The following is a 44,149-nucleotide window of genomic DNA, read 5'->3' on the forward strand; positions in this document are numbered from 1 at the left end:
CGTGAGTTCGTCACAGCATATTGACAACCGGCTGATGAGTCTAGGAGGCTAGGCCACTAGTAGAGTGATCCACTTCACACGCCCTCGGAAGGCATTCCTATGTCAGAACCCCTCATCGCGATCGTCATCCTGGCCGCCATGTTCATCCTCGCCACCGTGCTGCCCATCAACATGGGGGCCTTGGCCTTTGTGGGCGCCTTCGTCCTCGGGGCACTCTTCCTGGGGATGGAGGCCGATGACATCATGGCCAACTTCCCCGGGGGGCTCTTCCTCACCCTCGTCGGCGTCACCTATCTCTTCGCCATCGCCCAGAACAACGGCACGATCGACCTGCTGGTCAGACGGGCCGTGAAACTCGTGGACAACCGGGTCGCCCTCATCCCGTGGGTCATGTTCACCCTCACCGCGGTCATCACGGCCGTGGGCGCGCTCGGCCCGGCAGCGGTGGCCATCATGGCCCCCATCGGCCTGAACTTCGCCGCCAAGTACAAGATCAACCCGCTGATGATGGGCATGCTGATCGTCCATGGCGCCCAGGCCGGCGGCTTCTCCCCCATCGCCGTCTACGGCGTGATCGTCAACGGCCTGATCGCCGACGCGGGCTTCGCGTTCAGCCCGACGGCCCTGTTCCTCAGCTCCCTGATCTTCAACGCGGTCATCGCCGTCATCCTGTTCCTGGTCCTCGGCGGCCGGTCCCTCGTGGGAACCCGGGTGTCACATTTCGCCGAATCCGTCTCGGACGCCCGCCTCCACGCCTCCGTGGGCGCCCGCGCGGCCGGCGTCGACTTCAAGGGTTCCGGCAGCGGTACCTACGGTCCCCGGGATCCGGCCGGCGACGGCCCGTCCGCCTCTCCCTCACAGACGGTCACGTTCCCCCAGATCGCCACCATGCTCGGCCTGGTGGCCCTGGCCGTGGTCGCCCTCGGCTTCCAGGTGGACATCGGCTTCGTGTCCATCACCATCGCCGTGATCCTCGCGCTGCTCTCGCCGAAGGCTCAGAAGGGAGCGGTCAACAAGATCAGCTGGCCGACGGTGCTGCTGATCTGCGGCATGCTGACCTTCGTCGGCACGCTCCAGGAGGCCGGGACGATCACGTACGTCTCCGACGCCGTCGCCCAGATGGGCATGCCGCTGCTCGCCGCCCTGATGATCTGCTACATCGGTGCCGTGGTCTCCGCCTTCGCCTCCTCCACCGCCATCCTCGCGGCCCTGATTCCCCTGGCCGTCCCCTTCCTCGACTCCGGGTCGGTCAGCGCCATCGGCGTCGTCTGTGCCCTGGCCGTCGCCTCCACGGTGGTGGATGTGTCCCCGTTCTCCACGAACGGCGCCCTGGTCCTCGCGAATGCGCCGGAGGGGACGGACGCCGACCGCTTCTACAAGCAGATCCTCACCTACGGGGCGATCGTGGTGGTCGTCGCCCCGCCGCTGGCCTGGCTGACCATGGTGGTCCCGGGATGGATGTGAGCCGCCACCGCCCGGAGCCACGGGCGGATCCGCAGACCGACCGCCAGACCGATCAGCAGACCGACCACGAGAGGACACCATGACCACCACCGCAGGACCGCTCAGCGGCTACACCGTCCTGGACCTCACCCGGGCCCTGGCCGGCCCCCACGCCGGGATGATGCTCGGCGACCTCGGCGCCCGGGTGATCAAGGTCGAGACCCCCGGCACCGGCGATGACACCCGGTCCTGGGGACCGCCGTTCGTCGGCCCGGAGGAGGACCCCCAGGCCACTTACTACCTCTCCTGCAACCGCAACAAGGAATCCATCGCGCTGAACCTCAAGAGTGAGGAGGGCCGGGCCACCCTGGTCGAGCTTGTCCGGCGGTCCGACGCCCTGTTGGAGAACTTCCGCACCGGTGTGCTGGACCGGCTCGGATTCCCGGTGGAGACCCTGCACGAGATCAATCCCCGGCTCGTCATCCTCTCCATCACCGGGTTCGGCCATGACGGCCCCGAGGCCTCCCGCAGCGGCTACGACCAGATCGTGCAGGGCGAGGCCGGGCTGATGTCCCTCACCGGCTCCGGACCGGACGACCCCCAGCGCGTGGGCGTCCCGATCGCCGACCTGCTCTCGGGGATGTACGGGGCCTACGGCCTGCTCGCGGCGCTCCTGGACCGCGAGCGGACCGGGAAGGGGCAGGTTGTGAGGACGTCCCTGCTGGCCGCGGTGGTCGGCGTCCACGCCTTCCAGGGGACCCGCCAGACCGTGGCCGGCCAGACCCCGCAGGCCCAGGGCAACCACCATCCCTCGATCGCCCCCTACGGCCTCTTCCACTGCCAGGACGGCAGCGTCCAGATCAGCGTCGGCAACGAGCGGTTGTGGAGGACGTTCTGCGCCACCGTCGGCCTCGATCCCGAGGAACCGGACTTCGCCACGAACGCGCTGCGGGTGGAGCACCGGGACCGGCTCATCCAGGTGATCGAACAGGCCTTCAGCACCCATTCGCCCGCCGAATTGCTGGACCGGCTGGACACCGCTGGCATCCCTGCCGGGAAGGTGCGGTCCCTGGACGAGGTCTACGCCTGGGACCAGGTCGAGTCCCAGGGCCTGCGCCTCACCGTGGACCACCCCCTCCTCGGCGACATCGACCTCCCCGGCCCCCCGCTGCGGTTCTTCGACGCGGCCTCGGGGCAGGAGACCACGAAGCGGGCCCACACCGCCCCGCCACTGCTGGACCGGGACGCCGAGGCCATCCGGTCGTGGCTGGCATGACCGGCGCCGAGGTGCGGCGGCGGCGCTCTGCCGCGCAACTTCTGGCCCTGGTGCTGGACGAGGGGACCTTCACCCCGTGGGATCGCCCAGCCCAGCAACCCCCCGCCGGCCCCCGGTATGCCGCCGAGCTGGAGGAGGCCCGCCGCGTCACCGGTGCCGACGAGTCCGTCATCACCGGCCGGGGGCTGATCCGCGGCCGGCCCGTGGCCGTGATCGTCTCCGAGTTCGGCTTCCTGGCGGGCTCCATCGGCCGGGCCGCCTCCCGCCGCATCACCGACGCCGTCCGACGCGCCACCGAGGAGGGCCTGCCCCTGCTCGCCTGCCCGGCCTCCGGCGGCACCCGGATGCAGGAGGGGACCCCCGCCTTCCTGTCCATGGTGGACATCACCCAGGCCATCCACCGGCACAAGGACCGGGGCCTGCCCTACCTGGTCTACCTCCGGCACCCCACCACCGGCGGCGTGATGGCCTCCTGGGGATCACTGGGTCACGTGACCCTCGCCGAGCCGGGCGCCCTGCTCGGGTTCCTCGGGCCCCGCGTCTTCGAGGCCCTCAACTCAGAGCCGTTCCCCAGCGGGGTGCAGACGGCGGAGAACCTCCACCGTCTGGGGATCATCGACGGCGTCACGGCCCCTGATGACCACCCGGTCCTGCTCGACCGGGTGCTGCGCATCGCCGCCCCGGCACCCCGGTCCGGCTCGTCCGGTCCGGACGGGACGACGCCGGCCCCGGCCAGCGCCACTGCCGGCCCCGGCACCACCTCCGCCTGGCACTCCATCGAGCGGACGCGCCACCGCGGACGGCCCGACCTGCAGCGCCTGCTGGCCGAGGGCGCGGACGACGCCGTGGTCCTGCACGGCACGGGTCAGGGCGAGGCCGACCCCGGGCTGACCCTCGCCTTGGCCCGCTTCGGCACCCAGCCGTGCGTCGTCGTCGGGCACCAGCGGCCGGGCCCCGGGGAGCGCCAGATGGGCCCGGCCTCCCTCCGTCAGGCCCGGCGGGGCGTCCAGGTGGCCCAGGAACTGCGCCTGCCCCTGCTCACCGTCATCGACACGGCCGGGGCGGAGCTGTCCCGCGAGGCCGAGGAGGGCGGGCTGGCCGGAGAGATCGCCCGGACCCTCGCCGACCTGATCGGGACCCCGGCGCCCAGCGTGTCCGTCCTCTGGGGGCAGGGTGCGGGCGGCGGAGCGCTGGCCCTGGTCCCGGCGGACCGGGTCATCGCCGCCGAGCATGCGTGGCTCTCGCCCCTGCCCCCGGAGGGTGCCAGCGCGATCGTCCACCGGGACACCCTGCACGCCGCCGAGCTGGCGGAGGCGCAGGACGTCAACGTCGCCGCACTGCACCGGATCGGGCTCGTGGACCACGTGGTGCCGGAGGAGCCGGCCGCCGAGGTCGACCCGCGCGGTTTCTGTGCGGCCATGGCCTCGGCCATCGAGTACGAGCTGTCACGGGCGGTCCGTCTTCCCGACGCCGACCGGCTCGGCTTGAGGGCCGCCAGATTCGACCGACTGGGTTGCTGACGCGGCCGGAGGGGAGGCGCCGGTGGAGGTGCTGACGGCGCTCGCGATTCTCGCGGCCGGGCTCGGCGGAGGCCTGGTCGTCACCGCGATCGGGGCGGGCTCTCTGGTGACCTTCCCCGTCCTGCTGGCCGTCGGCCTGCCGCCCGTGGTCGCGAACGTCTCCAACACCATCGGGCTCGTGCCGGGGAACATCACCGGCACCTGGGGCTACCGCCATGAGCTCGCGGGCCGCCGCGGCCTCGTCCTCGGCGTCGCCGCCACCACCGCCGTCGGTGCGGTGGCCGGGGCCCTGCTCCTCCTCTCCCTGCCGCCCGAGGCCTTCTCGCGGCTGGCACCCTGGCTGATCCTGCTCGCCGCCACCCTCGTCGGCGTCCAGCCCGTCGTCTCCGGGTCGCTGCGGCGGCGGGCGCTCCGCCGGGGAGACACACCCCGGGGTCCCCGTAGCCGCCTGCCGGCACCCCTGGCCTGGGTGTCGGCGGCGATCGGCGTGTACGGCGGCTACTTCGGGGCGGGTCAGGGCGTCATGCTCGTGGCCTGCCTCGCCCTGGGACTTCGGGAACGGCTCCAGACCGTCAACGCCCTGAAGAACGTGGCCGTGCTGGCCGCCAATGTGGTGGCCGCCCTGATCTTCGTCTGGATCGCTCCCGTCGACTGGGCCGCCGTCGGCCTCCTGGCGATCGGCTCCGTGGTCGGCGGCTGGCTCGGTGCCCTCATCGGGCGACGACTTCCCGGACCCGTCTTCCGCGTCCTCGTGGTCCTCTTCGGCTACGTCGTCGCCCTCCGGATCCTCCTGGATGCCGGCTGAAGGATGTCAGATACCTAGAGGCTGCCGATCGCCCGGTCCAGGTCCTCGATGAGATCGGCCACGTCCTCGATGCCCACGGACAGGCGCACCAGGTTGTCCGGTACCGCGAGCTCGGTGCCGGCCACGGAGGCGTGCGTCATCTCGGCCGGATAATTCATCAGCGACTCGATCCCGCCCAGGGACTCCGCCAGCTGGAACAGCCGGGTGGTCTCCGCAACCTTTTTCGCGGCCGCCGCCCCCCCGGTGAACTGCACCGAGACCATGCCCCCGTAGCCCCGCATCTGGCGGGAGGCGAGCTCGTGGCCCGGGTGGTCGGGCAGGCCCGGGTAGAGCACCCGCTCCACGCCGGAGACGCCCTGCAGGTGCTGGGCGATCGTGGCGGCGTTCGCGTTGTGGCGGTCCATGCGCACCCCGAGCGTCTTCAGCCCGCGGGTGGTCAGGTAGGCGTCCAGCGGCCCGTTGACCGCACCGGCGGCGAACTGCTGGAACTTCACCTGCTCGGCGAGCTCCGGGTCGTTGACCACCACGACGCCGCCGATCACATCGGAGTGCCCGCCGATGTACTTGGTCGTGGAATGGACCACGATGTCGGCGCCCAGTTCCAGCGGCAGTTGCAGGTACGGCGTCGCGAAGGTGTTGTCCACCACCAGCAGCGCGCCGGCGGCGTGTGCCACCCCTGCCAGGGCCGCGATGTCCGAGATCTTCATCATCGGGTTGGAGGGCGTCTCCAGCCACAAGATGCGGGCGGCGGAGGCATCGGTGGCCTCCAGTGCCTGCTCGACCGCGGAGACGTCCGCCATGTCCACCACGGTGTGGGCGACGCCCCAGGGGCCGAGGACCTTGTTGATCAGGCGGTAGGTGCCGCCGTAGACGTCGTTGCCCATGACGATGTGGGCACCAGGGCCGGCCACGGCGTGGATCAGGGCATTCTCGGCGGCCAGGCCGGAGCCGAAGGTGAAGGCGCGGGCTCGGCCGTCCACGCCGCCCTCAAGGGCGGCCAGCTGCTCCTGCAGGGAGTCGCGGGTGGGGTTGGTGCCGCGGCCGTAGTCATAGCCGTGGCGCAGTTGCCCCACGGCCTCGGGGGCATAGGTGGTGGAGAGGTGCACGGGAGGCACCACCGCCCCGTAGACCGTCTCGTGGGCCTGGCCGGCGTGGATGGCGCGGGTGTTGAAGCCCTCGTAGTGCGGGGTCTCGTTGGTCATGTCCGGTCCTTTCAGCGGGCCACGCGGGCCAGCAGGTCGTGCAGGGTGACGATGCCCGTGACCACGCCGTGGTGGGTGGCCATCACGGCAGGGGCGGAGCGCAGGGCCTCGCGCACTGCGGAGAGCGGGGCGTTGACGTTGACCTTCGGCAGCGGTGCTCCGACGTGGTCGAACACGGTGTCCGCGGCGGTCGCCCGCCCGGTGGCCAGCAGGTCGGTGAGGGTGGCCACCTCCACGGCCCCCAGGATCTCGCCGACACGCAGGTCGTCCCGGGGTGCGCCGACCACGGGCAGGGCGTCCACGCCGTAGCGGTTCATGGTGGAGATGGCCTCGGCCAGGGTGGCGTCCTTCGGTGCGGTGACCACGGACGGCAGGGCCCCGGGCAGCCAGGCGGACTTCTCCCGCAGGAGGTCGGCTACCGTCGCGTTCCACGCGCTGGGCACCGCGGAAGCCGAGGACACCGTGGAAGGCGAGGCGCCGGCGTCGTGCGCGGGCCGCAGGTCCACCGGCAGCACCGACTCCGGCGTGGAGGCCGCGAAGCCCATCTCGTCCATCCAGTCCGCGTTGAAGATCTTGCCGAGGTAGCCGCGGCCGGAGTCCGGCAGGATGATGACCATCACATCGTCCTCGCCGAGGCTCTGCGCGGCCCGGAGGCCGGCGACGACTGCCATGCCGGAGGAGCCGCCGACGAGCAGACCCTCTTCGGCGGCGAGGCGGCGGGTCATCTCGAAGGAGGCCGCGTCGTCCACGGCGAGGACCTCGTCCGGCACCGACTTGTCATAGTTGCCGGGCCACATGTCCTCCCCCACGCCCTCTACGGAGTAGGGCCTGCCGGTGCCGCCGGAGTAGATGGAGCCGTCCGGGTCGGCGGCGATGACCGTGACCGGGCCGGAGGCGCGGTCCGCGGAGACCTCCTTGAGGTAGCGGCCCGCGCCCGTGATGGTGCCCCCGGTGCCCGCACCGATGACCACATGGGTGAGCCGGCCGGCGGTGTCCCGCCAGATCTCCGGGCCGGTGGTCTCATAGTGGGACTCCGGGGCGGAGGGGTTGAAGAACTGGTTGGGCTGATAGGCCCCCGGGATGTCCCGCTCGAGGCGGTTGGCCACCCCGTAGTAGGACTCCTCGGACTCGGGGGCCACGGAGGTCTTGGTGACCACCACCTCGGCTCCGTAGGCCTTGAGGACGTCCCGCTTCTCCTCGCCCACCTTGTCCGGGGTGACGAACACGGAGCGGTATCCCTTGAGCTGGGCGACCATCGCCAGGCCGACTCCCGTGTTCCCGGAGGTCGGCTCCACCACGGTGCCGCCGGCGGAGAGTTTGCCCTCGGCCTCGGCGTTCTCGATCATCTTCAGCGCGATGCGGTCCTTCACCGAGCCACCGGGGTTCAGGTACTCGGGTTTGACCAGAATGGTGGCCTTGAGCCCCTCGGTGACCCGGTTCAGCTTCACCAGCGGGGTGTTGCCGATGAGGCCGAGGACATTCTCGGCGTAGGTCATGCCGTGCGGGTGGCCGGGCTGGTTCTCTGGAGTGCCGGCGTTCTCGGGCTGAGCGTTCATGGGCTCAACGGTACCGCCGGGGCCGCCTCGGGCGGCAAGAGCATGAATCCGCATGACTCCTCAACAGGGGACAATGGCAGGGTGTTAGGTTCCCTGCCCGCCCCGGACGCCTCCATGGTCCTGGAGCCCGGTGTCCCCGTGGACGTGCGCCTGACCCTGGGCGTCCTGCAACGCGGGCGTGCCGATCCCACCGTGCAGTCCCGCCCCGAGGGAGTCTGGCTCTGCTTCCGGGTGCCGGTGACGGGCGATCCGGTGACGATGCTGGTGAGGCCGGCGCCCTCCGCGCTGGTCCCGGGGCCGGTCCCGGTGCTCGCCTGGGGTCCCGGAGCCGAGGCCGCGGTGGCGGACGCACATCGGCTGCTGGGGCTCGACGACGACTGGTCGGCTTTCGATGCCCTTCTCGCCCTGCACACGACGGAGGCCACGAAGGCCACGGGGGCTGTTGGGACTGCCGGTGCGGCCGGGGTTCCGCATGCGGTGGTCCAGGCCCGCCGTGCGAACCCGGGGTTGCGCCTGCCGGCCACGGGCCGGATGGTGGACCAGTTGCTGACCGTGGTCCTGGAGCAGAAGGTCACCCATGACCAGGCCCGGTCCGGGTGGCGCTGGCTGGTGCGCGGGTTCGGCGACGCGGCCCCGGCTCCGGCGCCACCGGCCATGTTGTTGCCGCCGACCGCCAACGCCGTCCGGCGCATCCCCAGTTGGGCCTGGCACGCCGGCTGGGTGCAGCCCGCACAGTCGAGGGCGATGCTGCGGGTGTCCGAGCGGGCGAGCGCCTTGGAACGGCTGGCCGGCCTACCGGTGGGCGTCGCCGCCGAGACGTTGACCGCCGTGCCGGGGATCGGCGTCTGGACGGCCGCGGAGACCGTGCAGCGGACCCATGGGGCCCCGGACACGGTGGCCGTGGGCGACTACCACCTGGCCCATCACGTGGGCGAGGCCTTGGCCGGCCGCCGCACGGACGATGCCGGGATGCTGCGGCTGCTGGAATCGTGGGCCGGCCACCGGCAGCGCGTGGTCCGGCTCATCGGTCTGTCCGGCGTCCGGTTCAGCCGGTTCGGTCCGCGGCTGGCGCCGGCGGACCACCGACGGCGCTAGTCAGTTCTGGTCGGGATTCTGGTCGGTGTTCTGAGCGGGGTCTTGGTCAGAGTTCTGGTCGGGATTCTGGTTCTGAGCGACCTTTTCGCGGACCTCATCCATGTCCAGTCCCTGGACGGCCGTGACGAGCTCCTGCAGCTGGGTGGCGTTGACGGCACCGGGCTGGGCGTAGACCAGGACCTTGTCCCGGAACGCCATGAGGGTCGGGATCGAGGTGATGTTCGCGGCGGCGGCGAGGCCTCGTTCGGCTTCGGTGTCGACCTTGCCGAACACGATGTCCGGGTGCTCGCCCGACACCTGCTCGTAGACCGGGGCGAATTGTTTGCAGGGCCCGCACCAGCCGGCCCAGAAGTCGACGAAGACGATGTCGTTCTCGGTGATGGTCTGTTCGAATCCGGCTTCGGTGATCTCGGTGGTTGCCATGCCTTCCACCCTAACCGTCGCCGTCCGCTCCGCGGGAGCCGGGTCCACAGGCTCCGGCGGACTCTCCTCCACAGCGTCCACCGCCTTCGCGCGTCGCCCACGGATGGCCCACAGGCCCCTGATGCGGGGACGGCCGGCTTCCTAACGTCGGATCATCCGGTCAGCAGAAGACCGACCCAGAGAAGACCGACCCCGTGGACCGATCAGCCGAGGAGCACCCGATGTCACACGACGCCCCGCAGCAGCCGCGCCGTTCCCAGCAGCGCCCTTCCCCACCACGCCGGAGACCTGCGCCCCAGCCGAAACGCGGACCGTCCGGCCCGGGGCGCATGGCCCCCGGCCGGCGCACGACCCTCATGGTGGTGGTGGACCGTGAGGAGCCGGAGCATGCCCTGCGCGAGTCCATGGAGTGGGTGCAGGCATTCGAACGGGACTGCGGACTGGTCCTGGACACCGACGCCACGGAACTCTATGGGGTGGCACTCGCGGCGGACCTGAAGGAGTCCCTCCAGCCGCCCCGGGACGGCTCCGTGGCCGAATATCTCGATTTCATCTGCGTGGACGGCCGCTGGTGGGAGCCCGGCGACTGCCCGGCTGCCCCTCCCGACTCGAACGGGGCCCCGGCGTGGGCTTGGGCCTATTACGAGTCGGTCATGGGCACCCCGGATCACGCCTATTGCACCATCTGGGACCTGATGCCCCTGCCCGTGGCCGCGTGAGTGGAACGGCCACGGGCAGGAACGTGGGACGGAGACTACTCAGTCGCCGTTGACGAAGGCGTCATAGCGTTGCAGGAACGCGGAGATGTGCCCACGGCTCACGGGCGCCGCCTGGTTGTAGTTGCCATCCGTGTCCCCCAGGGAGATGCCCTCCGAGGCGAGCCAGGTGATGGCGTCATAATTCGGGCTCCCGACGGGGAGGTCCTTGAACGGTGAGGTGGCCGGGGCGTTGTGGTCCGGTCCCTCGAGCCGGTACAGCAGCGTGGCGAACTCCCCACGGGTCACCGAGTTGGCCGGACGGAAGGTCCCGTCCGCGTACCCGCGGGTGATGTCCTCGGTCGCAGCCCAGGCGATCGCGGTGAAATGGCCCGAGTCCTCGGAGACATCGGAGAACGGGGACTCCTCGGGTGCCTGGAACTCGGGCTCCATGTACCGGTACAGGAAGGACGTGGTCTCCGCCCGCGTGACGGCCTGGCTCTTGCGGAACGTGCCGTCGGTGTACCCCAGGGACAGACCGGTCCGGGCCATCCACTGCACCGGGGCGTAGTAGGCCGAGCCTGGGGGGTTGTCCGTGAACTGCGGCACCTCGGGGCCGGTGTCCTCCACGCACTCGAAGCTGGCGGCGGACTCGGCGTCCCCACCCGTGTAAGTGGCCACGGCGGGGTAGATGCACAGCGGGCGGGAGCGCTCGCTCGACCAGTCCTCCGGAACCTGGTCGTTGGCGGGGTTGACCCAGGCCTCCAGCCTCTCCGGCCGGTCGCCGTCCTCCACCCAGCTGACCAGAGCCGCGAGCGCATCATGCTGGTCCGTGGCCGGGCCGCCGGACACGTGCCCCATGCCCGGCACCTCGTAGTACTGGACGAAGTCGGAGGCGTCACCGCCATGGGTCTCATTGAGCTCCCGGTACCACGCGGAGGTGTCGTCCGGGGAGAACACTCCGTCCGAGGCACCGTGGATGACCATCATCTTGCCGCCCGAGGCCTGCAGGTCGTTGAACTCCAGGTCCGGCGGAGTCATGAACTCCATGGCGCTCTCGGTGTAGATCCCCTCGGTCGCGTAGATCGACGCGTTGGCCTCGTCGATATCCAGGTTCAAGACGAAATCACGCAGCGAGTTCAGCGCCGGCGCATAGGGCAGCGTGGAGAAGATGTAGCCCACGGCCACGGAGTCCCGCGAGATCGGCGAGTCGAATTTCCAGCTGCCCCATCCCGGCTGCACCAGGCCCGGATCATAGGGAAAGCTGCTGTACAGGGCGGTGCCGTCGCTGGTGGTCGCGCCGGCGAACACGGTTGTCACCACCGCCTTCTGCTCCTCGCTCAGGCACGTCCCATCTCGGTCGGCCTCACACGTGGGAACGTGGTCCGCCACGGAGAACACCTCGCCGCAACCGTCCTGGTCCTGCACCAGCCCGTCGGGCAGGCCGTCGAGCTCGTCGCACTGGGCCAGGATGGCATCCGCCAGCAGTTCCCGCTCCGGCGGGGTCAGCGCCGAGTTCAGGTCCTCGCTGGTGGCCACGGTGTTCCACTGCTGCGCGCCCCACAACTGGGCCACCGCAGCCTGCGGGAGGTTGAAGCCGGGGGCCAGCGCGAGGAAGCCGTCGTACTCGTCGGTGTAGCGGGAGGCCCCCACCATGGTGTGCCGTCCACCATTGGACCCGCCCGTCAGATAGGAGTACTCCGGCGCACTGCCGTAGGCCTCCTCCACGAGCGCCTTCGCCATCGGGGTCAGGGTGCCCACGGCCTGATAGCCGTAGTCCAACCGGGCCTGAGGATCCAGGCCGAAGGTGGGATTCTGACTGCCGGTGTGGCCGGCGTCGGAACTGATGACCGCCATGCCCATCTGGAGGCCACTCTCGCCGCCGCCCACCCGGCCCAGAGCGGTGCTGACGGAGCCGTCCAAACCGCCGTTGGCCTGGTAAAGGTATTGCCCGCCCCAGTCCCTCGGCAGACGCATCTCGAAGCCGATGGCGTACTCCTCGCCATCGACGGGGCTGGTCCGCTCGTTCATCTGCCCCGTGACGAGGCAGTGCTCACCGATCTCCTCACCGCGATTGCTGAGGGTGCCCGCGGCTACCACCTCGGCACCAGTGATGGTGGTGGACTCGAACTCGAATCCGGACAGTGCCGCACATTCCGGGGCCTCCGCGGACGCGCCGATGCCCACGGTTGTGGTGGGTGTGGCGGAGGTGGAGGAGGTGGCGGCCAGTGCCGCCCCGGACGAACTCAGGACGAGCCCGACGGCGGCGGCACCGGCGACGACGGCTCGGCGAAGGGCAACGCGGCTCATCTCAGCACCTCCCCCGCCGGCTCAGCCGGCGCTCGGGGACGGCCCTGTCGAAGATGGGTTGGCCGGAGGCATGACTATCGGGGCGTTCCATGGCGATGTCCTTTCAGAAGGGATATCACCCGCTGGCCAGCACCTCTGCGAGTTGTGATGTAGGCCACAGTGCGAGTGGTGGTCACATCCTATGGACATCCACTTGTCAAAGACAATGGTCGGTTACGTCAATGATCCTCCCGGGCGCTGAGCCACCGGAATAATCCTCCGGGATGTCCGGTTGCGCCGGTTATGCGAGCCATTGGAATCCATGAACCAGGAACACCGGACGCCCTGCAGGTCCTTGACCTGCCCCAACCTGCCGTTGCGGAGGGAGAGGTACGGATCCGCGTCCATGCGGCCGCCGTCAATCCGACGGATACCCTGCTCCGATCCGGACAACGGGACCTGTCCCGGCAGCCTCGACCCCTGATCCCCGGAATGGACGTCGCCGGGGTGCTGGAGGAGGTCGGCCCCGGCACCGAGACCCCGCTCCGCGTGGGTGACGCCGTCATGGCGATCGTCGTGCCGCGCGGCACCCAGGGCGCCTACGCGGAACAGGTGGTCGTGCCCGCCGAGTCCGTGGCCGCCGCTCCACGAGACGCCAGCCATACGGAGGCCAGCACCCTGCCCATGAACGGGCTCACCGCACGGTTGGCCTTGGACACCCTCGGCCTGCCATCCGGCAGCGTCATCGCCGTCACCGGGGCGGCGGGCGCCATGGGCGGATACGCGGTCCAGTTGGCGAAGGCTGACGGGCTGACCGTCGTCGCCGATGCCGCCACGAAGGACCAGGAGCTGGTCGCCGGCCTTGGGGCCGACGTCGTGCTTGCCCGCGGCGAAGGATTCGCCGACCGAGTCCGTGAACGGTTCCCCGACGGCGTGGACGGCGCCATCGACGGAGCGATGCTGCACGCCGCAGTTGCCCCCGCCGTCCGGGATGATGGCACCGTCATCACCATCCGGGGCTACGACGAGCCGGGCGAACGTGGCGTCAAGTTTCAGCCGATCCTGGTCGCGGACTACGCCCGGGAACAGCAGAAGCTGGACACGCTCAGGCAACAGGCGGAGGACGGTCTGGTGAGCCTGCGGGTGGCCGCGTCCTTGCCGAAGGAACAGGCCCCGGAGGCTCACCGACGGTTGGAGGCCGGCGGCGTCCGTGGTCGCCTGGTGCTGAGCTTCTGAAGATTCCGGAAACGAGAAAACCGCGGGAGTCTGATGACTCCCGCGGTTTTCCGCCGTGTGGCAGATACTGGATTCGAACCAGTGAAGGCAATGCCAGCTGATTTACAGTCAGCCCCCTTTGGCCGCTCGGGTAATCTGCCGGGGCCCCTTCCGTGCCAAACTGGTCTGCACCAGTCCGTTCGGTCGGCGACACCTCACTTTACCGGAGCTTGGCCAGGATTTCGAATCGGCGCTTTCGTCCCGCCATCGTGCCCCTCTCCCGCCGGGGCACCGGCCCGGTATGCCACCGTGCCGGGCCCCACCGGTAGGCTGTCCGCGAGGAATGTTCCACCCGAGTCCACCGCCTTCTCATCGCGGCGGACACAACAGTGAAGAGGAGTCATGGCCAGCGATTCGACGTTTGATGTGGTCAGCAAGGTCGACAAGCAGGAGATCAGCAACGCCCTGAACCAGGCCCAGAAGGAGCTAGCCCAGCGCTACGACTTCAAGGGCGTGGGCGCGGAGGTCGATTTCAGCGGCGAGTCCATCCTGATGAAGGCCGCCTCCGAGGAGCGGGTCAAGGCCGTCCTGGACGTCTTCCAGTCCAAGCTGGTCAAGCGCGGCATCTCCCTCAAGTCCCTGGAGGCCGGCGAGCCCTACGCCTCGGGCAAGGAGTACCGCATGGAGGCGACCATCAAGGAGGGCATCGACCAGCCCACCGCCAAGAAGATCTCCAAGTTGATCCGTGATGAGGGCCCGAAATCCGTCAAGGCCGCCATCCAGGGTGACGAGCTCCGCGTCTCCTCCAAGTCCCGCGACGACCTGCAGGCCACCATGGCCATGCTCAAGGACTTCGAGGACGCCGACCTGCAGTTCATCAACTTCCGCTGAGAAACCCGTTCGACGGACCGAGGACACCATGCTCTACCTGATCACCCCCGACGGCTTCGTCAGCACCCTGCAGGCATCCCTCGGCGACGTGCTCGTGGACGCCCGCAGTGGCCGCCCACTGGCCCGGCAGGCCTGGGTGGCACAGGACCCCGGCCTGGCGGGCATCTCCGCGGAAACCGTGCTGGCCGTGGCCCTGCGCCACGGCCTCGACGGGGGCATCGGCCTCGTCGTGCACGGAGGCTTCATCGACCAGGTCCTGGAACCAGAGCGATTGCGGGCCGTGGAACGAAACCAGAACCGTATCGCGGCGCAATTGGCCGCCATCGCGCCCGAACCGCGCTTCGAGGACCGCGACTGGCACCGCCAGCAGCGGTCCATCGCCGAGGAGGCGCGGCAGGCGGCCGGCGGTTCGATCCGTCAGGCCGAGAAGACGGCCGACGAGGTGCTGTCCGCCCCGGTGAAGGACCAGCTGGCTCGCGCCTGGGAGCGCGCCGGCGGGTTGCTGCCCACATCCTGACGCGGGCTGGCGGCCCGCCGAGCGACCGGCCGGGCCCAGCGGTCAGGCCTGGCCCAGCTCCCGGGCCATGCCCTCGAGGCGCTTGACCCGCTCGTTCATGGGCGGGTGCGTGGAGAACATCTTCTTCACGTTCCGGAACGGGTTGGCAATCATCAGGTGCGCGGTGTTCTGCAGCCGCTGTTCGGACGGCAGCGGAGCGGCCTGGATGCCGTTCTGCAGTTTGAAGAGCGCCGAGGCCAAGGCGAGCGGATCCCCGGTGAGCCGGGCGCCATCCTCGTCCGCGTCGTACTCCCGGGTCCGGGAGATGGACATCTGGATGAGCGAGGCCGCCAGCGGGGCCAGCAGTGCCAGCGCGATCATCGCCAGGGGGTTCGCCCCGCGGTTGTCCCGTCCGGCTCCGAAGAACAGCATGAACTGGGCCACCGAGGTGATGACGCCGGCCACGGCGGCCGCCATGGAGGACGTCAGGATGTCCCGGTTGTAGACGTGCATCAGCTCATGTCCCAGCACCCCGCGCAGTTCACGCGCAGTGAGCATCTGCAGGATCCCCTCGGTGCAGCACACGGCGGAATTCTGCGGATTGCGGCCCGTGGCGAAGGCGTTGGGTGAGGTCGTCGGAGCCACGTAGAGCCGCGGCATCGGCTGCTGGGCCGCCTCCGAGAGCTCGCGGACGATCCGGTACATCTCCGGCTGCTCCTGCTCGGTGACCGGATAGGCGCGCATGGAGCGGATCGCGATCTTGTCACTGTTCCAGTAGCTGTACGCCGTGGTCGCCACACCGATGACGGCGAAGACCCCGATCCACACGGCCCGGCCGGTCCCGGCCGCGATGACACCGCCGATGGCCAACAACACGGCGAACAATCCGGCGAACAGCAGGGTGGTCTTCAGTCCGTTGTAATGCCGGTGCATCCGGGGGCGGTCCTTCCATGGGGCGCGGAAACTCAGGGACGGTCGATCAGACGTCTGTGGGTACAACGTACGTCACGGGACGGGCATTCCGGGCGGGACGCCCAGGGAACGAGGTGGTCAGAGGACGGGGCGCTCAGGGAACGGGGTGGCGGGAGTCGTACTTCAGGAAGCCGGGCTGCCAGCGCATCAGGGCGCTGACGCCGAGCACGCAGAGTACTCCACCGGCCATGAGCGTCACCGGCTCGGTCAGCAGCTCGGCGGCACCCCCGGTCAGCATCTCCCCCACCCGCGGACCGCCGGCCACCACCACGATGAAGACGCCCTGGAGCCGCCCTCGCAGATGGTCCGGGGTCGCCGACTGCAGGATGGTGTTGCGGAAGACCGAGGAGACGGAATCGGCGCAGCCGGCCAGGGCCAGGAAGGCCGCAGCGGCCCACAGGTAGTGCTGGGGCTCGCCGCCGGAGGCCCCGGCGCGGGCCGCCAGGTAGACCACCACGCCGAAGCCGGCCACGGACAGCCCCCAGGCGACGATGGCCCAGTACACCGCCGCCCCGTGCCGGACGATGCGTGTCAGGGGTCCGGAGAACAGCCCCGTGAGGAAGGCACCGAGGGCCATGGCCGCCAGCAGGATCCCGACGGCGGCCTCGCCGCCGCCCAGCACCACCGCGCCGATCGCGGGCAGCAGCGCCCGCGGGAAGGCGGTGGCCATCGCGACGATGTCAGCGATGAAGGTCATCCGCAGATTCGGGCGGGAGCCCAGGAAGCGGAACCCCTCCACCACGGAGCCCCAGCCGACCCGGCGCCGGCCCCCGGCAGACGCCGCAGCGCCATCAATGCCATCAGAGCCATCAGAGCCATCAGAGCCAGCGACGCCAGCAGCGTCCTGCCGCTGTGGTGGCAGGGAGGGCAGGCGCCAGACCGCATAGAGGGCGGCCAGGAAGGTCACCACGTCCACCGAGTATGTCCAGGCGTAGCCCACCTGGGCCACCAGGACGCCGGCGAACAGCGGTCCGACCATCATGGCCACCGAGAATGTCATCATGTTCAGCGCGTTGGCGGCCGGCAGCAGCTTGAGGCCCACGAGGGCGGGGATGATGGCTCCTCGAGTGGGCTGGTTGATGCCGGAGGCCCCGGAATGGACCGCCACCAGCACGTACAGCACCCACACGCTCTCCAGCCCCAGCCAGGCCTGGGCCGCGATCAGGACGGCGGTCAGCCACAGCACGGAGGAGGAGGCCAGGGCGAGCTTGCGCCGGTCCACGTGGTCTGCCACCGCCCCGCCGTAGAGCCCGGCCACCACCAGCGGCACGAGGGCGAACGCGCCCAGCATCCCGACGGCCAGCGATGAGCCGGTGAGGTGGAAGACCTCGAGGCTGACCGCGACGAGGGTCAGTTGCGTGCCCACTGCCGAGAGCGAGTTCCCGATCCAGAGTCGCCGGTAGGCGGGGCTGACCCGCAGCGGGGTGAGGTCGGCGAGCAGCCGCGCCATCAGCCGCGGCTGATGCGGGTCATGTCCTCGCGGGGAACCACCTTGACGCGCTCACGCTGCACGGGGCCGGAGCCGGTGGCGGTGGCACCGAGGCCGAGCTCGTGCTCGTCCAGCTTCAGCCAGCCTTCCCAGGTGGTGTATTCGATGCCGCGCGATTCCAGCAGATCGATGACCGACTGCTCGTCCGGGCTCGCCGCGGACCACAGGTCCGGCTGGTCCTCGAGCATGCAGCCGATGGTTTCCAGGGCATCACCCTTGGTGTGGCCGATCAATCCGACCGGGCCGCGCTTGATCCAGCCGGAGGCGTACAGGCCGGGCACCGGGGTGCCGTTCTCGTCCAGGATGCGGCCGGCGTCGTTGGGGATGACGCCCTTGCGCTCGTCATAGCCGAGCCCGGGCACGGGGGAGCCGTGGTAGCCGATGGCCCGGTACACGGCCTGGACCGGGTAGTCGATGTACTCGCCCGTGCCCTTGACGTTGCCGGTGCCGTCCAGCTCCATGCGCTCCATCCGCAGGCCGGCGACCTGGCCGGCGTCGTCCCCCTCGCCTGCGACGATCTCCACCGGCTGTTGCAGGAAGTGCAGGTGCAGGCGGCGCGAGGCGCCGGAGTCCTGGTCCTCGACGAGCCAGTTGGTCAGGGTGCCGACCATGGTCTTCACCTGGTTGTTCGAGGCCGCCAACTGCTCCGAGGCCTCATCGAACTCGAAGTCCTCCGGGTACAGCACGATGTCCACGTCCTTGGAATGCGCCAACTCGCGCAGTTCCAGCGGGGTGAACTTCACCTGGGCGGGCCCACGGCGGCCGAAGACGTGCACGTCCGTGACCGGCGAGGCCTTGAGCCCCTCGTAGACGTTCTCCGGGATCTCGGTGACCAGCAGGTCGTCGGCGTGCTTGGAGAGCATGCGGGCCACATCCAGGGCCACGTTGCCGTTGCCGATCACCGCGACCTGCCTCGCGGTCAACGGCCACTGGCGCGGCACGTCCGGGTGGCCGTCGTACCAGGAGACGAAGTCGGCGCCGCCGAAGGAGCCCTCAAGGTCCACGCCGGGGACGGACAGGTCTGCGTCCCGGACGGCACCGGTGGAGAAGACGATGGCGTCATAGTGCCGGCGCAGGTCCTCCAGGGTGAGATCCGTGCCGAAGTCCACGCCACCGAGGAAACGGATGTCTCCGCGGTCCATGACCTTGTGCAGGGCCTTGACGATGCCCTTGATCCTCGGGTGGTCCGGCGCCACGCCATAACGGATGAGTCCGTAGGGAGCCGGGTAGCGGTCGAAGAGGTCGATGCTGACCTCGAAGTCACGTTCGGCCTTGGTCAGCAGGTCTGCCGTATACACGCCGGCCGGTCCGGCACCGATGATGGCGAGGCGGAGGGGGCGGTCGGGGGCAGAGGTCACTGGTCGTCCAATCGGCTGGGCTCGTCGGTGGCGGGCAGGCCACCAGCGGCTCATTCTACCGATGCCTCGGGAATACGCATGGCGGGCGTGATGGAATGCACGTTTTCGGGCAGGACGTCAGGTGACTTAAACGTCCAGGGGACCGGTCCACGCGGACCGGTCCCCTGGCACTGCGCCGAGCGGGGCGTCAGCTGTGGTCAGCCGCCCATGCTGCTCACGGCGGTGCCGGCGGCCCGAGCGGCCTCCGATGCGGTGACGTCGTTCTTCTCCATCAGGTCCTTGGCCTCGCGGACGAGGTCGCGGACCTGCTCGCAGGCCTGCAGCCACTTGGCCTCCACGGCGGAGAGGTCCTCCGAGGTGTTGGTGGCCTCGTAGTTCTCCTCCACGTAGGCCTTCTGCTGCTCGCGGTCGCCCAGGATGCCCTCGATGCGGTCGGCGATCTGGCCGACCTCCCACTCGTAGGCGGCTGATGCTCCGGCGTCATACTTGATAACCATGGTCTAGTCCTTTCGGGGTCCGGGTGTCCCGGCGAAATCTAACGGGGGTGTGGCAGGGAAGGTCCAGCGGGCGGTCCCGCTCGGACGGAATGCGGTACGGGGAAGATCAGGCCATGGAACCGCCGCCACCGCTACCGGTGCCGCCCCAGGAGAGCTCGAGGTTGTCGCCACCGGCGGCGTTGGAGTCGTCCACCGTGGTCTCCTCGGAGATGTTGTACGCCTTGTACAGGTCGGCCTGTCCGGTGTTGATCAGGGACAGGGCCTCAACCAGGGTGCCCTGGCACTCGTTGACCTTGACCATGAAGTTGCTGTAGGCGTTCGCGCCGGCGCCCTTGAAGGTCTCCTTCAGGGAGACGACCGCCTTCTCGAGGTTCTGCACCTCGATGACCAGCAGCTCTCCGGAGTCACCGGAGTCGCGGGCGGCCTTCTCGAACGTCTCCAGGCCCTCTGTGAGCTCTAGCTTGTCATTCATGTTCATCCCCTAGTGGTGATCAGTGTCGGACCGGCGGTCCGTAGTTGGTGTGCCTGACGTGTGCCCTGTTCGGCGACTCGCCGGCCCGATGTCTCCATAGTTCTGCCTGGGCCGGACTCCGGTCAACCGGATTCGATGGGGAGAACTCCCCATGCACATCCGGTGCCGTTGTTTCCGCCGCCGCCCAAACACTGGAATGATGTGGGAGGTCACGGCGCGGGGATGCGCCGCACCAGGACGAGCCCGGCAGGTACCGGAGAAGGAGGGGACCGCCCATGGCCTTGGATTTCGACTCACAGCTCATCGAATCGGTCGAGGTTCGCCGCCATCGTCTCAGCGCCTCGTTCCTGTTCGGGCTGAACCCCACCGAGCGCCGGTGGAAGGACCGCACGGCCTCCTTCGTCTACGGCCTCATCATCGCGGCCCTGATCTGCGCCTTCTGCGTGGCGCTCTCCTTCGTCATCAACATCCTCACGAACTACATCAACGATCGCAACGAACGCGAACAGCAACGCGAACAGCAGGAGTTGGAGCGCCAGCAGATGGAGCAAGAGGGACAGCCCCAGGGCACCAGCCGGCACTCGGAGCCTCCCGGTGCCCCGGTCTCCCCCGCTGCCACGGCCCTGCTCGCGTCCCTGCCCGTCTCGCAGCCAACTGCTCCGCAGGCTGACGCCCTGCCGCCGACCCCCTGGAGGACCTGACGTGCCCAGCCCCTACACGCGAGTCTCCCTGGTCGGTCAACGGCGCAACGCGGACCTCCTGCTGCCCTCGGACACACCGCTCGGGACCCTGATGCCCCAGATCCTGGACGTGCTGGACGATCGGCCGGACGACTCCCTGGGGGCCAAACTGCTGGTCCGGCCCGATGGCGGGGAGCTGCCCGCGGGGCAGACTCTCGGCGAGACCGGCGTGCTCGACGGTGAGCGGCTCCGCCTGGTCTCCCGCACCGAGGCCCCGCCCTCCCCGATCGTCTACGACCTCAATGACACCGTGTCAGACCACACGGAGGCCGTTCCCGGCCGGTGGTCACCGGTGTACCGCTTCATCATCTGCGGATTCCTGGCCGCCGTGGGCTCCTGGCTCGCCATCACCGGGCTGCTGGAGTCGTTCGCGCCGGAGCAGCAGCACTGGATCACGCTCGGGCTGGCCGCCGCGGCCTTCGTGGCGGCCACCGCGGTCTCCGCACCCGGGCGCCAGCAGGCGGTAGCTGCCACCCTCGCGGGCGCCGGAGCCCTCTTCGCCATCACCGGGCTGGTGGGACTGGACCTGCCGGAGCCGTGGTCCTTCATCACCTTGGCCGGGCTGGCCGCCGTCGTGCAAGGGGTCCTCGGCTTCATCGTCAACCGCCCCCTGTCCATGTTCATCTCCGCCGCGGTGACCGGTGTGCTGGTGGCCGTCTGGGCCGTGGCCCCGGCGATCTCCGACTGGGCGATCGGAGATCGAAGCGCCGACCCCTTGGTCGGGGCGGCCGCCATCGCCGGCATCGTCACCCTGCTGGTGCTGGGCATGCTCCCCAAGATCGCCCTCGGCGTCTCCGGCCTGGCCGGGATGGACGACCAGCATGCCAACGGCGCCGCCGTGTTGCGTCGCGACGTGACGACCGCCATTGACTCCGCGCACGGGGGTCTCGTCTCCAGCGCCATCGTCTGCGCGGGCTCGGCCGCCCTCTCCCTGTGGCTGGTGGGCGGGGACACCCTGGCGTACCCCTTCTCCCTGCCGTTGCTCACCTGCCTGGTGCTCGGACTGGGCCTGCGCGCCCGCGCCTTCCCCCTGGCCGCCGAGCGCATCCCGCTGTACCTGGCCACCGGGCTCGGCACACTCGCCCTGATCCGCATGGCCGCGGGCTTCCTCCCAACCTACGAGAACGCCTTCCTGGCCGCGCTCCTGGTAGTGGCCCTCGTGATCGGGGCCGGCCTGTCCGTCGACCTGCCCGAGCACTCGCAGGCCCGGATGCGCAAGACCGGGGACACCATCGAGGCCATCGCCCTGCTCGCCCCCATCCCGCTGCTCATCGGCTACTACGGGATCTACGCCACCCTGTTGGAGACCTTCTGATGTCCTCTGCGCCCCTGGACCCCTGGAACGACGCCGGCCCTGCCCCCTCCCGGCCGCGCCCCGGCTCAGGCCGGACGGACGGCGGCGAGGTGCAGTGGTCCAGCCGGTCCGACCTGCGCCGGGACCTGCATCGAACCCAGGACGATCCCTCCACCGGGTTCGAGTCCGTGGCCTCCCGGGTGCAGCGTGACTACTCGCGCCGACCGGCCCTGTCCCTGTGGGCCCGCGGCTGGCGGGCCCTCGGCGGCCTGTGGGGCCACGACCGCAGCGGGGAACGGCTGGCAGCCTCGGGGAGGATCGTCCAGTCCCCCGTCACCACCGGGCGCCGCCTGGCTGTGGTGTCCCTGCGCGGCGGTGCGGGCAAGACCACGGTGGCGGCCCTGACCGCTTCGACCTTCGCCGCCCTCCGCCCCGAGCCCGTGGCCGCCCTCGACCTGGACCCCGCCTGTGGATCCCTGGCGTTGCGCCTCGGCAACGGTCCCGCCCGCGGAGCGGACCAGCTCGCCGCCGACCTGGCGGCATTGGACTCCACCACGTTCGGCGCCGTCACCTCCCGGATGTCCCTGGGCCGGAACGACCTGCACTACACCGGGCCCCGGGTCACCGGCCGGGCCCTGGGCGAGGCGGCCGCCACCACGCTGCTGTCCGGGCTGTCCCGGTACTTCCCGGTCACCGTGATCGACTGCCCCACCGGACCGGAACACCCGGACACGGCGGCCGTCCTCACCCGGGCGCACGCCGCCGTGTTCGTGGTGCCGGCCACGGCCGCCGCCGTGGACGAGGCCGCCGGCTACCTGCGCCACTGGCAGACCGATCCGTTCCTCTCCGCCATCCCCGTGGTGGCCGCCGTCGTGGGCACCGACCGCGACTCGGTGCTAGACCCCCTGGCCCAGGCCGCGGCCCTGACCCGCACCGGCGTGGGCGCCGTGGCGCTGCGGCACGACCGACACATCGCCGGCGGAGTGGGGATCTCCCTGCCGCTGATCCGGCCGGAGAACCGGCTGGCCGCCGCGGAACTGACGGCCCAGGCTCTCGCAGCGGCGAACTCCTCCGGCGCCCCGGCACCGGCGGCGAGAGGACTGGCCTGGTGACGCAGAGGATCATCCACCGCCCCGCCCGCACCTCGGCACCGGCCCGCCTGTACCGGCCCTTCCGGATCGAGGGCCCCCAGCCACTGGACCCCGCGGCAGCCGAGGGCGAGAACAACGCGGGCTTCCTGCGCATCATGCCGATGTTCGCGGCGGGCGCGTCCATGATGGTCATGATGACCTTCCGTCAGAGCCCGTTCGCGGCCGTCGGGGCCATCGCCATGATGCTCTCCCTCATCGTGGCCGTGGTGATGATGTTCTCCCAGCGGGGCAAGGCCGGCCGACTGCGGAAGACGGTGCGGGACACCTATGCCCGGTACCTGGAGCGGACGCGAGTCAAGCTGCGCGATGACGAGCAGCGGGCACAGCTGGCGGCCCGGGCCTCGTCCCCGCCGCCGGCGGCCCTTTTCGACATCGTCCGTGACCCGGCCCGGGTGTGGGAGCGGCGGCGCTACCACGAGGACTTCCTGCGGATACGCCTCGGCTCGGGACGCCGACCCACCCGGGAGATCGACATCTCGGTGACGGAGACGTCCACCGCCCTGCAGGACGAGTTCATGCTGCGCGAGGCCGAGGCCCTCAAGAACAGGTTCGAGGTGGCCCCGGACATGCCGGTGACCGTTCCCCTCGACTCGGCGGGCAACATCTCCCTGGTGGGCCCGCGGGACCTGACCCTCCAGGTGGTGCGCTCGCTGGTGACCGGTGCGGCCGCCCTGCAGTCACCGGAGGATGTGCGGATCGCCCTCATCACGCCGCGGGCCACCCGCGCGGACTGGAACTGGCTCGAGCTGCTCCCCCATCTGGACGACAACGCGGCCAAGCACTTCACCGGTCCGGTCAAGCTGATCGCGCCGGACCCCGAAGCCCTGATGGACCTGCTGAACGAGGACCTGCAGTACCGGTCCAAGGTGGCCGGTGAGCACACCAAGTTCGGCGAGGAGACGCTCAAAGGCCCGGCCCTGCTCTCGCGGCTCATCGTGATCGTGGACCGCTACGGCCACACCTCCGCGGACCTGGCCTTCGGCGACTCGCACTTCAGTCTGCAGTCCCGCGGGATCACCGCCGTCCACCTGTGCGAGAACCGTCTCCATGAGCCCTCCGAGGTCTCCTACCGGATCACCCTGCACGACGGCCTGGAAGGCCGGCAGCCCGACGGGCGGCCCGGATTCCTGCTGGAGGACCGCACCCGGGACCAGGGCAACCCGGTCCGCACCGAAGGTGTCCTGGACCCGCTGGACACCAGCACCGCATCGGGGCTGGTCCGCGAGCTGGCACCGCTGCGCCTGGCCCTGGAATCCCTGGAGCACACCGGCGCCGAGGCGGCGTCCTCCTCCTCGTTCCTGCAGATGCTGCACCTCTCCCCGGCACTGGACCGGGCCGACGTCGAGCGCAATTGGCGGCCGCGATCCCAGGCCGACTTCCTCCGCGTCACCCTGGGGCCCGACGACAAGGGCAAGCCGGTGCTGCTGGACCTCAAGGAGGCCGCCCAACTCGGGATGGGCCCGCACGGGCTCTGCGTCGGCGCCACCGGCTCCGGCAAGTCCGAGATGCTGCGGTCACTGGTGTTCGGCCTGCTGACCACCCACTCACCGGACAGCCTGGCCATGGTGCTGGTGGACTTCAAGGGCGGTGCGACCTTCGCCCCGTTCGAGGGTGCTCCGCATGTGACCGGCATCATCACGAACCTCTCCGACGACCTGACTTTGATCGAGCGCGTCTACGCGTCACTGAATGGTGAGATCCTGCGCCGGCAGGAGGTCCTCAAGGCCGCCGGCAACATCGCCAACATCACCGACTACCAGATCCACCGTGACGAGGAGCGTTCCAAGGGCCGGGACATCGAGCCCCTGCCGCACCTGGTCGTCATCATCGACGAGTTCGGCGAGCTGCTCACCGCCCGCCCGGACTTCATCGACCTGTTCCTCTCGATCGGGCGCATCGGCCGCTCCATCGGCGTGCACCTGCTGCTGAGCTCGCAGCGCGTGGAGTCCGGCAAGCTCCGCGGCCTGGAGACCTACCTGTCCTACCGGATCGGCCTGCGCACGCTCTCCGAGTCCGAGTCCCGCACCGTGCTGGACACCCCGGATGCCTTCCACCTGCCGCCGCTGCCCGGCTACGGCTATCTCAAGGTGGACACCACCGTCTACTCCCGTTTCAAGTCCGGCTACGTCTCCGGCCCGCTGGAGGACGAGGTGGTCGAGGAGCACGACGTGCCGCCGCAGGACGAGATCCCGGAGGTGCTCACCGCCCCCGAATACTCGCTCCTGCTGGAGGAGCAATCGCCGGCACCCGGCCAGGATCAGGCTCCGGCACCGAAGAAGGACGGCCCGGCCCGCCGCACCACCGGTCCCACCGTGATGTCCACCATGATGGACACCCTGCGGACCTATCCGCCGTCCGTGAAGCCCATCTGGCTGCCCCCGCTGCCCGTGGAGACCACCCTGGACCGGGTCGTCGGCGAACCGAAGAACACCGAGAGCGGGTTGCGGCTTCCCGCCGGCGGGAACCTCACCGTGCCGGTCGGCCTGCTGGATGACCCGGCGCGGCAGTGGCAGGGACTGTGGGAGATCGACTTCACCTCCGGCTCGGGCAACATGATCGTCCACGGCGGCCCACAGTCCGGCAAGTCGACCGCGCTGCGGACCATCGTGGCCTCCCTGGCCCTGACCCACTCGCCCCAACAGGTCGGCATCTACTGCATCGATCTGCTGGGCTCCGGCCTGCTGCCGCTGCAGGACCTGCCCCACGTGGGCGGCGTGGCCATCCGGACGAACACCGAGGTCATCTCCCGGACCGTGGACGAGATTCTGGGGATGCTCGCCCACCGCGAACGCGTGTTCGAGAAGCATGCCATCGACTCGCTGCAGACCATGCGGCGGATGCACGCCGAGGGGCAGCTGCCCGAGCTCCCGAGTGCGGACATCTTCCTGGTGGTGGACGGCCACGGCCAGTTCCAGGAGGAGTTCGACGACCTGCTGCCCAAGATCGTCTCGATCATGACCCGTGGCGCCGGCTACGGCATCCACATCATCTCCTCCGTGAACCGGAACAACGAGATCCGGGCCACCCACCAGACGTACTTCACGCACCGCATCGAGCTGGCCCTGGCGGAACCGGGTGACTCGCAGGTCGACCGCAAGCTGGCCGCCAACGTCCACCCCGAGGCCCCCGGCCGCGGTCTGACCCCCCTGAAGCTCCAGGGCCACCTGGCCCTGCCGCGGATCGACGGCCAGGCCGAGAAGGGATCGGCGACGGACGGCTTGAAGGATCTCGTGGAGCAGGTGGGCCGGTTCTCCACCGGTGCCGCCATGAAGGTCCGCGTCCTGCCGCCCGTGGTGGAGGCCTCCTCGGTCCCTGCCTCGGAGCTGAAGGGCCTGTTCCCCCTGGGCTTGCGCGAGCTGGACCTGGGCGTCCAGCAGCTGGACCTGGAGCGCGCGGACCGGAACCTGATCGTCATGGGCGACGAGGAAGCCGGCAAGACCAACATCCTGCGCCAGGTGGTCCAGCGCTTCACCGTGAACCACCGGGACAACGAGTTGATGTTCGTGGTCATCGATCCCCGCCGCGGGCTCGGGGACCTCGTGCCCGACGACTACCTGGGCGGCTACGCCACCAACGCGGAGGTGGCCAAGAACCTGGTGGGCGCCGTGGTCAACGAACTCCGCAAGCGGCAGGACCCCCGAGAGGACCAGACCACGGTCCAGCGCCAGACGCGCATCGTGGCCCTGATCGACGACTACGACGTGCTGACGGTGGGAGGCGGCCAGTCGCCCCTGGGAGGATTCGTCCCGTTCATCCCCATGGCCGCCGAGCTGCGGCTGAACTTCGTCCTGACCCGCCGGGTGCGGGGTGCCTCCCGCGGCATGTATGAGACGTTCTTCTCCACCCTGCGGGACAACGGGACCTCCGCGCTGATCATGTCCGGCGACCGCCGCGAGGGCAACCTCATCAACGGCATCAAGGCCCGCAAGATGCCCCCCGGCCGCGGCCAGCTGCTGATGACGGGCAAGCCGGTGATGACGGTGCAGACGTTCTTCGGCGACCTGCCCGAGTGACCGTCGCCGCTGCCGCCGCCGGCCGCACTCCACGCCCGGTCACCCCGGACGGGCTCGCCTTCGGAGCCGGCGCGTACACGTTCTGGGGTGGGCTGCCGCTGTACATGGCGGCCACGGCGCCGGCGCCCGCCCTCGAGGTGGTCTTCGCCCGGATCGCCTTCACGCTCGTCACCTGCGCTGTGCTGCTCTTCGTCCTGCGGCGATGGCGCGACGTCGGCCGGCAACTGGGCAGCCGGCGGCGCCTGGGCGCCACGGCCCTGGCCTCCGTGCTCATCACCGGCAACTGGGCGATCTACACCTATGCCGTGATCTCGGGCCAGACCCTCGAGGCGGCCCTGGGGTACTTCATCAACCCGCTGGTCTCCGTGCTGGCCGGGGTGGTCCTGTTCGGGGAGCGGCTCCGGCGGGCCCAGTGGGTGGCCGTCGGGCTGTCCGTCACGGCCGTGGTGGTCATGGTGCTCGGCCACGGGGCGTTCCCGTGGCTGGCGATCCTGCTGGCCCTGACCTTCGGCGGCTACGGCGTGGTGAAGAGCCGGCTGTCCACAGCGGTCAGCCCGGTCGCCTCCCTGGGGGCCGAGACGATCCTGCTGATGCCGGTGAGCCTGGCCGGGATGTGGTGGCTGGCGGCCTCGGGCCAGATGACGATGTTCTCCCACGGGGCCGGCCACTTCTGGATCCTGGCCCTGTCCGGCGTGGTGACGGCCATCCCGCTGATCCTCTTCGGGGCCGGCGCCAGCCGGTTGCCCCTGACCCTGCTCGGGCTGCTGCAGTACATCAACCCGCTGATCCAATTCCTCATCGGCCTGCTGCTGTTCCAGGAGGCCATGAGCACCGGCCGGTGGGCCGGCTTCATCCTCATCTGGTGTGCCCTGGTGGTGCTCATGGTGGACTCGCTGCGGGCAGCCCGGCGGAACCCCCGGCCGCGCCACGGCCCGTCGGACGGGACCCCAGCCGGGACCCTAGACTGAGGGCATGCCCGCAGACTCCTCCGCACCCGCCGTCTTCCTCTCGACCTTCCAGAAGCTCGTCCCCACCCATCTGGACACGCCCTGGGCCGAAGAGGACGGCCTCTCCGCCGGGGAACTGGAGGCCTTGCTGGCGGCCTCGCCGGCCGCCGAGACCGCACGGGAGACCGACGGTGCATCCGACGGCGTGCCGATCCCGCTGTCCCTCTACGAGTTCCACCGCGCCCTGGGCAACTGCCCGGACCTGTTGGAAACCGATCACTTCTTCTTCGACGCCGATGAGCTGGAGATCCGGGACGGCTTCCTGATGTTCCTCGAGGACTCCGGGGAGAGCACCGTCTGGGGCCTGCCCGTGGCGGACGCCGAGCTGCCGGACCCGCTGGTCTGGCGCCGCTCCACCGGTGCGGACGCCGAACACGGCGTGTGGACGTGCGAGAGCGGGACGTTCAGCGAGTTCGCGATGGACCTGCTGCAGTGGACCTTCGAGGACCCCGAAGACCCCGAGAACGAATGATCGACTCCCACGCCCCCGAGGGCTATGTGTGCCCCTTCTGCGGTCTGGTGTCCGGCGATGTCTCGGATCCGGAGAACCGCTGCGAGCTCTCCGACCTCGTCTACCAGGACGAGGACGTCATCGTCTTCATCGCGGTGGACGGCTTCGGCGACCACGAGGGCCACGCCATGATCTCGCCCAGCGGGCACTACGAGACGCTGTACGACCTCCCCGACCGGGTGCTGCAGCGGATCGGGCTGATGGCCCGCCAGGTGGCGCTGGCCATGAAGCAGGCCTGGGCCCCAGACGGCGTCTCGACCCGCCAGCACAACGAGCCCGCGGGGAACCAGCACGTGTGGCACTATCACCTGCACGTGTTCCCGCGCTGGCACGACGACCAGCTCTACCGGCACCTGCGCCACCCGGTGGCCCCGGAGGTGCGGGCGGCCAAGGCCCGCGAACTGGCGGCCGTGCTCGACGCCGGCCCCACCCGCCTTGCCTAGCCAGCCCCCAGCCAGCCCCTAGCCGACCCCGCGCGACCCCGAGCTTTCCGTCGACTTGGGGTGGGTGTTCGGCGCGCAAACCCACCCCAACTCGACTGAAAGCGAGAAGGGTCGTCTGGTCGGTGGTCCGGTCGGTCGTTCCGTCAGTTGTCGCGGTGGACCACGTAGTCGGCGAAGGCCACGAGGGCACCCTTGACCGGGGACTCCGGCAGCGGGGCCAGGGCCTCGACGGCATCCGTGGACCACCTGCGGGTGATGTCCCAGGCCTGCTCGATCACCGGATGCGCGGAGACGGCGGTCACCGCTGCGGCCAGCTCCTCCTCGGTGTCCAGGGGTCCATCCACCAGGTCGAGGACGGCTGCTGCCGTCGCATCGGCCGGGGCGGCCTGGCGCAGCAGCAGCACCGGCAGGGTGGGCACCCGTTCCTTGAGGTCGGTGCCCGGGGTCTTGCCGGAGGCGTGCGAGGTGCTGGTGAGGTCGATGACGTCGTCGGCCAACTGGAACGCCATGCCGACCTTCTCTCCGTAGTCCTCGAGGATCCGCACGGTGGTCGCGTCGCAGCCGCCGAAATGGGCCCCCAGGCGTCCGGCGGCGGCGATCAGCGACCCGGTCTTGCCGCCGATCACGCGCAGGTAGTGCTCCAGGGGGTCGTCGTGCTCCTCCGGGCCCACGGTCTCCCAGAGCTGGCCCATGACCAGCCTCTCAAAGGTGCGCGCCTGGATGGCCACGGCCTCGGGGCCGAGGGTCGACATCAGCAGGGAGGCACGCGCGAAGATCAGGTCACCGGCCAGGATGGCCACCGAGTTGCCCCACACCTGGTGGGCCGCCGGGGCGCCGCGCCGCACGGGCGCCTCGTCCATGACGTCATCGTGGTACAGGGTCGCCAGGTGCGTCAGCTCCATCACGACGGCGGCCGAGCGGACCTCCGCGGCCACCTCGCCGACCTGCCCCGTGCCGACCCCGGGCTCCCCCAGCAGCGAGGACAGGATCGTCAGCAGGGGACGGATCCGCTTGCCGCCGGCCTCCAACAGGTGCCGGGAGGTGTGGTCCGCCAGCTGGTCCGCGTTGGTCACGGCCTCGGACAGCTCGAGTTCGACGCGCTCGAGGGCGGTGGTGACCACGTCGAGCAGGTCGCCGTGCTCCGCCAGGTTCTCGAAACCGGCGGGCAGGACCAGGCCGCCGGCGGGGTCACCGGGGGTGCCGGAGGCGACGCCGGTGGCGACGCCGGTGGCGACGCCGGTGGCGACGCCGGTGGAGACGTCAGCGCGGGATACGGGCTCGGGTGAAGTCACCCGGCCAGCCTAACCAACGTTGGCCGGGGTCGGCGCATCCGCGGCGGAGCGCATGCCGGTGGCGGGCACTGCCCCCGGCACGGCCCCCGGTGCCGTCCCCATCGTCGTGGCGGTGGGAACCACGGACTCCAGCAAGCGCACCACCCGGTCCACCGGTGTGGAGCCCCGCTCGTCCACGAGGTTGGCCATCACCTGCACCACGGAGCGCAGGAGTGGCTTGACCCGCATGCCCGTGGCCAGGGCGGCCTTGAGCACGGCGGGGTGGCCGATCAGCTCGGCGAACCGGCTGCCGAGCGCGAAGTGCCCGCCCCAGGCCTCCTGGGTGAGCACCGGGTAGCGGGCCAGTTCGGCCTCCCGGCCGGCCGCCGTCGGGCGCTGGAGGGCCGTGATGGTCAGGTCCGCCGCGATGCGTGCGGCCTCCATGGCGAAGGAGATCCCCTCCCCGTTGAACGGCGAGACCATGCCGGCCGAGTCCCCGACGAGCAGCATGCCGGGCACATGCTGGGGGGTCCGGTTGAAGCCCATCGGCAACGCCGCACCGAGAATCCTCGAGGTGCGGGTCTCCTCGGACAGCCCCCAGGTGGCGGTCAGCGCCCCGGACCAGTCCTTGAGAATGGAGCGGTAGTCGAGCTTGCCGAACTGCGGGGAGGTGTCCAGGATGCCCAGGCCCACGTTCACCGTGCCGTCCCCCAGCGGGAACAGCCAGCCGTAGCCGGGCAGCAGGTTGCCCGCGGCGTCCGGCAGCTGCAGCCAGGACTCCATCCAGTCGTCGCCGTGGCGCGGGGCACCCTCCGGGATCGAGTAGTAGGCGCGGACGGCCACACCCATCGGACGGTCGTCCCGCTTGGCCAGGCCCGCGGAGACGGCGGTGCGTGTGGAGTTGCCGTCCGCGGCGATGACGACCGGGGCGTGGAAGTCCTGGAACTCACCGGTCTTGCGGCCGCGGCCGTCCAGCAACTCGGCGCGCAGGCCGTTGACGGTGCCGTCCTCAGCGCGCAGCACCGTGGTGACGGAGTGGCGTTCGAGGATGGTGGCGCCGGCCGCGCGGGCGTGCTGGGCCAGGAGCTCGTCGAAGTCGTGGCGGGTGCGCACCAGGGCGTAGTCCGGCCACGTCTTCGTCTCCGGCCAGGGAACCTCCACCGCGCGGCCCTCGGCCACCAGCCGAAGCCCCTTGATGTGCTGCCACCCGTCCTCGGCGGCGTGCGGGATGCCCATCAGGTTCATCTCCCGCACCGCCTGCGGGGTGAGCCCGTCCCCGCACACCTTCTCGCGCGGGTAGGCGGTCTTCTCGAGCACCGTGACGTCGATTCCGGCGTTCGCCAGGTGCCAGGCCGCCGTGGCCCCGGCCGGGCCGCCGCCGGCGATGAGGACTTGGGTCTGGACGGATGTCGTTGCGCGTTCCACCCCGCCATTCTCCCAGAGCCCTGGCGCGCACCGGCCCAGGGCACTGACGGTAGGCTTGACAGGTCATGAACAACCCTGGATTCACGGCGCCCGCACCCCGATTGGCGTCCTGCACGTATAGCGCCCCTGTGCCCGGCGGGAACGGACTGGCCGATCTCCTGTCCACCGGCTCGGAGTGTGCCTGGATCCGCTTCGGTGAGGGCATGGTCGGCCTGGGTACCGCCGCCCGCTTCACCACCACTGGACCCGGGCGTTTCGAAGCGGCGCGCCACTGGTGGATGGCCGCCACGGCCGCCGAGTCCGGGGACACCTCTCGGACGACGGTTCCCGACGACGGCCTGCCCCGACGATCGCCGCTCGCCTTCGCCGCGTTCGCCTTCGCCGACGACAGCCCGGCCGACTCGGTCCTCGTGGTCCCGGAGTTCGTCGTCGGCTCGGCCCAGGGGCGGTCCTGGCTGACCTGGCAGGTGGACCTCGATTCCCCCTGCCACGCCGAGAAGGCCGCCGCCAGGTTCTCGCCGACGAACGCCGAGCAGTTTCGCGGGCGGCCGGACCGGGCCGACGCCGAGCGTCGGCTGGCCGAACTGCTCGCCGAGGCGGCCGGCAGGCGGCCGGACCGCGCCGGCGCCGCTGCGGGTGCCGGGGCGGGATCCGGGGCAGGATCCGGGGCAGACGGTCTCGTGCTCACCGACGGGGTGCTCTCCCAGGACGGGTACCGGGCCGCCGTCGCTCGCGGGGTGCGGCAGATCGAGGCCGGAACCCTGACGAAGGTCGTCCTGGCCCGCGACGCCGTGGTCCGCTCCGCCGATCCCGTGGATGTCCCGCAGGTGCTGCGCACCCTGGCGGTGCAGTACCGGGACTGCTGGACCTACGCCGTGAACGGCCTGATCGGCTCGACCCCGGAGATGCTGGTCAAGGTGGACGGGGACATCGCCCGGGCTCGCGTCCTGGCCGGCACCCTGGACCGGGATGGGGCACCGGTCGGAACGGCCGGAACCGACTATGCCCGTCAGCTGCTCACCGACGACCCCAAGCAGCGCCACGAACATCGGCTGGCCGTGGACTCCCTGACGGAGCGCCTCGAGCCCTTCACGAGCTCCCTCGAGGCCCCGGACGAGCCGTTCGTCCTCGAACTGCCCAACGTGTGGCATCTCGCAACTGACGTCACGGCACGGCTCGTGGGGGCGGAGGACGCACGGCGCACGGGGCCCGGCGCGCTGGCACTCACCGAGGCGCTGCATCCCACGGCGGCCGTGTGCGGCACCCCGCGCGAGGCTGCCGCCTCGCTGATCAACCGGCTGGAGTCCGAGGACCACGGGCTGGACCGCGGACTCTTCGCCGGACCGGTGGGGTGGCTGGACGGCAATGGGAACGGCGAGTTCGGGATCGCCCTGCGAGGTGCCGTGGTGCAGGATGAGCACACGGTGCGCCTCTACGCCGGTTGCGGGGTCGTGGCGGCCTCGGACCCTGAGTCCGAGCTGGCCGAAACCCACGCGAAGATGCGCCCCATGCTGCAGGCGCTGGGGCTGCGGGCCTAGGCGGACGGAGCCCCCATGGACCCTCACCACGTGCTGGCACCGGCGGTCCCGGACGGCCCTCTGGTGGGCCCGGTCCCGGCGCCACAGCTGCACGTGATGACGTTCAACCTCCGCCGCCGGATGTGGCATCCGACCGGGCGGAGCCCCGATCGGTGGTCCCACCGGAGGGGACTGATCCGCCGGCTGCTCGCGGCCGAGCGTCCCACGGTGCTGAGCGTGCAGGAGGCCCTGCCCGATCAGGCCGACTGGGTGCTGGCCAGCCTCGGGCCGGATTACCGCCGTGTGGGGACGGGCCGCCAGGCCGACGGCGGCGGCGAGGGCACTCCGATCTTCTATGACTGCCGGCGCCTGCAGCTCACCGATTCGAACCAGTGGGCCCTCTCCGAGACCCCGCACCGTGCTGGTTCCCGCAGTTGGGGCAACCTGGTGCCGCGCATCGCCGTCGGCGCGAGTTTCACCGACCGTGGGACCGGCGTGGCCTTCCGGGTGGTCAACACGCACCTGGACCACCTCTCCGCCCGATCCAGACTGGCCTCCGCCCGGATGCTGCGGCAGCTGATCGAGGAACGGCCCGAGCCCGCCGTGCTGACGGCCGATGCCAACACCGGGATCGGTTCCCGTCCCTACCGGGCCCTGACTGGTCCGGATCTCTCCGTGGCAGCGCCGCTCCGGGACGCCTGGATGGACGCCGAGCACCGGTTGACCGAGGCGTGGGGTACGTTCTCGCACTATCGACCGCCGCGGCACGGGGGGCGCCGCATCGACTGGATCCTGGTGGACGAGCGGTTCACGGTGGCCGCGGCAGGGATCCACGCGGCGCGGTTCGACGGTGCGGCCGCCTCCGACCACGAGCCCGTCCAGGCTGTGCTGGCGCTGCCGCGCTAGGCGTCAGGAGTCAGTCGGAACGATTGAGGAGGCACGAGTCAGGAGTCCTTCAGGGCTGCGTACGCGTCCAAGGCATGCCGCCGGGACTCCTTGAGGTCCACGATCGGCTCCGGATATCCGGTCAGTGGTTCGAGCGCCTCCGGCACCCAGCGCCGGACATACACGCCGTCCGGATCGAACCTCTCCCGCTGGGTCTGCGGATTGAACACCCGGAAGTAGGGGGCGGCATCCGCCCCGCAACCGGCGACCCACTGCCAGGAGACCGGGTTGTTCGCCTCATCGGCGTCCACCAGGGTGTCCCAGAACCACTGTTCACCGTCCCACCACGGCTGCAGCAGGTTCTTGGTCAGAAAGCTGCCCACCACCAGACGGACGCGGTTGTGCACCCACCCGCTCTGCCAGAGCTGCCGCATACCGGCGTCCACCATCGGCACCCCGGTGAGCCCGCGCTGCCACGCGTGCAGTGACTGCTCGTCCGGCTCGTAGGGGAAATGCCGGAACTGGCGGCGCATCGGTTCCCGCTCGAGGTCCTCCACGTGATACCGCAGGCTCCAGCTGAACTCGCGCCAGTAGACCTGGCGCAGCCACGCCTCACGATCCGCCTCCGTCAGGTCCCCGTCCTCCCGGGCGGCCTGCACCAATTGCCGGGGCGAGACCTCCCCGAAACGCAACCGCGGGGACATCCGCGAGGTGGACAGCTCATCGCCCGGGATGTCCCTGGACTGCGCATAGCCGTCCACGCCGGCGCCCATCTCCTCCAGCCGCCGTGCCGCTTCCACGCACCCGGGCTCCCAGTGCCGGGCGAGGGTGTCCCGCCACCACGGAGGGGTGTCCGGAGTGTCCAGCAGACCCAGAGCCTCCAGGCCGACGACGACGCCCGCCTGGGCCAGCGCCGCGCACCGGTCCTGCAGGTCGGCCGTCCATTCCTCCTGCGGCGCGGGGGCCGGCAGCACCTCCCCCACGGGTTCCTGTACCACCGCACGCCAGAAGGGAGTGAACACCTTGTAGTGCTCCCCGGACCCGTTCAGGACCCGCTGGGGCTCCGCCAGCAGGAATCCCGGATGGCTGTGCACCTCTAGGCCCTGCGCGGAGAGCTGTTCCTTGAGCTCTCGGTCGAGTGCCCGCGAGGCCGGCGCATACCGGCGTGACCAGCGCACCGCTGTCACCTGGAGCCCGTCCGCCACGGCGGGCAGCACCTCCGCGGCACGGCCGGCGGCGAGGAGCAGCGGGATGCCGAGCCGCCCCAGCTCATCCTCGAGGACGCTGAGTGACCGGTGGGCCCACCAGCGCGTCGCCCCGCCCAGGGGCCGGGGGCCGAGGCCGTTGACGTCTCGTTGCTCACGGATCCAGAGGGCGACGACGGGGCCGTCCCGACAGGCGGCGGTCAGGGCCTCGTGGTCGGTCACCCGCAGATCGTCGCGGAACCAGAGCAGCGTCAGATGGCTCACTGGAACGTCGCGCGGACCGCGGCCTCCACCTGTCGGCGGACGCGTGGACGGGCGGAACGGTCCGAGCGCAGCTCGAGCACCCGGCGGCCGCCGCCAGGACTGCCACCGAGGGCGGACAGCAGGTCGTCCTCACTGTCCACCGGGATCCACTCCAGGCCATAGGCGGCACACAGGGCGCGCACCTCCACGGTCTGCGGGGTGCCGAAGAAGCGCTCCACCACCTCGGCCATGCCCTCGCGTTGGGCCACCAGACCGTGTTCCAGGCCGGCGAAGATCGCCCCTCCGGCGTCATTGACCACCACGATGTCCAGGTCCGGTTCCCGCTCCCCCGGCCCGATCAGCAGGCCACCCACGTCATGGAGCAGGGTCAGGTCCCCGCACAGCAACACGGTGCGCTGGCCGGTGCCCAGGGCGATGCCGGAGGCGGTGGAGACCGTGCCGTCGATGCCGGCGAGTCCGCGGTTGGCATAGACGATCGACTGCGGCACGGTGGGCGGACGCCAGGACAGGTCCACGTCCCGGATCACGGAGGACGAGCCCAGCACGAGAGGTCCACGCACGGTGCTGGCCACGAGCTGGCTGGTGCGCAGGGCACCGGGCCGGCCGATCTCGTCGTGCCGGGTGGCCAGGGCGTCGTCCAGCGCGGCCTGGGCGCGTACGCCGGCCTGCTGCCAGTCCGTCAGCCAGCCGGCCGGGCCACGGCCGGCGACGACGGCCAGCTCCCCCAGGTCCTCCACCGGGCGTTCTCGGCGGGACCCGGGTTCGAACCAGGCCACCGGCTCGGGCTGGTGGAACGCCGTGGCCAGGTCGGCCCGGGCCAGGAGTGCGGAGACCTGCCGCGTCAGGGTCGGCCGGCCGAAGAGGACGACCTGTTCGATCCGGGCGGCCAGCGGATGGGAGTCCTCCCCCCGTCCGCCAGCCGAACCGAGGAGCCACGGGTAGGCGCCGACGGCGTTGTGGCCGAAGCGGGCGTTCGAACTCGGCTCGGCGAGCAGGGGCAGGCCGAGGGCGTTCGCGAAGGCGGCCGGCAGCGGTCCGGAGCCGTGACCGGCCACCACCACGGTGCGGGACTCGTGCAGGTCGGAGACGTCCAGGTCCAGCTGCTCGGTGAGGTCCATGGGGTTCACCCGGACGGGGCCGGCGATCGTACTGGTCCTCGTGTTGGTGGGCTCGTCCGCCCGCGCCTCCGGGCCGGCGTCCTCCTCGGCCGGGACCAGCGGCTCCCGGAACCGCAGGTTCAGGTGGATCGGGCCGGGGGCGGATTCGCGGACGGCGACGCCGGGCACCCCGGCGAACCCCTCCACGTCCTCCGTGTCGAAGCCACCGGCCGCCAGCAGCGCCCGGGAGACCACGGCGGCCAGGTGCTCCCGTTGCCGGCGCAGGGCGGTCGTGCGCGGATGGGCGTCGGCCCCGGAGACCTCAGCGGCCTCCGCGGCCAGCCAGTCCGGGATCTCATCCGGGTCCACGTCCGGGACGGTGTCCCCGCTCAGGGTCTGCGCGAAACGAACGTGTAGCGGGAAGATCCCCTCCTGGCACGTGGTCTGATTCGCACCGGTGCCCTGCAACTCCTCCGGCCGGTCGGCGGTCAGCGCCACCAGCTGGATCCCCGCGTGGTCGGCTTCCATGAGGGCCGGCAGCAGGTTGCCCACGGCCGTCCCGGACGTGGTCACCACGCCGACCGGCCGACCCGAGGCCAGAGCCAGTCCCAGCGCTGTGAAGGCGGCCGACCGCTCGTCGATGCGCACGTGGAGCCGGATCCGGCCGGCCTGTTCGGCCTCGGCGAGAGCGTAGACGAGGGGCGCCGAACGGGAACCGGGGGCGATCACGGCCTCGCGCAGGCCGCCGTCGACCAGTGCTGCGGTCACGGTCCGGGCCACCTGCAGGGCGTCCAGGGCCGGATTCAGGGTGGGCTGGTCATCCGGAATTCGCTCCATGGCCTTCATCCTACGGAGGAAGCCTGAGTGGGAGGTTAACTCCGGTGCAGGCCTGTCTGATGCCGCGTGGCCGGCTGGTGCCGCGTGGCCGGCTGGTCCATCCCGGAAACGCACCATGACGCCACCCCCGGCACCACGGCGAGCGTGGCATCGGGGATGGCGTCGGGAATGGCGTCGGAGGGTGACGTGACTCTGTGCGCCTCGGGTCAGCGGCCGTTGTTGCCCGTGGTCGAGTAGACCTGGACGATGGCCGGGCGCGGGACGGCGACCTTGTCCCCCTTCAAGGGCCCCTCCGGGACGAAGTCCGGGAAGTAGGAGGTATGGGCCCCCCACGCGCCACCCTCGCCGGGGTGCTGCACGGCCACGAACACGGAGTTGTCCTGATCGTGGATCACCGGCCCACAGGTCTCGGCATCGGCCGGCACCGCCAGGAACTGCTCCACGAGGCCGCGGTCGCGGCCTTCGAGGGTGACCTTGTGCAGGGCGTCGCAATAGCCGATCGTGCCGGGCTGGCCGTCCGTGGAGACCCAGAGGTTGCCCTCGGAGTCGAAGGCCAGGTTGTCCGGGCAGGAGATCGGTGAGACCTGGTCCAGCGGCACCCCGTCGAAGTAGGCGTGGTTGCCGTCCTGCCCCGGGTCGCCGGCCAGGAACAGGATGTTCCAGTTGAAGCGCTCCGCGGTGTGGTCGCCGCGGCGCTCGATCATCTCGATGACGTGGCCGTCACGGTTGCCGGGGATGGGGTTGGCCTCGTGGAGGCCTCCGGCTGCGCGCTGCGAGTTGTTGGTCAGGGCCATGTAGACCTTGCCAGTGACCGGGTTGGTCTCGAAGTCCTCCGGGCGGTCCATCGCGGTGGCGTTCACGGTGTCAGCAGCGAGGCGGGTGTTGACCAGGACCTCTTCCACGGTGAACCCCGGCACCAGTGACTTGTCGTTCTTCACCAGCGGGATCCAGCGGCCCCAGCCATCGAAGTCTCCGTCCGAGGGAACGTCACCGGAGCCGTCGATCTCGGACTCCGGGGAGTTGCCGTTGAACTGGGCCACGTACAGGGTTCCCTCGGTGAGCAGGGTCATGTTGTGCTTCTTGTCGCCCTTGCGGTACTTCTGACGCGAGACGAACTTGTAGGCGTAGTCGTTGCGCTCATCGTCTCCCGAGTAGACCACCGCGTGACCGTCCCGGGAGATGACCGCGGTGCCGGCCTCGTGCTTGAAGCGGCCCAGCGCCGTGTGCTTGACCGGGGTGGATGTCGGATCCTCCGGATCGATCTCCACGATCCAGCCGAAGCGGTTGGCCTCGTTGGCGTAGCCCTCGTTGTTCAGGTTGAACCGGGGATCCACGGTCTCCCAGCGGCGGGATGACGGTCCCGGGGTAATCCCGATACGGCGCTCGGCCTCCGCACCGGTGCCGACGAAGTACTGGTTGAAGTTCTCCTCGCCGGAGAGCACCGTGCCCCACGGCGTCGTGCCGCCCGCGCAGTTGTTCAGGGTTCCCAGCACCTTGGTTCCGGTGGTGTCGTCCTTGGTCTTCAACAGGTCGGCTCCCGCGGCAGGTCCGTCCACGGTGAACAAGGTGGAGCCGGTGATGCGGCGGTTGCGGCGGCCTCCTCGGACGTACTCCCACTTCTGGCCCTTACCCCCACGCCTCAGATCAACGATCGAGAGTCCGTGGGCCTCGATGGCTGCCTCGATGACGTCCTTCGGGTTGGACTTGAGGTACTCCGGAGAGAACATGATGTTCTCATTGGTGTACTCGTGGCTGTTCACCAGGAAGCCGGTGCGGTCGTTGCCGCCGTCGGAGAAGACATCGAGATAGTCCGAGTTGTAGCCGAACTGCTTGGCCTGGGATGCGCCTGTCTGGTTCTCCAGGTCGAACTCCGGGGAGTCATCGAACAGCGGGTCTCCCCAGCGGATGATGGGGGCCCAGTCGTAGCCTGCGGGGACGGTCACGGTGTCCACCGTGCGCTCCACCGGGGCGATGGCCTCGAAGGGCAGCTTGCCGCCGCCCGTGGGGTGGAACCCGTTCGCAGCCACTGCCTCCGGAGCCTTCTGCAGGGCGGTCGCGCCGACGACCACGGCGGCGGCCAGGCCACCTCCGAGTCCCAGGGCGGCACGGCGTGAGATCGCGGCGTTGGCGACGTCCCGGAAGTGGGTGTTGCCCGAGGTGTTCGGTGCCTCGTGGCTGCAGGCATTGCCGCATTTCAGTTCGCAGGTGATCGGCAGGCGGTTTCCGCGGGTGTGCCCGGCCATGGGCAGGTGGCGTTTCAGCATGGGTTTCCCTCTTCAGGTGGTGACGGTGACGTTCACAAGGCCCTCACAGACTGACCTCGTCAATGCGCCGTCCGGTCACCGCCCGGTGACGTCCCGGTGAACACTGAGTGAGGTGTATTTAGGTCATGCCCATGCCACGCAATTCCACGTCACGCCGCCGAAAGCACCCCATGCGCCTGCGCCAGGCGCTGGCGCCACCACTGCTGCCGTTCCTCGTCTGCCCGCAGTCGCGCCAGGGCCGCAGGGTCCGGGACGGGGCGGGCCCGCAAAGCGCCGGACGCACCGGACCCACCGGACGCAATGGAAGCCAGCCGGCCGGCGTCGGGAAGCCACGCCGGGACCACCACGTCCTCGGTGAACAGCGCCACGGTGCCCAGCCCGCAGGCGTAGGGCAGCGCGGGCAGACTCGCGGCGAGCGCCACCCCGGCGGCAATCCCCACGGAGGTGTCCAGGGCGGAGGACACCACGGCGTCCAGGCCGGCTGCCCCGACGATGCCCAGGGCGCGCCGCACCCCGCCGAGCGGCTGGACCTTGACCACCACCAGGTCCGCCGCGCCGGCGCGGGCCACGGCGAGCGGATCGGTCTCCTGGCGCACGGACTCATCGGCGGCGATCCGCACCGGCGTCCCCGCGGCGTGGAGGGCCTCGCGCAGCCGGGCCAGCCCCTCGATCCCGGCCACGGGCTGCTCGGCGTACTCGAGCCCGTGCTCCGCGAGCCGTTGCAGGGCGGCGAGCGCCGTGGCGTGGTCCCAGCCCTGGTTGGCGTCGATCCGCAGCGCCGCCCCGGGACGCAGCCGGCGGACCTCGGCCACTCGGGCCACGTCCTCCGCCACCCCCTCGGGACCCGTACGGCCCGATTCGGCGACCTTCACCTTGACGGCGGGCACCTCACCGAAGGAGTCCAGCACCCGTCCGACGTCGGCCGCGGCCACCGCGGGCACCGTCGCGTTCACGGGGACCACGTGCCGCACCGGCGCCGGCCAGCCCTGCCAGCCCGCTTCGATCGCAGCGGCCAGCCAGCGCGAGGACTCCCGCGGACCGTACTCCGCGAACGGGGAGAACTCGGCCCACCCGGCCGGCCCCTGCAGCAGCATGGCCTCGCGCACGGTGACGCCGCGGAAGCGGGTGTGCATCGGCTGGGCCACCACGACGGCGCCCTCCAGGAGCTCGTCCAGCTCCGGCAGCGGGAACCCGCCGGGAGCGCCGGGCAGGGGCGGGAGGCCGTCTGGGACGTCTGCGGGAGGACTGGCGGCGGTCATCCCGCCAGTCTACGGACGGCTGCGTCCGTCAGATGGGGAGTTTGACGCCTACCCGGGTGCTTTTGAGGCGACATTCTTCCCAACTGACGGGAGGAGCATCCGGGCAGTCTGCCTCAAACCGCGGCGAAGTAGCCGAACTTGCGCGCCACGGAGGCGGCTCGGGCGTGATCACCGAGGACAGCTTCCATGGCCTCGACCACGGAGGCCGTGGTCTCCGGGCGCAGGTTCCAGTCCTCGTCGAACGGATCGTCCCATCGCGCCCAGGCGTTGCCGGTGGCGGTGAGGGCCAGCGTCATCTCCTCGACGGAGCCGAAGGTGGGCTCGGGCTCCTCAAGACGGTCCTCCCAGCCGTCCTCCCCCGGTGCGGTGAGGATCTTGCCCGTCAGGCCGTCGAGGATGAAGGGGTCGGGGCCCTGCTTGGCCACCACCGTCCACTCGTCGTTCCAGTCCACCAGCAGAGCACCGGTGCGGGGGTTCCAGCGGTAGCCGGCCTGTTCGTCCCAGAGCCGTTCCAGCGGGAAGAACAGGAAGGGCAGGCCAGCGGTGTCGATCTCGATCCACTCCGGCCCGACCTCCCGGTAGAACCGGACGAGCTCCGGGGCCAGGGGCAACTCCCCGGCCCAGTCAAGGGGTTCCTGGCGGCTCGTCGGCCCGAAGACGGACAGGGCCTGTCGGACCGCGGCCAGCTCAGGAGTGGGGCCCGCAAGGTGTGCCATGGCCCCTACAGTAAGCCTCCACCCCTACCGACGGTCCAGCATCCGCTGACCGCGGGATGACCATTCGGCGAAGAACACTCGACCCTGAGGTGGACGGCTGAGTGACCACCGCCACGGCCGGATGTTCGGAGTCCTCCCAGCCGTGTGGACCACAATGGCACGCATGTCCCCTGCAGTCTCCAACCCCGCGGAGGCCGGCCCCGGCCCCGGCCGGCACTCGCGTGCCACTCGGGCCACCGTGCTGCTCCGACCGGCCCGCAGCACGTGGGCCTGGGTGCTGGCCGCGGCGGTGAGCGCGGCCCTGCTCCTGCTGGTGTACCGCGTCTTTGTGACCACCCAGACCGGCCAACTGGCCGAGTTCATGGCCCTGGAGGCGGCCACACACCGGCTCGAGGGACTGCGGGGGTCCACCCTCACCGTGCTCAACCGGCTGCCGGAGATCGTGGGGGTGGCCGGCGTCGGCGTGTTCCTGGTGTTGACGGTCTACCGGCGGCGCTGGTTCGCGTCCCTGGTGGCGGCGGTGGCGTTCGGCGCGGCGAACCTGACCACGCAACTGTTGAAGAACTGGGTGCTGGTGCGTCCGGACCTGGACAACGGGGTGCCGTACTACACCGGCAATTCACTGCCGTCCGGTCACACCACCTTCGCCGCGGCCGCCGTGGTGGCGGTGTTCCTCATGGTCGCCCCGCGCTGGCGGCCGATGACCGCCGCCGTGGGGGCCGTGTTCGCCACCGCGGTGGGAGCGGGGACCTTCATCGAGACCTGGCACCGCCCCGCGGACATGGTGGCGGCGTACCTGGTGGCCGCGTTCTGGGGGTTGGTGGCCGGCTATGTGATCCTGCGGACCGGCGCCGACTGGAACATCCGCGGCACGCGGACCGCCCGCCATCCACATCCCGGCGGTCATCCACTGTGGGACGTGGCCCTCTGGGCCGTCGGTGGCGCAATGCTGCTGGGTGCCTGGTGGGGTTTCGAAGCCGCCGGGGGCACCGCGGCCCTGACCGCCGCACCGGACTGGTATTCCGGGTGGCACTTCCTCTACGGCGTGCTGCTCGCCACCGGTCCGGGACTGCTGGTCTTCGCGGCGCTCTCCGGCTTCTTCCGCTGGCAGTCCGGGCGGCGCCGGCCGGCAGCACCACGGGGTTAGCATCGGCTAGCGGGCCACCAGATCCGCCACCGACCCGGGCCCCTTGGGGAGCGAGCGGGCAAAGATGACGGCACCGGCCGCCGCGATCACGGCCACGGCCCAGATGCCGAAGGCCAGCCCGGCCAGCCCCGTGACGGCGGAGAGCACCGCCGGTCCGGTGAGCATGCCGACATCGGACAGCTGCCGCCACAGTGCCAGGAACTGCGGCCGGCCCTCGGGTGGCGAGTAGTCGGCGCCGAGCGTCATGACGATCCCGGAGCCGAAGCCGTTGCCCAGGCCCACCACCACGGCCACCGCGGCGAACCACCAGGGGGATCCGGTCAACGGCACCAGCGCCGTGCCCAGGGCCAGTCCGGCCATGCAGAACACGGCCACCACACGGCGTCCCCGGCGGTCCATGAGGAACCCGGAGGGGTAGAACATCACCAGGTCAGCCAGCCCCGTGAGCCCGTAGACCGCGGAGGCCGCCGCGGGGCTCAAGCCGAGTTCCGTGGCCCACAGCGGGATCACGGCGGAGCGGCTGGCCCGCGCCGCGGACAGACACAGCACGCCGATGCCGGCGGTCAGCAGCACCCGGCGGTGCCGGCGGGCCAGCCAGCGCATGGTGGGCCGAGGGCCCGCCCCGGCGGCGGCTGATCGAGTGGACGCAGCGGTCGGAGCAGCCGCGGGGGCAGCGGCGGGGGCAGCGGTGGGCGCGGCGGGCTGGGTGCCACCGGCCGGCGTCGTCCCCGGCACGGGCAGGTCCTTGATGGTGAAGCTCATGCCGGCGGCGAGCACCATGGCCGCCGTGGCGACCACGAAGGCACCCTGCAGGCCCATGACGGTCTGCAGTCCGGCCCCGAGGAAGGGCCCGGCGAACATGCCGATGCGGATGGTGCCGCCGAGGGTGGACATCGCCCGGGCCCGGTGGCTGCCCGGGACGGCCACCGCGAGGTAGGACTGCCGGGCGAGGTTGAAGCCGGCGCCGGCCATGCCCACGATCACCAGGCCGGCGAGCAGCAGGCCGAGTCCGGTGTGATCCGCCACCGGCAGCCATCCGGCCACGGCGGCCAGGGTCACCAGGGCGCCGAGAGATCCTACCCAGGCGGAGACGATGATCGTGATCCGCTCGCCGGCGCGGGAGGCCAGCCAGGCGGCGGGCGCGTTGGCGACGAGGGAGCCGATGCTGACCAGGGTGACCGAGGCGGCCGCCAGCGCCAGTGAGGCGCCGAACGCCGTGGCGGCGGGCGCCATGGCCGGCATGATGGCGCCGAGGCCCACCGCGTAGACGGCGGAGGGCGCATAGATCTGGAAGGCCTGTTCCAGCGGTCCGCCGCGGAAACCCCCGAACCGGCGACGCCGGCCCTCGGCTGCGGACATGGCTCGCCTTTCCCTGGACTGGAGAACCACGCTACCGGAGCGGGGGGGGG

36 protein-coding genes and 1 tRNA gene are annotated in these 44,149 nt (G+C 70.6%); 19 read left to right on the top strand and 18 right to left on the bottom strand.

Annotated elements, in window-relative coordinates:
• The first annotated feature begins 99 nt into the window (after positions 1 to 99).
• The 4 genes from RUH65_RS05000 (at position 100) to RUH65_RS05015 (ending at position 5,044) form a co-directional block, all read left to right on the top strand.
• Positions 100 to 1,464, top strand: coding sequence for an SLC13 family permease (locus tag RUH65_RS05000; RefSeq protein ID WP_313816145.1), 1,365 nt, complete (start codon positions 100 to 102; stop codon positions 1,462 to 1,464).
• A gap of 79 nt (positions 1,465 to 1,543) precedes the next feature.
• Positions 1,544 to 2,719, top strand: coding sequence for a CoA transferase (locus RUH65_RS05005; protein ID WP_313816146.1), 1,176 nt, complete (start codon positions 1,544 to 1,546; stop codon positions 2,717 to 2,719).
• Entirely contained in the window at positions 2,716 to 4,239 is a 1,524-nt protein-coding gene (locus RUH65_RS05010; RefSeq protein WP_313816185.1) for a carboxyl transferase domain-containing protein, read from the top strand. Before RUH65_RS05005 ends, RUH65_RS05010 begins: the two co-directional genes overlap by 4 nt.
• A gap of 22 nt (positions 4,240 to 4,261) precedes the next feature.
• The gene (locus tag RUH65_RS05015) at positions 4,262 to 5,044 is read left to right on the top strand and encodes a sulfite exporter TauE/SafE family protein (RefSeq protein WP_313816147.1); all 783 of its coding nucleotides are present in this window, start codon (positions 4,262 to 4,264) and stop codon (positions 5,042 to 5,044) included.
• A gap of 14 nt (positions 5,045 to 5,058) precedes the next feature.
• Here RUH65_RS05015 and RUH65_RS05020 read toward each other — a convergent pair whose 3' ends face one another.
• Positions 5,059 to 6,246, bottom strand: coding sequence for a cystathionine gamma-synthase (locus RUH65_RS05020; RefSeq protein WP_313816148.1), 1,188 nt, complete (start codon positions 6,244 to 6,246; stop codon positions 5,059 to 5,061).
• Between the two features lie 11 nt (positions 6,247 to 6,257).
• A complete protein-coding gene (locus RUH65_RS05025) occupies positions 6,258 to 7,742 on the bottom strand; it encodes a cystathionine beta-synthase (protein ID WP_313816186.1) in 1,485 nt (494 codons plus the stop codon).
• Positions 7,743 to 7,883: 141 nt separating this feature from the next.
• On the opposite strand from RUH65_RS05025, the gene RUH65_RS05030 reads away from it, so the two are divergent.
• Positions 7,884 to 8,897 carry a 3-methyladenine DNA glycosylase gene (locus RUH65_RS05030; RefSeq protein ID WP_313816149.1) on the top strand — a complete coding sequence of 338 codons (1,014 nt, stop codon included), beginning with the start codon at positions 7,884 to 7,886 and terminating at the stop codon, positions 8,895 to 8,897.
• Here the strand turns inward: RUH65_RS05030 and RUH65_RS05035 are convergent, their stop codons facing one another.
• Entirely contained in the window at positions 8,898 to 9,320 is a 423-nt protein-coding gene (locus RUH65_RS05035; RefSeq protein WP_313816150.1) for a thioredoxin family protein, read from the bottom strand.
• 221 nt (positions 9,321 to 9,541) lie between these two features.
• On the opposite strand from RUH65_RS05035, the gene RUH65_RS05040 reads away from it, so the two are divergent.
• Positions 9,542 to 10,039, top strand: coding sequence for a hypothetical protein (locus RUH65_RS05040; protein WP_313816151.1), 498 nt, complete (start codon positions 9,542 to 9,544; stop codon positions 10,037 to 10,039).
• 39 nt (positions 10,040 to 10,078) lie between these two features.
• Here RUH65_RS05040 and RUH65_RS05045 read toward each other — a convergent pair whose 3' ends face one another.
• The gene (locus RUH65_RS05045) at positions 10,079 to 12,325 is read right to left on the bottom strand and encodes a tannase/feruloyl esterase family alpha/beta hydrolase (protein ID WP_313816152.1); all 2,247 of its coding nucleotides are present in this window, start codon (positions 12,323 to 12,325) and stop codon (positions 10,079 to 10,081) included.
• 282 nt (positions 12,326 to 12,607) lie between these two features.
• On the opposite strand from RUH65_RS05045, the gene RUH65_RS05050 reads away from it, so the two are divergent.
• Positions 12,608 to 13,540, top strand: a complete 933-nt coding sequence (locus tag RUH65_RS05050) for an NADP-dependent oxidoreductase (protein ID WP_313816154.1) — start codon at positions 12,608 to 12,610, stop codon at positions 13,538 to 13,540.
• 58 nt (positions 13,541 to 13,598) lie between these two features.
• On the opposite strand, the gene RUH65_RS05055 is transcribed toward RUH65_RS05050, so the two are convergent.
• Positions 13,599 to 13,680: transfer RNA gene (locus tag RUH65_RS05055), tRNA-Tyr, on the bottom strand.
• A gap of 241 nt (positions 13,681 to 13,921) precedes the next feature.
• Between RUH65_RS05055 and RUH65_RS05060 the strand changes: the two genes are divergently transcribed.
• Together RUH65_RS05060 and RUH65_RS05065 are read left to right on the top strand one after the other, a co-directional pair.
• Positions 13,922 to 14,410, top strand: coding sequence for a YajQ family cyclic di-GMP-binding protein (locus RUH65_RS05060; RefSeq protein WP_313816155.1), 489 nt, complete (start codon positions 13,922 to 13,924; stop codon positions 14,408 to 14,410).
• Between the two features lie 28 nt (positions 14,411 to 14,438).
• The gene (locus RUH65_RS05065; protein WP_313816156.1) at positions 14,439 to 14,927 is read left to right on the top strand and encodes a hypothetical protein; all 489 of its coding nucleotides are present in this window, start codon (positions 14,439 to 14,441) and stop codon (positions 14,925 to 14,927) included.
• A 42-nt stretch (positions 14,928 to 14,969) separates the two neighbouring features.
• Here the strand turns inward: RUH65_RS05065 and htpX are convergent, their stop codons facing one another.
• The 5 genes from htpX to RUH65_RS05090 all read right to left on the bottom strand — a co-directional run bounded on the left by htpX (position 14,970) and on the right by RUH65_RS05090 (position 19,694).
• Complete coding sequence (gene htpX, locus RUH65_RS05070) at positions 14,970 to 15,839, bottom strand: zinc metalloprotease HtpX (RefSeq protein WP_313816157.1); 870 nt, start codon at positions 15,837 to 15,839, stop codon at positions 14,970 to 14,972.
• Positions 15,840 to 15,972: 133 nt separating this feature from the next.
• A complete protein-coding gene (locus RUH65_RS05075) occupies positions 15,973 to 17,328 on the bottom strand; it encodes an MFS transporter (protein WP_313816158.1) in 1,356 nt (451 codons plus the stop codon).
• Positions 17,328 to 18,725, bottom strand: a complete 1,398-nt coding sequence (locus RUH65_RS05080) for an FAD-dependent oxidoreductase (RefSeq protein ID WP_313816159.1) — start codon at positions 18,723 to 18,725, stop codon at positions 17,328 to 17,330. The genes RUH65_RS05075 and RUH65_RS05080 overlap by 1 nt, the downstream gene beginning before the upstream one ends.
• A 197-nt stretch (positions 18,726 to 18,922) precedes the next feature.
• A complete protein-coding gene (locus RUH65_RS05085; RefSeq protein ID WP_313816161.1) occupies positions 18,923 to 19,222 on the bottom strand; it encodes a hypothetical protein in 300 nt (99 codons plus the stop codon).
• Positions 19,223 to 19,328: 106 nt separating this feature from the next.
• Positions 19,329 to 19,694: a hypothetical protein gene (locus RUH65_RS05090; protein WP_313816163.1), complete on the bottom strand. Its 366-nt coding sequence runs from the start codon at positions 19,692 to 19,694 to the stop codon at positions 19,329 to 19,331.
• Between the two features lie 275 nt (positions 19,695 to 19,969).
• On the opposite strand from RUH65_RS05090, the gene RUH65_RS05095 reads away from it, so the two are divergent.
• Genes RUH65_RS05095 through RUH65_RS05125 form a run of 7 tightly spaced genes read left to right on the top strand, consistent with a single transcriptional unit; the run spans position 19,970 to position 28,853 of the window.
• Positions 19,970 to 20,395, top strand: a complete 426-nt coding sequence (locus tag RUH65_RS05095) for a hypothetical protein (protein WP_313816165.1) — start codon at positions 19,970 to 19,972, stop codon at positions 20,393 to 20,395.
• Position 20,396: 1 nt separating this feature from the next.
• A complete protein-coding gene (gene eccD, locus RUH65_RS05100; protein WP_313816166.1) occupies positions 20,397 to 21,749 on the top strand; it encodes a type VII secretion integral membrane protein EccD in 1,353 nt (450 codons plus the stop codon).
• Positions 21,749 to 22,840: a hypothetical protein gene (locus RUH65_RS05105; RefSeq protein ID WP_313816167.1), complete on the top strand. Its 1,092-nt coding sequence runs from the start codon at positions 21,749 to 21,751 to the stop codon at positions 22,838 to 22,840. The genes eccD and RUH65_RS05105 overlap by 1 nt, the downstream gene beginning before the upstream one ends.
• Complete coding sequence (eccCa, locus tag RUH65_RS05110; RefSeq protein WP_313816168.1) at positions 22,837 to 26,892, top strand: type VII secretion protein EccCa; 4,056 nt, start codon at positions 22,837 to 22,839, stop codon at positions 26,890 to 26,892. Before RUH65_RS05105 ends, eccCa begins: the two co-directional genes overlap by 4 nt.
• Positions 26,889 to 27,860 (top strand): EamA family transporter RarD, encoded by a 972-nt coding sequence (rarD, locus tag RUH65_RS05115; RefSeq protein WP_313816169.1) that lies wholly within the window; start codon positions 26,889 to 26,891, stop codon positions 27,858 to 27,860. The genes eccCa and rarD overlap by 4 nt, the downstream gene beginning before the upstream one ends.
• A 4-nt stretch (positions 27,861 to 27,864) precedes the next feature.
• On the top strand, positions 27,865 to 28,371 hold the full coding sequence (locus tag RUH65_RS05120) for a hypothetical protein (protein ID WP_313816170.1): 507 nt from the start codon (positions 27,865 to 27,867) through the stop codon (positions 28,369 to 28,371).
• Positions 28,368 to 28,853, top strand: coding sequence for an HIT family protein (locus RUH65_RS05125; RefSeq protein WP_313816171.1), 486 nt, complete (start codon positions 28,368 to 28,370; stop codon positions 28,851 to 28,853). Before RUH65_RS05120 ends, RUH65_RS05125 begins: the two co-directional genes overlap by 4 nt.
• 143 nt (positions 28,854 to 28,996) lie before the next feature.
• Here the strand turns inward: RUH65_RS05125 and RUH65_RS05130 are convergent, their stop codons facing one another.
• Together RUH65_RS05130 and RUH65_RS05135 are read right to left on the bottom strand one after the other, a co-directional pair.
• Complete coding sequence (locus RUH65_RS05130; RefSeq protein ID WP_313816187.1) at positions 28,997 to 30,028, bottom strand: polyprenyl synthetase family protein; 1,032 nt, start codon at positions 30,026 to 30,028, stop codon at positions 28,997 to 28,999.
• A gap of 126 nt (positions 30,029 to 30,154) precedes the next feature.
• Positions 30,155 to 31,549: a geranylgeranyl reductase family protein gene (locus RUH65_RS05135; protein ID WP_313816172.1), complete on the bottom strand. Its 1,395-nt coding sequence runs from the start codon at positions 31,547 to 31,549 to the stop codon at positions 30,155 to 30,157.
• 65 nt (positions 31,550 to 31,614) lie between these two features.
• Here RUH65_RS05135 and RUH65_RS05140 point away from each other — a divergent pair, with 65 nt between their 5' ends.
• Both RUH65_RS05140 and RUH65_RS05145 read left to right on the top strand, forming a co-directional pair.
• Entirely contained in the window at positions 31,615 to 33,087 is a 1,473-nt protein-coding gene (locus tag RUH65_RS05140) for an isochorismate synthase (RefSeq protein ID WP_313816173.1), read from the top strand.
• Positions 33,088 to 33,102: 15 nt separating this feature from the next.
• Positions 33,103 to 33,972, top strand: coding sequence for an endonuclease/exonuclease/phosphatase family protein (locus RUH65_RS05145; protein WP_313816174.1), 870 nt, complete (start codon positions 33,103 to 33,105; stop codon positions 33,970 to 33,972).
• Positions 33,973 to 34,010: 38 nt separating this feature from the next.
• Here the strand turns inward: RUH65_RS05145 and RUH65_RS05150 are convergent, their stop codons facing one another.
• From RUH65_RS05150 to RUH65_RS05170, 5 genes are all read right to left on the bottom strand, one after another.
• Positions 34,011 to 35,420 (bottom strand): deoxyribodipyrimidine photo-lyase, encoded by a 1,410-nt coding sequence (locus tag RUH65_RS05150; RefSeq protein ID WP_313816175.1) that lies wholly within the window; start codon positions 35,418 to 35,420, stop codon positions 34,011 to 34,013.
• Positions 35,417 to 37,354: a thiamine pyrophosphate-binding protein gene (menD, locus tag RUH65_RS05155; RefSeq protein WP_313816176.1), complete on the bottom strand. Its 1,938-nt coding sequence runs from the start codon at positions 37,352 to 37,354 to the stop codon at positions 35,417 to 35,419. Before menD ends, RUH65_RS05150 begins: the two co-directional genes overlap by 4 nt.
• A gap of 206 nt (positions 37,355 to 37,560) precedes the next feature.
• Positions 37,561 to 39,618 carry a PhoX family phosphatase gene (locus RUH65_RS05160; RefSeq protein ID WP_313816177.1) on the bottom strand — a complete coding sequence of 686 codons (2,058 nt, stop codon included), beginning with the start codon at positions 39,616 to 39,618 and terminating at the stop codon, positions 37,561 to 37,563.
• 149 nt (positions 39,619 to 39,767) lie between these two features.
• A complete protein-coding gene (locus RUH65_RS05165) occupies positions 39,768 to 40,877 on the bottom strand; it encodes an o-succinylbenzoate synthase (protein WP_313816178.1) in 1,110 nt (369 codons plus the stop codon).
• A 113-nt stretch (positions 40,878 to 40,990) separates the two neighbouring features.
• Positions 40,991 to 41,593 carry a hypothetical protein gene (locus tag RUH65_RS05170; RefSeq protein WP_313816180.1) on the bottom strand — a complete coding sequence of 201 codons (603 nt, stop codon included), beginning with the start codon at positions 41,591 to 41,593 and terminating at the stop codon, positions 40,991 to 40,993.
• 163 nt (positions 41,594 to 41,756) lie between these two features.
• Here RUH65_RS05170 and RUH65_RS05175 point away from each other — a divergent pair, with 163 nt between their 5' ends.
• Positions 41,757 to 42,740, top strand: coding sequence for a phosphatase PAP2 family protein (locus RUH65_RS05175; protein ID WP_313816182.1), 984 nt, complete (start codon positions 41,757 to 41,759; stop codon positions 42,738 to 42,740).
• A 6-nt stretch (positions 42,741 to 42,746) separates the two neighbouring features.
• Here RUH65_RS05175 and RUH65_RS05180 read toward each other — a convergent pair whose 3' ends face one another.
• Positions 42,747 to 44,099 carry an MFS transporter gene (locus RUH65_RS05180; RefSeq protein WP_313816184.1) on the bottom strand — a complete coding sequence of 451 codons (1,353 nt, stop codon included), beginning with the start codon at positions 44,097 to 44,099 and terminating at the stop codon, positions 42,747 to 42,749.
• Positions 44,100 to 44,149 lie beyond the last annotated feature (50 nt).

Origin of the sequence: Citricoccus sp., from assembly GCF_032154715.1 — a bacterium.
In the GTDB taxonomy this organism is placed as follows: domain Bacteria; phylum Actinomycetota; class Actinomycetes; order Actinomycetales; family Micrococcaceae; genus Citricoccus.

Bases quoted from the DNA above. Each gene is read 5' to 3' on its own strand.
- RUH65_RS05035 (WP_313816150.1), bottom strand. From the start codon at position 9,320: ATGGCAACCACCGAGATCACCGAAGCCGGATTCGAACAGACCATCACC.
- RUH65_RS05010 (WP_313816185.1), top strand. From the start codon at position 2,716: ATGACCGGCGCCGAGGTGCGGCGGCGGCGCTCTGCCGCGCAACTTCTG.
- htpX (WP_313816157.1), bottom strand. From the start codon at position 15,839: ATGCACCGGCATTACAACGGACTGAAGACCACCCTGCTGTTCGCCGGA.
- RUH65_RS05140 (WP_313816173.1), top strand. From the start codon at position 31,615: ATGAACAACCCTGGATTCACGGCGCCCGCACCCCGATTGGCGTCCTGC.
- menD (WP_313816176.1), bottom strand. From the start codon at position 37,354: ATGGAGCGAATTCCGGATGACCAGCCCACCCTGAATCCGGCCCTGGAC.
- RUH65_RS05095 (WP_313816165.1), top strand. From the start codon at position 19,970: ATGGCCTTGGATTTCGACTCACAGCTCATCGAATCGGTCGAGGTTCGC.
- RUH65_RS05180 (WP_313816184.1), bottom strand. From the start codon at position 44,099: ATGTCCGCAGCCGAGGGCCGGCGTCGCCGGTTCGGGGGTTTCCGCGGC.
- RUH65_RS05085 (WP_313816161.1), bottom strand. From the start codon at position 19,222: ATGGTTATCAAGTATGACGCCGGAGCATCAGCCGCCTACGAGTGGGAG.
- RUH65_RS05020 (WP_313816148.1), bottom strand. From the start codon at position 6,246: ATGACCAACGAGACCCCGCACTACGAGGGCTTCAACACCCGCGCCATC.
- RUH65_RS05105 (WP_313816167.1), top strand. From the start codon at position 21,749: ATGTCCTCTGCGCCCCTGGACCCCTGGAACGACGCCGGCCCTGCCCCC.
- RUH65_RS05025 (WP_313816186.1), bottom strand. From the start codon at position 7,742: ATGACCTACGCCGAGAATGTCCTCGGCCTCATCGGCAACACCCCGCTG.
- RUH65_RS05090 (WP_313816163.1), bottom strand. From the start codon at position 19,694: ATGAATGACAAGCTAGAGCTCACAGAGGGCCTGGAGACGTTCGAGAAG.
- RUH65_RS05065 (WP_313816156.1), top strand. From the start codon at position 14,439: ATGCTCTACCTGATCACCCCCGACGGCTTCGTCAGCACCCTGCAGGCA.
- RUH65_RS05165 (WP_313816178.1), bottom strand. From the start codon at position 40,877: ATGACCGCCGCCAGTCCTCCCGCAGACGTCCCAGACGGCCTCCCGCCC.
- RUH65_RS05145 (WP_313816174.1), top strand. From the start codon at position 33,103: ATGGACCCTCACCACGTGCTGGCACCGGCGGTCCCGGACGGCCCTCTG.
- RUH65_RS05075 (WP_313816158.1), bottom strand. From the start codon at position 17,328: ATGGCGCGGCTGCTCGCCGACCTCACCCCGCTGCGGGTCAGCCCCGCC.
- RUH65_RS05040 (WP_313816151.1), top strand. From the start codon at position 9,542: ATGTCACACGACGCCCCGCAGCAGCCGCGCCGTTCCCAGCAGCGCCCT.
- RUH65_RS05160 (WP_313816177.1), bottom strand. From the start codon at position 39,618: ATGCTGAAACGCCACCTGCCCATGGCCGGGCACACCCGCGGAAACCGC.
- RUH65_RS05170 (WP_313816180.1), bottom strand. From the start codon at position 41,593: ATGGCACACCTTGCGGGCCCCACTCCTGAGCTGGCCGCGGTCCGACAG.
- RUH65_RS05125 (WP_313816171.1), top strand. From the start codon at position 28,368: ATGATCGACTCCCACGCCCCCGAGGGCTATGTGTGCCCCTTCTGCGGT.
- RUH65_RS05000 (WP_313816145.1), top strand. From the start codon at position 100: ATGTCAGAACCCCTCATCGCGATCGTCATCCTGGCCGCCATGTTCATC.
- RUH65_RS05175 (WP_313816182.1), top strand. From the start codon at position 41,757: ATGTCCCCTGCAGTCTCCAACCCCGCGGAGGCCGGCCCCGGCCCCGGC.
- RUH65_RS05045 (WP_313816152.1), bottom strand. From the start codon at position 12,325: ATGAGCCGCGTTGCCCTTCGCCGAGCCGTCGTCGCCGGTGCCGCCGCC.
- RUH65_RS05120 (WP_313816170.1), top strand. From the start codon at position 27,865: ATGCCCGCAGACTCCTCCGCACCCGCCGTCTTCCTCTCGACCTTCCAG.
- RUH65_RS05005 (WP_313816146.1), top strand. From the start codon at position 1,544: ATGACCACCACCGCAGGACCGCTCAGCGGCTACACCGTCCTGGACCTC.
- RUH65_RS05050 (WP_313816154.1), top strand. From the start codon at position 12,608: ATGCGAGCCATTGGAATCCATGAACCAGGAACACCGGACGCCCTGCAG.
- RUH65_RS05060 (WP_313816155.1), top strand. From the start codon at position 13,922: ATGGCCAGCGATTCGACGTTTGATGTGGTCAGCAAGGTCGACAAGCAG.